The sequence below is a fragment of the Bradyrhizobium sp. KB893862 SZCCT0404 genome, from assembly GCF_018130885.1.
In the GTDB taxonomy this organism is placed as follows: domain Bacteria; phylum Pseudomonadota; class Alphaproteobacteria; order Rhizobiales; family Xanthobacteraceae; genus Bradyrhizobium; species Bradyrhizobium stylosanthis.
In genome coordinates this window covers 57672-113559 of sequence record NZ_JAFCLT010000007.1, presented here as the reverse complement: position 1 = coordinate 113559, position 55888 = coordinate 57672, and the positions used below count along the sequence as shown (strand labels likewise).

At 67.5% G+C, this 55888-nt stretch carries 52 protein-coding genes and 3 riboswitches (2 of these 55 only partly in view); of the genes, 30 read left to right on the top strand and 22 right to left on the bottom strand.

Features of this window, described 5'->3' with window-relative positions; genetic code table 11:
* Both JQ617_RS26085 and JQ617_RS26080 read left to right on the top strand, forming a co-directional pair.
* Positions 1-1279 carry the 3' portion of an FGGY-family carbohydrate kinase gene (locus tag JQ617_RS26085; RefSeq protein WP_212028822.1) on the top strand. 368 nt of this gene lie to the left of the window's left edge, so the window shows 1279 of its 1647 coding nt (coding positions 369-1647); its start codon lies off the left edge, out of view; the stop codon is at positions 1277-1279.
* Positions 1280-1284: 5 nt separating this feature from the next.
* Positions 1285-2220 (top strand): carbohydrate kinase family protein, encoded by a 936-nt coding sequence (locus JQ617_RS26080; protein ID WP_212028821.1) that lies wholly within the window; start codon positions 1285-1287, stop codon positions 2218-2220.
* Between the two features lie 165 nt (positions 2221-2385).
* Here the strand turns inward: JQ617_RS26080 and JQ617_RS26075 are convergent, their stop codons facing one another.
* The gene (locus tag JQ617_RS26075) at positions 2386-3273 is read right to left on the bottom strand and encodes a LysR family transcriptional regulator (RefSeq protein ID WP_063694358.1); all 888 of its coding nucleotides are present in this window, start codon (positions 3271-3273) and stop codon (positions 2386-2388) included.
* Between the two features lie 121 nt (positions 3274-3394).
* Here JQ617_RS26075 and JQ617_RS26070 point away from each other — a divergent pair, with 121 nt between their 5' ends.
* The 6 genes from JQ617_RS26070 (at position 3395) to JQ617_RS26045 (ending at position 10305) form a co-directional block, all read left to right on the top strand.
* Positions 3395-4816: an amidase gene (locus tag JQ617_RS26070; RefSeq protein WP_212028820.1), complete on the top strand. Its 1422-nt coding sequence runs from the start codon at positions 3395-3397 to the stop codon at positions 4814-4816.
* Positions 4817-4900: 84 nt separating this feature from the next.
* Positions 4901-5851, top strand: coding sequence for an ABC transporter permease (locus JQ617_RS26065; protein WP_063694356.1), 951 nt, complete (start codon positions 4901-4903; stop codon positions 5849-5851).
* Positions 5848-6735: an ABC transporter permease gene (locus tag JQ617_RS26060; RefSeq protein ID WP_212028819.1), complete on the top strand. Its 888-nt coding sequence runs from the start codon at positions 5848-5850 to the stop codon at positions 6733-6735. The genes JQ617_RS26065 and JQ617_RS26060 overlap by 4 nt, the downstream gene beginning before the upstream one ends.
* 2 nt (positions 6736-6737) lie before the next feature.
* Entirely contained in the window at positions 6738-7751 is a 1014-nt protein-coding gene (locus JQ617_RS26055; RefSeq protein ID WP_212028818.1) for an ABC transporter ATP-binding protein, read from the top strand.
* Positions 7748-8752, top strand: coding sequence for an ABC transporter ATP-binding protein (locus JQ617_RS26050; RefSeq protein WP_212028817.1), 1005 nt, complete (start codon positions 7748-7750; stop codon positions 8750-8752). The genes JQ617_RS26055 and JQ617_RS26050 overlap by 4 nt, the downstream gene beginning before the upstream one ends.
* 56 nt (positions 8753-8808) lie before the next feature.
* On the top strand, positions 8809-10305 hold the full coding sequence (locus JQ617_RS26045) for an ABC transporter substrate-binding protein (protein ID WP_212028816.1): 1497 nt from the start codon (positions 8809-8811) through the stop codon (positions 10303-10305).
* A 372-nt stretch (positions 10306-10677) separates the two neighbouring features.
* Here the strand turns inward: JQ617_RS26045 and JQ617_RS26040 are convergent, their stop codons facing one another.
* From JQ617_RS26040 to JQ617_RS25995, 10 genes are all read right to left on the bottom strand, one after another.
* Positions 10678-12231 (bottom strand): hydantoinase/oxoprolinase N-terminal domain-containing protein, encoded by a 1554-nt coding sequence (locus JQ617_RS26040; RefSeq protein WP_212028815.1) that lies wholly within the window; start codon positions 12229-12231, stop codon positions 10678-10680.
* A 6-nt stretch (positions 12232-12237) separates the two neighbouring features.
* Positions 12238-13344, bottom strand: a complete 1107-nt coding sequence (locus tag JQ617_RS26035; protein WP_212028814.1) for an S-methyl thiohydantoin desulfurase family protein — start codon at positions 13342-13344, stop codon at positions 12238-12240.
* Positions 13341-14027: an AroM family protein gene (locus tag JQ617_RS26030; protein WP_063694349.1), complete on the bottom strand. Its 687-nt coding sequence runs from the start codon at positions 14025-14027 to the stop codon at positions 13341-13343. The genes JQ617_RS26035 and JQ617_RS26030 overlap by 4 nt, the downstream gene beginning before the upstream one ends.
* A gap of 2 nt (positions 14028-14029) precedes the next feature.
* A complete protein-coding gene (locus JQ617_RS26025) occupies positions 14030-15100 on the bottom strand; it encodes an ABC transporter ATP-binding protein (RefSeq protein ID WP_212028813.1) in 1071 nt (356 codons plus the stop codon).
* Positions 15097-16155 (bottom strand): ABC transporter substrate-binding protein, encoded by a 1059-nt coding sequence (locus tag JQ617_RS26020; protein WP_212028812.1) that lies wholly within the window; start codon positions 16153-16155, stop codon positions 15097-15099. The genes JQ617_RS26025 and JQ617_RS26020 overlap by 4 nt, the downstream gene beginning before the upstream one ends.
* A gap of 30 nt (positions 16156-16185) precedes the next feature.
* Positions 16186-17046, bottom strand: a complete 861-nt coding sequence (locus tag JQ617_RS26015) for an ABC transporter permease (RefSeq protein ID WP_249157565.1) — start codon at positions 17044-17046, stop codon at positions 16186-16188.
* A gap of 8 nt (positions 17047-17054) precedes the next feature.
* Complete coding sequence (locus tag JQ617_RS26010) at positions 17055-17930, bottom strand: ABC transporter permease (protein ID WP_212028810.1); 876 nt, start codon at positions 17928-17930, stop codon at positions 17055-17057.
* Positions 17927-18709, bottom strand: a complete 783-nt coding sequence (locus JQ617_RS26005; protein ID WP_212028809.1) for an IclR family transcriptional regulator — start codon at positions 18707-18709, stop codon at positions 17927-17929. Before JQ617_RS26005 ends, JQ617_RS26010 begins: the two co-directional genes overlap by 4 nt.
* A gap of 181 nt (positions 18710-18890) precedes the next feature.
* Entirely contained in the window at positions 18891-19517 is a 627-nt protein-coding gene (locus tag JQ617_RS26000; RefSeq protein ID WP_212028808.1) for an alpha/beta hydrolase, read from the bottom strand.
* Positions 19514-20452 (bottom strand): ring-cleaving dioxygenase, encoded by a 939-nt coding sequence (locus tag JQ617_RS25995; protein WP_212028807.1) that lies wholly within the window; start codon positions 20450-20452, stop codon positions 19514-19516. The genes JQ617_RS26000 and JQ617_RS25995 overlap by 4 nt, the downstream gene beginning before the upstream one ends.
* Positions 20453-20583: 131 nt before the next feature.
* Here JQ617_RS25995 and JQ617_RS25990 point away from each other — a divergent pair, with 131 nt between their 5' ends.
* Positions 20584-21495: a LysR family transcriptional regulator gene (locus JQ617_RS25990; RefSeq protein WP_212028806.1), complete on the top strand. Its 912-nt coding sequence runs from the start codon at positions 20584-20586 to the stop codon at positions 21493-21495.
* A gap of 18 nt (positions 21496-21513) precedes the next feature.
* Here JQ617_RS25990 and JQ617_RS25985 read toward each other — a convergent pair whose 3' ends face one another.
* From JQ617_RS25985 to cobU, 6 genes are all read right to left on the bottom strand, one after another.
* Positions 21514-22392, bottom strand: a complete 879-nt coding sequence (locus JQ617_RS25985) for an alpha/beta fold hydrolase (protein ID WP_212029058.1) — start codon at positions 22390-22392, stop codon at positions 21514-21516.
* 54 nt (positions 22393-22446) lie between these two features.
* Complete coding sequence (locus JQ617_RS25980) at positions 22447-25140, bottom strand: hybrid sensor histidine kinase/response regulator (protein WP_212028805.1); 2694 nt, start codon at positions 25138-25140, stop codon at positions 22447-22449.
* Positions 25137-26180 (bottom strand): ABC transporter substrate-binding protein, encoded by a 1044-nt coding sequence (locus tag JQ617_RS25975; protein WP_212028804.1) that lies wholly within the window; start codon positions 26178-26180, stop codon positions 25137-25139. The genes JQ617_RS25980 and JQ617_RS25975 overlap by 4 nt, the downstream gene beginning before the upstream one ends.
* A gap of 196 nt (positions 26181-26376) precedes the next feature.
* The gene (bluB, locus tag JQ617_RS25970) at positions 26377-27009 is read right to left on the bottom strand and encodes a 5,6-dimethylbenzimidazole synthase (protein ID WP_212028803.1); all 633 of its coding nucleotides are present in this window, start codon (positions 27007-27009) and stop codon (positions 26377-26379) included.
* Positions 27010-27013: 4 nt separating this feature from the next.
* Entirely contained in the window at positions 27014-27796 is a 783-nt protein-coding gene (cobS, locus tag JQ617_RS25965) for an adenosylcobinamide-GDP ribazoletransferase (RefSeq protein WP_212028802.1), read from the bottom strand.
* Complete coding sequence (gene cobU / locus JQ617_RS25960; protein ID WP_212028801.1) at positions 27793-28296, bottom strand: bifunctional adenosylcobinamide kinase/adenosylcobinamide-phosphate guanylyltransferase; 504 nt, start codon at positions 28294-28296, stop codon at positions 27793-27795. The genes cobS and cobU overlap by 4 nt, the downstream gene beginning before the upstream one ends.
* A 121-nt stretch (positions 28297-28417) precedes the next feature.
* Here cobU and cbiB point away from each other — a divergent pair, with 121 nt between their 5' ends.
* Positions 28418-29359, top strand: coding sequence for an adenosylcobinamide-phosphate synthase CbiB (gene cbiB / locus JQ617_RS25955; protein ID WP_249157564.1), 942 nt, complete (start codon positions 28418-28420; stop codon positions 29357-29359).
* Between the two features lie 11 nt (positions 29360-29370).
* Positions 29371-30336 (top strand): threonine-phosphate decarboxylase CobD, encoded by a 966-nt coding sequence (gene cobD, locus JQ617_RS25950; RefSeq protein WP_212028800.1) that lies wholly within the window; start codon positions 29371-29373, stop codon positions 30334-30336.
* Here cobD and JQ617_RS25945 read toward each other — a convergent pair.
* Positions 30325-31773 (bottom strand): cobyric acid synthase, encoded by a 1449-nt coding sequence (locus JQ617_RS25945; protein ID WP_212028799.1) that lies wholly within the window; start codon positions 31771-31773, stop codon positions 30325-30327. The two genes, cobD and JQ617_RS25945, sit on opposite strands and share 12 nt — an antisense overlap.
* A gap of 7 nt (positions 31774-31780) precedes the next feature.
* Positions 31781-32416 (bottom strand): cob(I)yrinic acid a,c-diamide adenosyltransferase, encoded by a 636-nt coding sequence (cobO, locus tag JQ617_RS25940; RefSeq protein WP_212028798.1) that lies wholly within the window; start codon positions 32414-32416, stop codon positions 31781-31783.
* A gap of 40 nt (positions 32417-32456) precedes the next feature.
* A riboswitch (cobalamin riboswitch) is annotated at positions 32457-32677 on the top strand.
* 95 nt (positions 32678-32772) lie between these two features.
* Between cobO and JQ617_RS25935 the strand changes: the two genes are divergently transcribed.
* The 7 genes from JQ617_RS25935 to cobJ are packed head-to-tail and all read left to right on the top strand — an operon-like array spanning position 32773 to position 40677.
* Positions 32773-33147, top strand: a complete 375-nt coding sequence (locus tag JQ617_RS25935; RefSeq protein WP_212028797.1) for a DUF1636 family protein — start codon at positions 32773-32775, stop codon at positions 33145-33147.
* A complete protein-coding gene (gene cobW, locus JQ617_RS25930) occupies positions 33144-34178 on the top strand; it encodes a cobalamin biosynthesis protein CobW (protein WP_212028796.1) in 1035 nt (344 codons plus the stop codon). The genes JQ617_RS25935 and cobW overlap by 4 nt, the downstream gene beginning before the upstream one ends.
* Positions 34178-37423, top strand: a complete 3246-nt coding sequence (gene cobN / locus JQ617_RS25925) for a cobaltochelatase subunit CobN (RefSeq protein WP_212028795.1) — start codon at positions 34178-34180, stop codon at positions 37421-37423. The genes cobW and cobN overlap by 1 nt, the downstream gene beginning before the upstream one ends.
* Complete coding sequence (cobG, locus tag JQ617_RS25920; RefSeq protein ID WP_212028794.1) at positions 37420-38583, top strand: precorrin-3B synthase; 1164 nt, start codon at positions 37420-37422, stop codon at positions 38581-38583. The genes cobN and cobG overlap by 4 nt, the downstream gene beginning before the upstream one ends.
* Positions 38583-39212, top strand: coding sequence for a precorrin-8X methylmutase (locus JQ617_RS25915; RefSeq protein ID WP_212028793.1), 630 nt, complete (start codon positions 38583-38585; stop codon positions 39210-39212). The genes cobG and JQ617_RS25915 overlap by 1 nt, the downstream gene beginning before the upstream one ends.
* Positions 39213-39214: 2 nt before the next feature.
* A complete protein-coding gene (locus JQ617_RS25910) occupies positions 39215-39946 on the top strand; it encodes a precorrin-2 C(20)-methyltransferase (RefSeq protein WP_212028792.1) in 732 nt (243 codons plus the stop codon).
* Positions 39943-40677 (top strand): precorrin-3B C(17)-methyltransferase, encoded by a 735-nt coding sequence (cobJ, locus tag JQ617_RS25905; RefSeq protein WP_212028791.1) that lies wholly within the window; start codon positions 39943-39945, stop codon positions 40675-40677. Before JQ617_RS25910 ends, cobJ begins: the two co-directional genes overlap by 4 nt.
* On the opposite strand, the gene JQ617_RS25900 is transcribed toward cobJ, so the two are convergent.
* On the bottom strand, positions 40653-41399 hold the full coding sequence (locus tag JQ617_RS25900) for a cobalt-precorrin-6A reductase (protein ID WP_212028790.1): 747 nt from the start codon (positions 41397-41399) through the stop codon (positions 40653-40655). The two genes, cobJ and JQ617_RS25900, sit on opposite strands and share 25 nt — an antisense overlap.
* Here JQ617_RS25900 and cbiE point away from each other — a divergent pair.
* The 8 genes from cbiE to cobT all read left to right on the top strand — a co-directional run bounded on the left by cbiE (position 41398) and on the right by cobT (position 48604).
* Positions 41398-42579: a precorrin-6y C5,15-methyltransferase (decarboxylating) subunit CbiE gene (cbiE, locus tag JQ617_RS25895; protein WP_212028789.1), complete on the top strand. Its 1182-nt coding sequence runs from the start codon at positions 41398-41400 to the stop codon at positions 42577-42579. The genes JQ617_RS25900 and cbiE overlap by 2 nt on opposite strands.
* On the top strand, positions 42576-42944 hold the full coding sequence (locus JQ617_RS25890) for a cobalamin biosynthesis protein (protein ID WP_212028788.1): 369 nt from the start codon (positions 42576-42578) through the stop codon (positions 42942-42944). The genes cbiE and JQ617_RS25890 overlap by 4 nt, the downstream gene beginning before the upstream one ends.
* The gene (gene cobM / locus JQ617_RS25885; RefSeq protein WP_212028787.1) at positions 42941-43723 is read left to right on the top strand and encodes a precorrin-4 C(11)-methyltransferase; all 783 of its coding nucleotides are present in this window, start codon (positions 42941-42943) and stop codon (positions 43721-43723) included. The genes JQ617_RS25890 and cobM overlap by 4 nt, the downstream gene beginning before the upstream one ends.
* On the top strand, positions 43723-45033 hold the full coding sequence (locus JQ617_RS25880; protein ID WP_212028786.1) for a cobyrinic acid a,c-diamide synthase CobB: 1311 nt from the start codon (positions 43723-43725) through the stop codon (positions 45031-45033). Before cobM ends, JQ617_RS25880 begins: the two co-directional genes overlap by 1 nt.
* Positions 45030-45752: a uroporphyrinogen-III C-methyltransferase gene (gene cobA, locus JQ617_RS25875; RefSeq protein ID WP_212028785.1), complete on the top strand. Its 723-nt coding sequence runs from the start codon at positions 45030-45032 to the stop codon at positions 45750-45752. The genes JQ617_RS25880 and cobA overlap by 4 nt, the downstream gene beginning before the upstream one ends.
* A 53-nt stretch (positions 45753-45805) precedes the next feature.
* A riboswitch (cobalamin riboswitch) is annotated at positions 45806-46025 on the top strand.
* Between the two features lie 37 nt (positions 46026-46062).
* Positions 46063-46740: an energy-coupling factor ABC transporter permease gene (locus JQ617_RS25870; protein ID WP_063694320.1), complete on the top strand. Its 678-nt coding sequence runs from the start codon at positions 46063-46065 to the stop codon at positions 46738-46740.
* A gap of 39 nt (positions 46741-46779) precedes the next feature.
* Entirely contained in the window at positions 46780-47529 is a 750-nt protein-coding gene (cobF, locus tag JQ617_RS25865) for a precorrin-6A synthase (deacetylating) (RefSeq protein ID WP_212028784.1), read from the top strand.
* A gap of 10 nt (positions 47530-47539) precedes the next feature.
* Positions 47540-48604: a nicotinate-nucleotide--dimethylbenzimidazole phosphoribosyltransferase gene (cobT, locus tag JQ617_RS25860; protein ID WP_212028783.1), complete on the top strand. Its 1065-nt coding sequence runs from the start codon at positions 47540-47542 to the stop codon at positions 48602-48604.
* On the opposite strand, the gene JQ617_RS25855 is transcribed toward cobT, so the two are convergent.
* Positions 48585-49157 (bottom strand): histidine phosphatase family protein, encoded by a 573-nt coding sequence (locus tag JQ617_RS25855; RefSeq protein WP_212028782.1) that lies wholly within the window; start codon positions 49155-49157, stop codon positions 48585-48587. The two genes, cobT and JQ617_RS25855, sit on opposite strands and share 20 nt — an antisense overlap.
* A 72-nt stretch (positions 49158-49229) precedes the next feature.
* Positions 49230-49431: riboswitch (cobalamin riboswitch) on the top strand.
* A gap of 115 nt (positions 49432-49546) precedes the next feature.
* On the opposite strand from JQ617_RS25855, the gene JQ617_RS25850 reads away from it, so the two are divergent.
* The 4 genes from JQ617_RS25850 (at position 49547) to hydA (ending at position 55626) form a co-directional block, all read left to right on the top strand.
* Positions 49547-51910 carry a TonB-dependent receptor gene (locus JQ617_RS25850; RefSeq protein WP_212028781.1) on the top strand — a complete coding sequence of 788 codons (2364 nt, stop codon included), beginning with the start codon at positions 49547-49549 and terminating at the stop codon, positions 51908-51910.
* 12 nt (positions 51911-51922) lie between these two features.
* Entirely contained in the window at positions 51923-53344 is a 1422-nt protein-coding gene (locus JQ617_RS25845; RefSeq protein WP_212028780.1) for a PepSY domain-containing protein, read from the top strand.
* 120 nt (positions 53345-53464) lie between these two features.
* On the top strand, positions 53465-54205 hold the full coding sequence (locus tag JQ617_RS25840; RefSeq protein WP_212028779.1) for a maleate cis-trans isomerase family protein: 741 nt from the start codon (positions 53465-53467) through the stop codon (positions 54203-54205).
* Positions 54166-55626 carry a dihydropyrimidinase gene (hydA, locus tag JQ617_RS25835; protein ID WP_212028778.1) on the top strand — a complete coding sequence of 487 codons (1461 nt, stop codon included), beginning with the start codon at positions 54166-54168 and terminating at the stop codon, positions 55624-55626. Before JQ617_RS25840 ends, hydA begins: the two co-directional genes overlap by 40 nt.
* A 26-nt stretch (positions 55627-55652) precedes the next feature.
* Here hydA and JQ617_RS25830 read toward each other — a convergent pair whose 3' ends face one another.
* Positions 55653-55888, bottom strand: the end of a protein-coding gene (locus JQ617_RS25830; RefSeq protein ID WP_212028777.1) for a Bug family tripartite tricarboxylate transporter substrate binding protein. It continues 805 nt past the right edge of the window; 236 of the gene's 1041 nt are visible here — the last part of the coding sequence; the start codon falls outside the window, past its right edge; it ends in the stop codon at positions 55653-55655.

Here is a 55888-nt window from a genome sequence, read left to right as displayed (position 1 = left end):
GACCGAGGATGCCGTGCTGCGCTATGTCGGCGGCTCGATCTCGCCGGAGATGGAGATGCCGAAGCTGTTGTGGCTGAAGCGGCATCTGCGCGCGAGCTTTGACGCCGCAGGTCACTTCTTCGATCTCGCCGACTATCTGACCTGGCGGGCGACCGGTTCGCTGCAACGCTCGACCTGCACCGTCACCTGCAAGTGGAACTATCTCGCCCATGATGGCGGCGGATGGAGCGCGCCGTTCTTCAAGCGCATCGGTCTGTCCGACTTCGTGAGCGAGAAATATGCCCGCATCGGCACCGATATCGTCGCGCCCGGCACGCGGCTTGGCGCGGGCCTCACCGCCAACGCCGCAGCCGAGCTCGGCCTGACGCCGGGCACCCCGGTCGGCGCCTCCCTGATCGACGCGCATGCCGGCGGCATCGGTGCGATCGGCGGGCGCGACGGGGCGGGCGGCGCGAGCGACGTCAGCGACCGTCTCGCCTACATCATGGGAACGTCGGCCTGCATCATGGCGACGACGAAGGAGCCGTGCTTCGTGCCGGGCGTGTGGGGGCCCTATTATTCGGGCATGGTCCCGGAGTTCTGGCTCAACGAAGGCGGGCAGTCCGCCGCGGGCGCCGCGATCGATCATCTGCTCAAGTCGCATCCCGGCCACACGGATGCGAGCGCGGCGGCGCGAAGCGAAGGCGTCGACCTCATCGAGTTCCTCGAACGCCGCATCATCGCGCGCGCCGGCGATGCCAGCCGCGCCGCGCTGCTCGCGCGTGACGTCCACGTGCTGCCCGAATTCATCGGCAACCGCTCGCCCTATGCCGATCCCGACACCCGCGCTGTGATCGCCGGCCTCGATCTCGACACCGACATTGCCTCGATGGAGCGGCTGTTCGTCGCCGGCCTCTGCGGTCTCGCCTATGGCCTTGCCGAGGTGATCGAGGCCTTTGCCGCGCATGGCGTGCACGCCAGCCTCATGATCATGGGCGGCGGCGCCAGCCGCAGCCCGCTGGTGCGGCAGATCATGGCCGACACCACCGGTCTCACCGTCGCGCTGCCGCAGACGAAGGAGCCTGTGCTGCTCGGCGCGGCCATGCTCGGGGCGGTGGCCGGTGGCGCTTATGCGTCGATCGGCGAGACCATGGCAAAGATGTCGGCGCTGGGCCGCAAGAGCGAGCCGACCGCGCCCGAGATGGCCGCGTTTCACAAGCGCAAGCGGGACGTCTACAAGCTGCTGCGCGAGGTCGATCGCGGCAGCCGTGCCGCGATGCGCGATATCGCCAGAGGTTGAGAAGAATGCTGTTATCCTGCGGCGATGCGCTGATCGATTTCGTGCCGACGAAAAGCGCGGAAGGGCGCGAGGCGGTGATGCCCGCGGTCGGCGGCTCCTGCCTGAACGTCGCGATCGGCATGGCGCGGCTGGGGGCGCCGACCGGTTTTGTGGGCGGCATCTCGACCGACCTGTTCGGACGGATGATCGCAGACCACGCAAGCGCCTCGCATGTCGCGCTCGACCTCGCCACCCGCAGCGAGCACCAGACCACGCTGGCCTTCGTCCGCATCGTCGCCGGCGAATCGCACTATGCCTTCTACGATGCCGAGACCGCGACGCGGAGCTGGACCTACCGGCGCGGGACGATTCCCTTCGCCGACGTCGAGGTCGTCCATGTCGGTTCGACCACGCTGGTCAACGACCAGGGCGCGGCCGAGACCAGGGCCCTGATCGCGGACGCGCGCGCATTGTCCACGATCTCCTTCGATCCAAACTGCCGCCCCAATCTGGTGAAGGACAAGCCGGCCTACCTCGCGCGCATGGCCGAGTTCGCGAAACAGGCCGATCTCATCAAGATGTCCGACGTCGACTTCGCCTATCTCTATGGCGAGGAGCCTTATCAGCGGCGTGCGAGCGGATTGCTGGGGCAGGGCACAAGCCTCGTCGTCATCACCCGCGGCAACAACGGCGCGATCGCCTGGCACGCGGCCGCAGGACAGATCGAGGTTGCCGCGCCGCAGGTGGTGGTCGCCGACACCATCGGCGCCGGCGACAGCTTTCAGGCCGCGCTGCTGTTCGCCCTGCACAAGCAGGGATGCCTTGTGCGCGAAGGACTCAAGCAGATCAGCGCTGACGAGCTTCGCCGCGCGCTGTCCTTTGCCGCCAATTGCGCCGGCCTGACCTGCACCCGTCCGGGCGCCGATCCGCCGTGGAGCCACGAGGTTAAGTGGAGCCTGTAGGCCGCACTTCCCTTCTCCCCTTGCGGGAGAAGGTGGCGCGAAGCGCCGGATGAGGGGTGTGTCTCCCCAAACTCAGATCAGCGTTCGCGGAGAGATACCCTTCACCCGCCTCGCCGCTTCGCGGTGATCCACCCTCTCCCACAAGAGGAGAGGGGAAGGTGTCGCTCACATCCGCGCGACGGCCTTCTCGGCGCATTTGAGGAAGGTACCGATCAGCGGGCTGTGGGAATCCCGTCGCCAGCACACCGCGATGTCGAGGGAGTCGGTGGCTTCGCGCAGCGGCCTGAACACGATGCCGCGCGGCGCGCCGAGCTGCGCGCAGGCCGGCAGGATGGCGAGGCCTTCGCCCGCGAGCACCAGGCTCATCGCCGAATGCACCGTCTCGACGCGGCTCGCGATCGGCATCACCACCTGGTGCCGGCGGAGCAGGGGGACCACGGCGGACGATGCGGGACCGTGGTCCGGATGCGGGAGCGCGATCAGCGGACGGCCGTGCAATTTCGCCATTGGCACCGAGCTCAGGCGGGCGAGCGGCGAGCGGATCGGCATGGCCAGCATGAGGCGCTGCGTACCGATCCGCGCCACCTGGATCTCGGGATGGTTGATGGCCGGCATGCACAGCGCCACCGTGACGCTGCGATCGAGCACCCGGGCCTCGCGCGTCGAGGCGCTGAGCTCGGCGAATTCGAGGTCGACGCCGGGCACCGAGCGGCGCAGCTCGGGAATGAGCCGCGGCAGCATCGCATTCGCCAGCACGAACATGTAGCCGACCGACAGCCGGCCGCGCCGCCCCGCGGCGACCGCGCGCGCGGCTTCGGCACCGTCCGCCGCCAGCGCCAACGCCTCGCTGGCGCGTGCCAGCAGCGCCTGGCCCGCCTCGGTCAGGTCCATGCCGCGGGTGCCGCGGCGGAACAGCGGCGCGCCGATCTCGGCCTCGAGCTTGCGGATCTGCACCGAGAGCGGGGGCTGCGCCATCCGCAGCCGCTCGGCAGCCTTGCCGATGCTGCGCGTCTCGGCGACGGCGACGAAATAGCGGAGCCGGCGAAGATCCATTGGCATACCGAAAACGTATGGGTTGGCGTCAAAAATCGTATTGGACGGCGAGTTAACAAAACTGTCATTCTCGCTGTCAATGCCTGCCAACGGTGGCGGGCCTCCGGAGCGTGATGTCTCGATGAACGGCGATCCCTGTCTGTTGTCCGCAACCGAGCTGCGCGGCCTCGTCGCGACCAAGCAGATTTCCCCCGTCGAGATCGTGAGTGCCGTGCTCGCCCGCGCCGAGGCGCTGCAGGGCGAATTGAACTGCTTCATTACGATCTGCGGCGACGAGGCGCTTGTCGCCGCGCGGGAGGCCGAGCGCAAGGTGATGGCGGGCGAAGAGCTCGGCCTGCTCCACGGCATCCCCGTCACCGTCAAGGACATCGTCAACACCAGGGGCGTCAAGACCACTTTCGGCGCCGTGCCCTACAAGGACAATGTGCCGACCGAGGATGCCGTCGGCGTGGCGCGGCTGCGCAGCGCGGGCGCGATTCTGATCGGCAAGACCACGACGCCGGAATTCGGCAGCAAGTGCCTGACGGACTCGCCGCTGTTCGGCCGCACCCGCAACGCCTGGAGCGCGAAGCGTTCCTCCGGCGGCTCCAGCGGCGGCGCAGCCGTGGCGGTGGCAAGCGGCATCGCGCCGCTGGCGATCGCGACCGACGGCGGCGGATCGACGCGCATTCCGGCCGCTTGCAACGGCGTCGTCGGCCTGAAGCAGAGCAACGGCGTGATCCCGCACAGCCAGGCGCTCGACGCGTTCGGCAACCAGACCTACGTCACGCCGACCACGCGGACCGTCGCCGACACCGCGCTGATGATGCAGGCGATGGCGGGCGAGGACCCCATCGATCCCTGGTCGATCGGCATGCCCGTGCCCGATTTCATCGGCACCGCCGTCCCGCGCGGCGACCTGCGCGGGCAGAGGATCCTGTACTGCCTGACCCCGCCGGGCCGGCCGGCCTCCGCCGAGGTCGCCGCCAATTTCAAGGCCAGTCTCGACCGGCTGGCCGGGTTAGGGGCCGAGCTCGAGGAATTTTCCGCTGACGGTTTCGACATCGAGCCGATCTGGCGCGCCATCAACCACACTGTCTGGCGCACCCGTTTTGCCAAGCTCGCGGCCGAGCACGGGGAGGAGCTCAGCGAGGCCTTTCTCAAGCAGCTCGCGCTCGCCACCGAGGTCAGCGGCGTCGATTACCAGGAGGCAATGTTCGCGCGCACCGCGCTGTTCCGCCGCGTGCAATCGCTGCTTGCGCGCGGGCACTTCCTGGCGATGCCGACCCTCACGCGCACGGCGCTGCCGATCGAGCAGGATCTGTTCGGCACCATCGAGATCGACGGGGCGCATTTCGACAGCGTCCGGCCGCACTGGTTCCCCTGGACCATGCCGTTCAACATGACCGGGCATCCCGCGGTCAGCCTGCCCTCGGGCTTCGCCCGCGATGGCCTGCCGATCGGGCTCCAGCTCGTCGGCCGCTTCCGGGACGATGCTGAATTGCTGCGCGCGAGCGCGCTGTTCGAGGCCGCCAGTGGCCTTCTCTCCCGCTGGCCGGAATGACGACATGCGCAGGCCGCAAAGCCCTTGCCTCGGGCGCCCGGACATGTTGATCGTGCCGCAGGTTGGTCCTGAAGCCGAGCGCGCATGAGCGTCTTTGTCCTCCGACGTCTGTTGACCTTGCTGGCGACGCTGGTCGGCGCATCGTTGATCATTTTCCTGGTGCTGGACGCGCTGCCGGGCAACGCCGCGCAGATGCTGATGGGCGCCGACGCCTCGCCGGATGCGGTGCGCGCGCTCACCGTCAAGCTCGGGCTCGACCAGCCGCTGGCGGTCCGTTACCTGCAGTGGATCAGGGGTCTGCTCGTCGGCGATCTCGGCAACAGCTACGTCTACGGCACGCCGGTTGCCGGCCTGATCGCGGAGCGGCTGGTGCTGACCATTCCGCTCGCGATCATGGCGATGACGATCACCGTGACGCTGGCGCTCTCGGCCGGCATCTACACCGCCGCCAACCACAACAAGCTCGGCGACGTCGGCGTGATGTCGCTGACGCAAGTGGGCATCGCGCTGCCAAACTTCTGGTTCGCGATCCTGCTGGTGCTGCTGTTTGCGGTGCGGCTGCAATGGCTTTCGGCGGGCGGCTTCGCCGGCTGGGAGGACGGCGTCTGGCTTGGCGTCAGGTCGCTGCTCCTCCCGGCAGTGTCTCTGGCGGTGGTGCAGGCCGCGATCCTCGCCCGCGTCACGCGCTCGGCGGTTCTGGAAGTGCTGCGCGAAGATTTCGTGCGGACGGCCCGCGCGAAGGGGCTCGGCAAGCGCGAGGTGCTGTGGAGCCACGTGCTGCGCAACGCCATGATCCCCGTGATGACGGTGATGGGCCTGCAATTCGCCAATCTGCTCGCCGGCACCATCGTGATCGAGAACGTGTTCTATTTGCCGGGCCTCGGCCGGCTGATCTTCCAGTCGATCGCCAACCGCGATCTGATCGTGGTGCGCAATTGCGTGATGCTGCTTGCCGCCATGGTCGTCATCGTCAATTTCGTGGTCGACGTGCTCTATGCCTTCATCGATCCCCGTATCAAGGTCCACGACCTGTGAGCGCGCCCGTGACCATTGACGCCCCCGTCGCAGCGCGCCGTCTGCCGGCCAAGACCTTCTGGGGCCGGGCGCTGCGCCATCGCAGTTTCGTCCTCGGCGGCACGCTCAGCCTGCTGGTCCTTGCCTCGGCGCTGCTGTCGCTGGTCTGGACACCCTGGTCTCCCTACGAGATCGACATCGCTTCGAAGCTTCGGCCGCCGTCGGCGGCGCATTGGCTCGGCACCGATTCCTTCGGCCGCGACGTCGTCTCGCTGCTGCTCGCCGGCGCGCGCTCGACCATCATGGTCGGCATCATCGCGGTCAGCATCGGTCTCACCTTCGGCGTCTGCCTCGGTCTGATCGCCTCGGCCAGGCGCGGCTGGACCGAAGAAATCATCATGCGCTTCTCCGACTTCACCTTCGCCTTTCCGGCCGTGCTGTCCGCGATCATGCTCGCCGCGGTGGTCGGCCCCGGCATGGTGACCTCGATCGTCGCGATCGGCATCTTCCAGATCCCGACCCTGACCCGGCTGACGCGCGGCTCGGCCAACGCGATCTGGGCGCGCGAATTCGTGCTGGCCGCCCGCGCCTCGGGGAAGGGCAAATTCCGCATCACCGTCGAGCACGTGCTGCCGAACATCCTGTCGATCCTGATCGTGCAGGTCACCATCCAGTTCGCGCTCGCCATTCTCGCCGAGGCCGCGCTGTCCTATCTCGGTCTCGGCACGCAGCCGCCGCAGCCGTCCTGGGGGCGGATGCTGAACGACGCGCAGACGCTGCTGTTCCAGTCGCCGATGCTCGCGGTCTATCCGGGCGCTGCGATTGCCATCGCCGTGCTCGGCCTCAATCTCCTTGGTGACGGATTGCGCGACCTGCTCGATCCTCGGCTGGCACGGGAGCGATGACGATGGCTGAGCGCTCCGACATGCCGCTGATCGACGTCCAAAACCTCGGCGTCCGCCTCAACACCAGCCGCGGGCCGGCACAGGCCGTGCGCGGCGTCAGCTTCTCGCTCAAGCGCGGCGAGACGCTTGGGCTCGTCGGCGAGTCCGGCTGCGGCAAGTCGGTGACCGCATTGTCGCTGATGGGCCTGCTGCCGGACAGCGCGGTCGTGACCGGCAGCATCAAGCTCGACGGCAGCGAGCTCGCCGGGCTCGCGGATACGGACTATTGCCGTCTGCGCGGCAACCGCATCAGCATGATCTTCCAGGAGCCGATGACCGCGCTCAATCCGATGCACACGATCGGCAACCAGGTCGCCGAGCCGCTGCGGCGTCACAAGAAATATTCGGCAGCGCAGGCGCGGAAGGAGACGATCGCCTTGCTCGACCGCGTCGGGTTGCCCGATCCGGCGCGTCGCGTCGATGCCTATCCGCACCAGTTCTCCGGCGGTCAGCGCCAGCGCATCACCATCGCGATGGCGCTGGCCTGCGAGCCCGACCTCCTGATCGCGGATGAGCCGACCACCGCGCTCGACGTGACCATCCAGGGCCAGATCCTGGACCTCATCGCCGATCTCGTCGAGGAGCGCGGCATGTCGATGATCCTGATCTCACACGATCTCGGCGTCATCGCCGAGAACGTGCAGCGGATGATGGTGATGTATGGCGGTACCGTGATCGAGAGCGGACCGACCGACGAGGTGTTCCGCCGTATGGGACATCCCTACACGCAGGGCCTGTTCCGCGCCCGGCCGAAGCTCGGCGCGCGCAAGGGGACGCGGTTGAAGACGATCTCCGGCACCGTGCCCGAGCTCGCCGACCTCCCGGCCGGCTGCACCTTCTCCGAGCGATGTCCGCTCGTGATCGATGCGTGCCGCACCGCGCTGCCGCCGGTGGTCGAGGTGGGGCCCGGACATGGCGTGCGCTGCATCCGGACCGACGTCTCGATGGCTGCGAATGTCGGAGCGCTGTCCGCATGAGCACCGCACCGCTTCTCGATGTCAGGGATCTCGAACAGCGCTACATGCTGCCGCGGGAGAGCCTGTTCCGCCCGCCCGGTCAGGTGCGTGCGCTCAATGGTGTCAGCGTCCAGGTTCAGGCCGGCAAGAGCCTCGGCATCGTCGGCGAGTCCGGCTCGGGAAAGTCCACCTTCGCGCGCGTCGTGATGGCGCTGGAGCGGCCGACCTCGGGGCAGGTCGCGCTGCTCGGCCGCGATCTCAACCGCATCTCGGCGGGCGAGTTGCGCCGCGCCCGGCGCGATTTCCAGATGGTGTTCCAGGATCCCTATGGATCGCTGGATCCGCGCCAGACCATCGCGCGCATCGTCGCCGAACCTCTGACCGTGCTCGATGGCGCCGACCGCACCACTTTCCGCGACCGTGTTGCGGCCGTGCTGCGCCAGGTCGGCTTGCGCGATGCCGACATGGACAAATATCCGCATGAGTTCTCCGGCGGCCAGCGCCAGCGCATCGCGATCGCGCGGGCGCTGATCACCCAGCCCAAGCTGATCGTCGCCGACGAGCCGGTCTCCGCGCTCGATGTTTCCGTGCAGGCCCAGGTGCTCAACCTGATGCAGGACCTGCAGGAGCAGTTCGGCCTCAGCTACATCCTGATCAGCCACGACCTCGCCGTCGTGGACTATCTCTGCGACGAGGTCGCGGTGATGTATCTCGGCCGCATCGTCGAGCAGGGCCGCCCGGAGGATCTGTTCGAGCATTGTGCCCATCCCTACACGCGGGCTCTCCTGGACGCCGTGCCGCGGGCGCGCGCCGGGGGCGGCCGGCGCCGGCGCGGAGCACAGGCCATTGCCTCGCAATCGGCGGCCGCCAGCGGATGCCCCTATGTCGCACGCTGCCCGCTCGCCGACCAGCATTGCCGCGAAACCCCGCCTGAGCTACGCAGGGTGGGCGAAGGACACTTGGCCGCCTGCCACAAGGCGGAGGCTGTGATGGCGTTGCCGCAGGCGACCATGGAAGGTTAGTCTCCGCAGCAGGATTGGCACGGGTTCGGGATTAGAACAGGCCGGGGAGTTACGAGATGTTCAGGAAATTATCGATCGTCGCATTTGCCGCCGCGTTTCTCGCAGCGCCGCTGCCGGTTCTGGCACAAAGCAAGAAGGACAGCGTCGTCATGGCGATGGCGCTGGAGCCCCCGGGGCTCGATCCCACCAACGCCGCTGCGGCCGCGATCGCGGAGGTCACGCTCTACAACATCTACGAGACGCTGACCAAGATCAACGAGGACGGCTCGGTCTCGCCGCTGCTGGCCGAGAGCTGGACCGCTTCGCCCGACCTGAAGACCTATACGTTCAAGCTGCGCAAGGGCGTCAAATTCCAGAACGGCGAAGCCTTCGATTCCGCGGCCGTGAAGTTCTCGTTCGAGCGCAACGCAGCGCCGACCAGCACGAACAAGGACAAGAGCCTGTTCCAGGCCTTCGAAAAGGTCGAGACGCCCGACGCCGACACCGTCGTGATCACGGTGAAATATTCCGAGCCGAACCTCCCGTTCCTGCTCGGACAGGCCAGCGGCTCGATCGTCGAGCCGAAGAGCGCGCCCACCAACGTGACGCAGCCGGTCGGCACCGGGCCCTATCAGCTCGGGGCCTGGGCCAAGGGCTCCTCGATCACGCTGACCAAATGGGCCGATTATCGCAATGCCTCGACGGTCAAGCTCTCGAAGGTGACGATCCGCTTCATCTCCGATCCGGCGGCGCAGGTGGCGGCGCTGCTGTCGGGCGACGTCGATGCGTTCCCGCGCGTCGCCGCGGCGCGCGCCCTGGCGCAGTTCAAGGCCGATCCGCGCTTCACGGTGCTGGTCGGCGGCTCCAAGGCCAAGACCATCGTTGCGATCAACCATCGGAAGAAGCCGCTCGATGACGTCCGCGTGCGCCGCGCCATCCTTGCGGCGATCGATCGCAAGGCCATGATCGACGGTGCCGTCGACGGCTTCGGCACGCCGATCGGCAGCTTCTACGTGCCGGGTTCGCTCGGCTATGTCGACACCACCGGCGTCAACCCCTACGACCCCGAGAAGGCCAAGAAGCTCTTGGCAGAAGCCGGCGTCACCACGCCGCTCGAGCTCTCCCTCAAGCTGCCGCCGCCGTCCTATGCGCGGCAGGGCGGCGAGATCGTCGCGGCCCAGCTCGCCAAGGTCGGCATCGTCGCCAAGATCGAGAACGTCGAATGGGCGCAATGGCTGTCGCAGGTGTTTGCCGGCAATGGCCCGCATAATTTCGACCTGACCATCGTCAGCCATGTCGAGCCGTTCGACCTCGTCAAGATCACCGAGCCCGACTACTATCTCGGCTACAACAACGACGCCTTCAACGCGCTCTACAAGCAGATCGTGTCGACGCCGGACGAAGCCGCGCGCGCCAAACTGCTCGGCGACGCCCAGCAGAAGCTGGCCACCGACGCCGTCTCCGCCTACATGTACCAGCCGCAGCTCATCACCATCACCGGCAAGAAGCTGAAAGGCGTCTGGAAGGACGTGCCCCAGTACGAGAACGATTTCTCGACCTGGTACTGGGAGTAGGGTGGGCGACGGCGTCCTCGTCGTTCGAGGTGCGCGGTCCGTTGCTGTGCCCTCTCCCCTTGCGGGAGAGGGCAGCGACTCGGGTAGACACGGACTCGCTTGGGTGAGGGGTCTCTTTCCGCGAACGGCACTCTCTCATTTGACGAGCGGCTTCCTCCGTGGATGGAAGTCCTCATCCGGCGCTTCGCGCCACCTTCTCCCGCAAGGGGAGAAGGGAGGAAATGCGCGACGATTTCGGAATAATCGCACTATACCCCCGTTTTGCCCGACGAGTCAAACCGGCGCGCTGCCCCGGCGGCGCAAGTCGTTGATCCCATGGGCCCCGGCTACTGTGCATGGGGTTGTTTTCGCAGTTTTGGTTGAGGCGGCTCGTTATGCCGCCGCCGGCAGATCCGGATCGGCGATCGCCCCTGCGACGCGCACGCGGACGCGCAGGGCGTTGCCGGGCAGGTAGGCGATCGGCATGTCCTCGACGTCGACGGTCTTGAGGCTGTCGCGCGCGGCGCCGGCCTGGACGGCGCGGTCGGCGGCGATGTCGCGCGCCGCGGCGATGGCATCCTCGCGGCTGAGGTCGCGGAACACCTGGTCGGCTTCGCCGGAGACCTGCGCGATCGCGGCACCCACCGCATTGGCGCAGTCGCCATGCGGCACGCGGACGATCTCGGAAATGCCCGGCAGTCGGTCCGGCACCAGGAAGGCGCCGCCGCCGACCGCGAGCAGCGGCACGTCGCCGGCTTCGGTCTTCATGCGGTCGATGTCCTCCTCCAGCTTGCGCCAGGCATCGCGCATCGCGCCCTCGATCAGGCGCTTCGGCAGATTGGCGACGCGGGAGCGGTCGCCGATATCGATGAGGCCGGCCGCGACGGCAATGTCGGTGGCAGTGAGGCGCGCGCCGCCGAACACCAGCGCGTCCGACGTCAGGCGATAGCCGACGCTGAGCGGGCCGACGCGGACCGGGTCCTCGTCGACATGGCTGCCGCCGCCGAGCCCGATCGACAGCAGGTCGGGCATCCGGAACAGCGTGCGCACGCCGCCGACCTCGACCACGGCATTGGCTTCGCGCGGAAAGCCGTGACGCAACTGGCCGATGTCCGAGGTGGTGCCGCCGACATCCACGACCATGGCGTCGTCGAGGCCGGAGAGATGCGCGGCGCCGCGCATGGAGTTGGTGGCGCCGGAGGCGAAGCTCATCACCGGGAAGGCGGTGGCGATCTCGGCCTGCATCACCGTGCCGTCGTTCTGGGTCAGGAACAGCGGCGCGTCGATGCCGCTGTCGGCGATCGCCTTGCGGAAGGCGGCGACCGTGGTGACGGCGAGGTCGTGCAGGGAGGCATTGAGCAGCGCGGCGTTCTCGCGCTCGAGCAGGCCGATGCGGCCGAGATCGTGCGACAGCGTCACCGCGACGTCAGGGCAGATCTCGGTGAGGATCTCGCGCGCGGTGGTCTCGCAGGACGGATCGAGCGGGGAGAAGCTCGAGCACACCGCGACCGAGCGCAGGCCCTTGTCCTTGATCTTCCGCGCGGCGTCCTTGAGGCCGGCGACATCCAGCGGCATGAACGGACGGCCGTCATAGTCGTGGCCGCCCTCCAGCATGAAGATCTCGCCGTTGACGAGCGAGGCGAGATCGGTCGGCCAGTCGCAGAACGGCGGTAGCGAGGCGCTGGCGGGCATGCCGATGCGGATCGCGCCGATTTTCTGCACGTGACGGCGCTGCACCACCGCGTTGATGAAATGCGTGGTGCCGATCACGACCGCGTCGACCTTGACCGCGGCGGACGGCTCGGCGCGCAATGCCCTAAGCGCGTCGAGGATGCCCGAGGTCACGTCGGCCGTGGTCGGACGCTTGACGGAATGGACGACCTTCTCGTCGACGATCAGCACGGCGTCCGTGTTGGTGCCGCCGACATCGATGCCAATACGCTTCATGGGATCTTAAGCTCCAGCCGCAGCGGGCGAGAAGAGGGAATGGAAGTCGAGATCGTAGCCGAACGCGCGCGGGCCGACGAATTCGAGACCGCGCGGGCTCGTCAGCACCGGCGGCGCCGGCAGCGCCACCACGGTGACGCGCTGGCCGTAGCGGATGGTCTCGGTGCCGATGCCATGGCCGTTGACGCTGTCGAGCACGCAGATCAGGTCCGGCGACGTCGCGATGGCTTCTTCGTCGCGCCAGGCCACGATCCATTCGTTCTGGAACGAGAGTTTAAGCTTCGTGCCGCGATCGGCATCGCTGCCGTCGACCATGGCGGTGCCGCGCAAGAATCCTTCGGTGGTGCGGCGGGCGACGTCCACGATCTTGCCGGTGAACAGCTTCTTGCCGCCTTCGGTCGCGAGCAGCGCTGCGATCGGATCCTCGTGGCGGCGGTTGGCCTCCTGCACGGCACGGCCGATGCGGATCGCCTTGGTCGTGGTGAAGTGGATGCCCCAGTCCTTCACCTCGCGCCCGGTGCGCGGCGCCTTGCTGGTGGAGGCGATCGAACCCATCTCGACGCAGATCTTGCGGCTCGCCCGCTCCATCCATTTCCAGGTCGGCACCTTGGTTACGACCGCCTCGATGCCGCGGGGATCGTAGAGCGTGCAGGGATAGGGACGCAGGCCGCCGATCGCGACCGAGGTCATCTGCGCCTCGGGGAAGGCTCGGCCCATGCAGTCGGCGTCGATCACGGGAATGCCGAGATGGGCTGCCGCCATCAGCGCCTGCACGCCGTTGCCGCCGCCGATCTCCACCGACATCACGGCGCGGAACTTGATGTTGTTGATCTCTTCCTGCATGCGCACGGCGCGCGCGATGTTGCGGCTGTCGGCGAGGCGCTCCTGTCCGACCAGCGGCGCGCCCATGTTCGAGACCACCGCGACCCAGTCGTCGTCGTCGAGGTCGAGCGGCGACATCAATTGCACGCGGGTGCCCTCAGCATAGAGCCGGCGCAGGTTGAGCAGGCCGAGATAGGGGCTGCCGCCGCCGCCGGTGCCGAGGATCCAGGCGCCGACCGCGAGCGCCTCGATCTCGTCGAGGCTGATCGTCTTCAATTCTGCTTTGCTCACGACACCAGCTCCTCGACGATACGGGCCGCGGCGGCGATGCCGAGGATGACAGGGCCGGGATAGGCCGTGCGCACGCGCGCCTTGTTGGCACTGGTGTAGCTGATGCAGTCCATCACCACGAGATCAGGCTCGAGATCAGCCATCGTGCGCGCGGCGTCGTCGACCGCGGCATCGTCCGAGCCGGGACGCAGCGTGATGCCGACGACCTCGACGCCGTCGCGCTGCCATTTCTTGTCGATCAGTGCGGTCTGCTCGGGCAGTGGCGAAAACACGCCGAGCCGGCCCTTCGGCAGCACGGCCTCGACGAGGTTGTGCAGGACGGCCGAGGGCAGGATGACGAGACCGTCGGCCGCGAGGTTGGGGAATTTGCCGGTGCAGGCCATCAGCGTCACGCCGACGCCCTCGTGCTTGAAGCGGGTGATCTGCTGGCTCGCGCGCCGCTCGACCTCCTTCTTGCTGATGGTGACGCCGTCGCCACTCGGCAGCAGCGTGAACAGCGTATCGTATCCGTCCATCGGCGGAATGGCGTCGATCTCGGCGCGGCTCATGCCGTCGAGCGCGCCACGCAGCTCGATCTGGATGCCCGGCGACAGCACGGCGGCGATCTCGGCGGCGACGGTGGGGCGCGGGCTCTGGCCGATCACGACCACCCCGATGCGCTGGTGCTTCAATGGCATGTTCATGTCTAGTCCTTCAAGACGACGAGATCGGCCGGCGTCCATTCGAGTGTGACGCCGTTGCCGGGAACGAACAGGCAGCTCGTGCCTGCATTGGGCTGCTGCACGAGGACGCGATGGCCGCCCGCGAGTTCGATGCGGTAGAGCACGGCACCGCCGAGGAAGTTGGTGTTCTCGACGATGCCCTGGGCGGAGCTGCCGGCTGCGGCAGGCGTGTCACCGTGCGGCGACAGTCTGATCTTCTCGGGGCGAAGTGCGACGGAGAGCACGCCGGTGCCTTGCATCTCCGAGGGCGGCAGGGCGAGGATCACGCCCTTGCCGACATCGAGGTTCGTGCCGTTGCGCTCGCCGCGGAAGATGTTGGTGTCGCCGATGAAGTCGGCGACGAAGCGGGTCGTGGGCTGGTTGTAGATCTCGGTCGGCGTGCCGACCTGCTCGACGCGGCCGCCGTTCATAACGGCGATGCGATCGGACATCGCGAGCGCCTCTTCCTGGTCGTGGGTCACGAAGACCAGGGTGAGGCCGAGCTTCTTCTGCAGCTGCTTGAGCTCGAACTGCATCTGCTGGCGCAGCTTCTTGTCGAGCGCTCCGAGCGGCTCGTCGCAGAGCAGGACGCGCGGCGCGATGACGATGGCCCGCGCAAGCGCGACGCGCTGCTGCTGGCCGCCGGAGAGCTGCGCCGGGCGGCGGTCTTCCAGCCCGGACAGCTCGACCATGGCGAGCGCCGCCTTCACCTTGGCCGCAATGGTCGCCTTGTTGAGCCCGCGCATGCGCAGGCCGAAGGCGACGTTCTCGGCGACGGTCCGATGCGGGAACAGCGCGTAGTTCTGGAACACCATGCCCATGTCGCGCCTGTGTGCGGGCACATGGGTGATGTCGGCGCCGTCGACGCGGATCGCGCCCGAGCTCGGCGTCTCGAAGCCGGCGATCATGCGCAGCGTCGTGGTCTTGCCGCAGCCGGACGGGCCGAGCAGGGAGAAGAACTCTCCCTGCCGGATGTCCATCGCGACCGCGTCCACAGCGCGCACGCCGCCGTCATAGACCTTGCTGACGCCGGCGATCTCGATCGACGCGCTCATGCGCGGAAGATCCGGTTGACGCGCTGGTCGATCTCGTCCTTGCGCTCGTTGTACCACTTCCAGTCGACCTGGATCAGCTTCGAGACCTTCTCGGGCGTGGTGAGCAGCTTGGCGTCGTACTTGGCGTCGAGCTTCACCTTCTTGTTGGCCGGCGAATACCACACGGTCTCGGCGAGGCGCTTCTGCACCTCGGGCCGGAGCATGAAGTTGACGTAGGCGTTGGCCAGCTCCTTCATCTTGCTGCCGGGCGTGATGGTGAGGACCTGCTCCAGCGACAGCACGCCTTCGCTCGGCGAAACGAAGTCGGTCGGCTGGTTCTGGCCGTCGTAGCGATAGATGCCGGAATCGTGGATGACGCACATGCCGACTTCGCCCGACAGCAGCATCTTCTCCATCGCGCCGGTGAAATCGACGATCTTGATCGGCTTCAGCTTCTCCAGCGCGGCATAGGCCGCATCGAGATCGGTCTGGCCCTTGCCGAACAGCGTGCCGCACATCATCAGGAAGGCCTGGCCGAGGCTGTTGACGGGAATGACATAGCCGCCGCGCACGCCGTTGTACTTGGCGTCCCACAGATCCTTCCACGAGGTGACGCCGCTATAGCCCTTGTCGGTGCGCATGCCGAGGCCAATGGCGCTGGTGAAGATCGAGACGCCGACGATCTTGTCGCTGATGGCGTAGGGATAGACGTCGGCGAGGTTCGGCACGAGCTTGGGATCGATCTTCGGCTCGATCAGGCCCATTTCGGCCGCGGCCCATTGCTCGTTGGAATTGGTGTGCAGCACGTCGTAGATCGGCGCCGAGCGCGAGCTCGCCTGGAGCTTGGGAAGATAGGGGAAGGCGGAATCGGTCTGGAGCTTGCACTTGAACTCGCTCTCGAAGGCAGGGCCGATCTCGGCCTTCATGATGTCGCCCCACTTGCCGCCCCAGCCGGTGATGCGCAGCGTCGGATCGTCGGCGCGCGCGACGTAAGGCGCGGCGATCGTGCCGATGCCGAGCGAGGCGCTCGCGGTCAGAAAGCGGCGGCGGCTGAGCGGTCCCAAAGCTTTCATCATGTCTCGAATCCCTGAGGTTACAATGAGCGGTTACAATTTGACGTAGGAGCGCAGGCCGACGGTGCGGTCGAGCCCGATGACGACGACGAAGGCGAGCACGATCGAGACCACCGAGGCGGCGCCGATGGCGCCGTCCAGATCGAACTTGAGATAGTTGAACAGCGTGACCGGCAGCGTCTCGTTGCCGGGCGAAACCAGGAACAGCGACACCGGGAACTGGTCGAACGAGACGATGAAGGCGAAGATCGCACCTGCGAGCACGCCCGGCTTGATCAGCGGCAGCGTGACCTCGAAGAAGGTGCGCACGGGGCTCGCGCCGAGATTTTGTGCGGCTTCCTCGAGGCGCAGGTCGAAGTTGTGAAGCACCGCGAGGGTGGTGCGCACGACGTAAGGCAGCGTCACCAGCGTGTGGCCGGCAACGAGACCCCAGGTCGGCCGGCCCACGTCGAGCAGCACATAGGTCTGGAACAGCGCAAGTCCCGTGAGGATCGCCGGCAGCATCAGGGGCGAGAGCATGGTCGCCACGATCAGCCGCGCGCCGGGCAGATTGCCGCGCGCGAGCGCCAGTGCCGCGGAGGCGCCCAGCGCGGTTGCCGACAGCGTGGTGAGCACGGCGACTTCGAGGCTGAAGCCGAGCGCGTGCATGAAGTCGCGCGAGGCGAAGAACTTCTCGAACCAGCGCAAGGACACGCCGACCGGCGGAAACTGGATGAACGGCGTCGGGTTCAGCGCGAACACGACCACGATCGCGATCGGCGCCAGCAGGAAGACCAGGATGGCGATGTTGATCGCGAGGTAGAGGTAGCGGCCGTAAGGCCGCGCGGGTCCGGGCGCGCGCACGGACGCCGTCTGCCGTGCCGCGGGGAGCGAGGGTGAGGCTGTGGTTTGCATCGCTGGCCTCACTGCAATTCGCGCTGGCCGGAGACGAGGCCGAGTGCGCGGTTATAGGCGACGACGAGCAGCAGCGAGATCACGAGCAGCACGATGCCGAGCGCTGCGGCGAAGCCGACGTTGAAGTTCGCGGAGATCTGCTGGTAGATCAGGATCGGCAGCGTCATGATCTGGAAGCCGCCGAGCAGGATCGGCGTGACATAGGCGCTGATCGCCAGCGCGAACACGAGAAGCGAGCCGGCGAGGATGCCGGGCAGGCTGAGCGGCAGCGTCACTTCGAGGAAGGCGCGCAAGGGGCTGGCGCCGAGATTTTCCGCGGCCTGCTCCAGCCGCTCGTCGATGCGGCCGATCACGCCGGTGAGCGTCAGCACCATGAAGGGGACGTAGATATGGACGAGCCCGACCACGATGCCGGTCTCGGTGTACATCAGCTTGAGCGGCTGGGAGATGAGGCCGAGCGACATCAGGGTCTCGTTGACCACGCCCTTGTCGGACAGCAGTGTCATCCAGGCGAAGGTGCGCACCACGATGCCGGTCAGCATCGGTGCGAGAACGGCCATCAGCAGCAATGCGTGACCGGTGCGGCTCTTGATCCGCGCCATCCAGTGCGCCAGCGGATAACCGATCGCGAGCGCGACCAGCGTGGTCACGAGCCCGATCCGGATCGTGGTCCAGATCACCTCGAGATAAAAGGGATCGCCGATCATGCGGACGTAATGACGCGTGGTGAAGGCGACCTTCGGCATCACCACCGGGTTGCCGGTGAGCACGCTCATCACCGCCATCAGCCCGATCGGCAGAAAGAAGAACAGCGCAAACAGCAAGGCGCTCGGAAGGATGAAGAGCGCAAGACCGTTGGGGCGTGTGGCGGCAGTGCTGTTCATCGTGTCCCCGTCTGGATGCGCGCGGCGTCCTGGTCGGACGGATCGCCGGTCATCCGGCGGAGCTTGGCGGCCATCGCCGCAAGCTCGCGCCGGACATTGGCGCGCTCGGCGGCGGTGGTGGCCTGCACGGAATAGGACACCGCGATCCCGATCATCTCGCCGGTCTCGCCGCTCTTCAGCGCAAAGCCTTGCGAGCCGACGCCCTCGATCGATTCGTCGGCCGCCTCGGATACGCCGGTGCGGCGGATCTCGTCGAGCCGCGTCATCAGCTGCTTGAAGCTCTGCGGCGAGTTGCGCGGCAGCTTGGGGTAGGCCGCGGGGACGCGTGCGCGGATGTCCTCGTCGGAGAGACGCGCCAGCATGGCGCGGCCGTTCGAGGTCGCAAGCGCTGGTGTGCGCTGGCCCGGCGGATTGACGACGCGCAGGGGATTGGAGCCCGGCACGATTCTCAGCACCACCTGCTCGTACCCGTCGAGCACGGCGATGTAGCCGGTGTGCCCGGTGCGCGCGCAGACCTCGCGCAATTCGCGCTCGGCCATGCTGATGAGATCGTCATGGGCGCGGTGCAGCCGGCCGAGCTCGAACGTAAGCAGCCCCGGCCGGTAGCGGCGCGTGTGCGGATCCTGCTCGAGCAGGCCGCAGTCGCGCAACGAGCGTAAGAGCCGCGAGGTCGAGCTCTTCGGCTTGCCGGTCAGCGCCATCACATCCGCGAACGACAGGTCCGGTCGCGCGCTGGAGAAGCAGCGGAGGATCTCGATCGCGTTGGTGAGAGCGCTCATGAATGCGGGTCCAAGGTAGTTCCATATTTCGGAACCTTGTCCCAAATTCTAAGCCTGGCGCGGAAACGGGCAAGCGGAAATTTCGCGCAGGCTGGCGCCCGATTGCGCAGCTGTGGCGGAAGGTCGCGTGTTGGCGTGGGAGGCGGCGCACCGGCTAAGACGGTGCGCCGCCTGTTGGGGATCAGGCCGCTTCGGCGGCGACGTTGCCGATCCAGCCGTGGGCGAGCGTCACGTCGGCCTGCGACAGTTGATGGCCGACTGGCAGGACCTTGTGCGTCACGCTGGCGGCGGCTTGCGACAGCAGCGTCGCGAGTCGCGCCGAATTGCTCGCCGGCACGATCGGATCAGCCTGCCCGGACAGCAGCAGCACCGGCTTGCCGCCTAGCTCCGCCTTGGGCGGATCCGACAGCGGCACCATGGCGCGCAGCAGCACCGCACCTGCGAGCACATCCGGCCGCAGCAGCAGCAACGCCGCCGCGATGTTGGCGCCGTTGGAGAAGCCGACCGCAACCGGCGCCGCGATGCCGTATTGCTTGCGCGCATCGGAGACGAAGTCCCCAAGCTCAAGCGCCCGGCGGCGCACGTCGTCCTCGTCGAACACGCCTTCGGCGAGACGGCGGAAGAAGCGCGGCATGCCGTGTTCGAGCACTCGGCCGCGCGGCGAGAGCAGGGCGGAGCCGGGCGAGATCATCTTGCCGAGCCCGAGCAGGTCGTTCTCGTCGCCGCCGGTGCCGTGGAGCAGCAGGAGCGGAGCGGAGCCCGCTCTGGTCGCGGGCTCGAAGCGATGGATGAAGCTATTTTCGGTCATGACACGCTTTCTTCGAGGCTCGGCAGAACGTCCTCGATCTGCTTGCGATGCTGCTCGAGGAAGACGGGCAGCTTCAGGTCACGTCCCAGCGTCGCGACGGGTTCATCGACGGCGAAGCCGGGGATGTCGGTTGCGATCTCGAACAGCACGCCGCCGGGCTCGCGGAAGTAGATCGAGCGGAAGTAGTTGCGATCCCTCTGCTCGGTCGGGTGCAGGCCGTGATTGGCGACGAGCTTCTGAGCCATCGTGCCCTGTTCGGCGTCATCCGCCGCGCGGAAGGCGATGTGATGGACGGAGCCGCCACCCTGGTGCCCGCGCAAGAATCCCTTGGCTTCGTAGATGTCGACGACGCTGCCTTCGGCATCGCCCGACGCCTTGAAGCGGATCACCGAACCTTCGCGGCCGGTCTCCTTGAAGCCGAACACGTCGGTGAGCACGGCGGCGGTCTTCGCGGCGCTGTCGAGCAGCAGGGTCACGCCATGGAAGCCGCGGATCGCATGCTCGGCCGGCACGTCGCCATTGCTCCAGCCGGGCTCGTTCTCGGCGCCGGGGACGCCGACGAGCGCGAGCGCCATGCCATCGGGATCGGTGAACGGCAGCACGGATTCGCCAAAGCGCTTCTCAAGCGCCTCATAGGCGATGCCCTTCTCGGTGAAGCGCTGGGTCCAGTAGCCGAGCGAACGCTGCGGCACACGGAAGGCGGTCTGGTGGGTTTCGCCGACGCCACGGCGGCCGGGACCGACACCTGCCCAGGGAAAGAAGGTCAGGATGGTACCGGGGCGGCCGGTCTCGTCGCCATAATAGAAGTGATAGGTGCCGGGATCGTCGAAATTGACCGTCTTCTTGACGAAGCGCAGGCCGAGATCCCGGGTGTAAAAGCCGAAGTTGCGGATGGGGTCGCCGGCGATCGCGGTGACATGGTGCAGTCCAGACATTGTCGTCCTCCAGAAATCGGGGAGCGGTCTTGCTCTCTGCCCGGAAATATCGTTCCGCTTTGGATTGGAGACAATCCATGCAAATATGACGGCTATGTCTACGATTTGGAAACAATCGGGCGGGCCGGGCCTTGGATAAGGTCGCGAGCCTCCGGGCCTTCGTGAAGGTGGTCGAAAGCGGCAGCTTTGCCGAGGCGGGCCGCCAGTTGCGGCTGTCGCGCTCGGCGATCAGCAAGTACATCGCCGACCTCGAAGAGAGCCTCGGCGTCCAGCTATTGAACCGGACCACGCGGCACGCCAGCCCGACCGAGAACGGCCAGCGCTATTTCGAACGCGCGCTCGTGATCCTCTCGGAGATCGAGGCGGCGGACCAGGCGGTGACGCAGGCCCAGTCGGCGCCGCGGGGACTGCTGCGCGTCAACGCGCCGATGTCGTTCGGCACGATGCGGCTGGGGCCGGTGCTCGCGGATTTCATGGCGCGCTATGGCGAGCTTCAGCTCCAGATCGTGCTCAGCGACGATCTGCTCGATCCCGTTCAGGACGGCTTTGACGTGACCTTGCGGATCGCGGAACTGGAGTCCTCGAGCCTGATCGCACGAAAAATCATGCCGGTGGCGCGCATGATCTGCGCCTCTCCGGATTATCTCGCGCGGCACGGCACGCCCAGGCATCCGCAGGATCTGCGCGAGCATGCATCGCTGACCTACGGCTTCCTGCTCACCGGCAACCAATGGAAGCTCACCGGCGCGGACGGCGATCACTGGATCCAGCCGGCCTGGTCGCTCTGCGTCAACAATGCCGAGGTGCTGCGCGACGTCGCGATCAAGGGCAGGGGGCTCGCGCTGCTGCCGGAGTTCATCGCGACTGACGCGCTACGGAGAGGCGAGCTGCGGACGGTGCTGAATGACTACTCCGCGCCGCCGCTGGCGCTCTACGCGGTGTATCCGCCGACGCGGCATCTGTCGGTGAAGGTGCGGCTGTTTATTGATTTTCTGGTGGAGCGGTTCGGGCGGGAGGAGGAGGCATCAAGCCAGAGGACGTGATCCGTCCGGTTCGTCGTCCTATTTCTTGCCGTCGAGAAACTGGCGCACTGCCTTCACGGTTGCCTCTGGTTGCTCCTCCATCAACCAGTGTCCGGCGTCCGGAATGACGACCTCGGTAACGTCAGTCGCAGCGTTGCGCATCACGACGGCTTCCATCTTGCCGAACGACTTCTCGCCGCCGACGGCCAGCACGGGAATGGTCAGCTTGGTCGCGATCGCTTTCTTGTTGTCGTCCGCGTCAGTGCGGATCGCCCTGAACTGGGCAAATGCAGCGCGCATGGCGCCGGGGCGAGCATAGATCTCAGCGTAATGCCGGCGAGTCGCCTCCGTGATCTTCGAGGGCGTACCGGCGAAATCATTCCAGAAGCGGTCGAGATAGATGCGCTCGCGGCCCTTGACCAGCCGCTCCATGTCGGGGCCTCCGAGATCGAAATGCCACAGCAGCGGGCTGCGAACGACCTCGTCCCACGGCGGCACGCCGGGCACCGGGGCATCCATGACGACCAGCTTCTCGGTCATGTCGCGATACCGGGCCGCATAGGCATAGGCCACCATGGTGCCGATGTCGTGTCCGATGACGACGGCTTTCTCGATACCGAGCGACTGGAGGACGGCGCGCATGTCCGCGGCCTGGCCCCATTTGTCGTAGCCCTTGTCGGGCTTGTCCGAGAGGCCCATGCCGCGCAGATCAGGCACAACGACGGTGTGATCGCGCGCAAGGTCCGCGCCGAGCCTGGCCCACATGTCGCCGGTGTCGCCGAAACCGTGGATCAGGATGACGGCCGGCCCTTTGCCGCCGACACGGACATGGATCTGCGCGCCGTTGGCAGGGATCATTTTGGTCTTGAAGGCGGAGGGGAACGCTTCCTCGGCCGCCGCGGCAGGCGCGAGCAGCATGAGCAGAATGGCGAGACATCTTGCGCGCAAGGGCACCCCCTATCGTCCTGAACGTCAGTGAGTGTCCGTACCCTGCTCCGCCGGCCGGAGCAACTCATACAGCGCGCTCATCGAGGCCTTCTGAAGCGCGGCGAGCTCGCGTGCGGCGCTCTGGTGCTCGGGCGGGGACATCGATGGCGCGGCCAGCTCGACCTCGCGGCAGCGCTCGAACAGGCGCACGAGGCCCAGCGCGCCGGCGGCACTGCCGAGCTGATGTGTCAGGCGCGCGAACTGCTTGTGATCGCCGACCGCTGCGGCCTTGGCGATGTCCTCGATCAGCCTGTCGCTGGTCTCCTGCAGCAGATCGTGGAGCTTGGAGATTTGCGTGGGGCCGAGCAGTTCCTTCTGGTCGTCGAGGAAATGCCGGTCGATCAGCGCGCCTGTGGCGAGCTGGGCGGCGGCCGGCTCGTCCTTTGTGTCCTCGAGCGCTTCGCGCAGCGCATTGATCAGGATCGGCTTGCTGACGACCTTGGCGATGCCCGCGCCGGTGAGCCGCTCACGGGCGCGGCTGGAAACGTCGGCGGTCACGGCGATGATGCGCGGCTTCTTCGGCAGATCGAGCTTGCCGATCCGCGAGGCCGCTTCGACGCCGTCCATGTCGGGCATGTGAAGGTCCATCAGGATGACATCGAAGGCCTGATCGCGGGCAAGCGCAACGGCGGAGGCGCCGTTGCCGGCGAGGGTGGGGCGATGGCCGAGCCGGTTCAGAATGGCTTCGCCGACCTCGCGATTGACGGGATCGTCGTCGACCAGCAGCACGCGAAGCTGCCGCGACGGCGGCGGCAGCGCGCCTTGTGCGATACCGCTCGCGGCGCGGCCGAGCGGCACTTCGAGCGTGAAGGTGCTGCCATGGCCCGGCGTGCTTTCTACCGTCAGCTCGCCGCGCATCAGACGCGTGAGGCGGCGCGCGATCGCAAGGCCGAGGCCGGTGCCGCCGAATCGCCGCGCGATGCTGTCGTCGGCCTGCACGAAATCTTCGAAGATGCGTTCATGCATGTCGGGTGCGATGCCGATGCCGGTATCGCGGACCGTGATGCGCAGGAGAACGTGATCGTCATGCGGCTCGGCCATCGCGTTCAGGCCGATCCCGCCGCGCGGGGTGAACTTGATGGCATTGCCGATCAAATTGAGCAGGATGCGGTTGAGCCTGACGGGATCGCCGTGCACCGACGCGCTGACCGTGGCATCGCAGGCGAGGTCGAAGGAGAGGCCCTTGCCGAAGGCCTGCGGACGCATCAGGTCGGCGGCGGTCTCGATCAGCTGGTCGAGGCGGAAGTCGCGCGTTTCCAGCGCCTCGGTGCTGGCCTCGAGGCGCGCATATTCCAGGATCGCATCGACCAGTGCGATCAGCGTTTCGCCCGATGCCGCCGCAGTCGCGAGGTGGCGGCGCTGGGGCTCGCTGAGGCTGCCGTCGTCGAGCAGTTGCAGCACGCCCATGACGCCGTTCAGCGGCGTGCGCAATTCGTGGCTGACGACCGCGAGAAAGCGCGACTTGGTTTCGTTGGCCTGCACGGCAATGCTGCGGGCGCGCTCGGCGGCATCGTGCTCGGCGAGGGCCTGATCGCGCGCCTTCTCCAGCTCCGAGGTCCGTTCGGTGACCTTGCGCTCGAGCGTCGCGTAGGAGTCGCGCAAGTGCGCGGCCATCAGGTTGAACTGGTCGCCGAGTGCCTCGAGCTCGTCGCCGGTCTTGATCGCGAGCCGCTGACCGAGATCGCCGCTGCCGATGCGCTTTGCCCCCTGCGTCAGCATCTGGATCGGCACGGTCATGCGCCGGCTGAGGAAGAGGGAAACCAGCACCGCACCGGCCAGGAGCACGACCAGGAGAAACGTGGAACGTCCGATCGATGCATAGATCGGCGCATAGGCTTCTGTAAGCGGAAGCTCGACGAACACCAGCCAGCCGAGCGAGGGCACCGTCGCATAGGTCGAGAGCACGCGCTGACCCGACAGGTCCTCCTTGACGAGGCCGCCCGACGGCGGGCCCACGCCGTCGAGCGCGGCGCGCACGTCCGCATGCCCCGAGAGATCGCTTCGTTGCAGCGCCGGCCACAGATCCGGATGCGCGATCAGGACTCCCATGCGGTCGACCACATAGGCCTTGCCGGTGTTGCCGACCCTGATCCCGGCGACGAGGTCCCAGATGAAGCGCAGATTGACTTCGGCGACGACGACATTCGGCTCGCGGCCGGTGCCGCGCGTGGCGATCGTCATGAACGGCTCGGTGTCGCCGAAGAAGTAGACCGGCCCGTAATAGGCGCGGCGTTCATTGGCGCCGCGGAAGGCGGACGAGGCGGAATGGTCGGTCTTGCTGCCGACCCTGTCCGCGACGCGGCGCGACACCCGCACCTGCTCGCGGCCCTGCGCGTCGAGCTCGGTGATCTCGGCGATCGCGGGCGAGAGCCGCAGCAGGCGGATGGCGTTCAGGCGATCGTCTTCGTTGGTCGAGAGCTCCGGAGGCAGGCGCGAGAGCCATCTGATCTGGCTCTCGATCTGGCCGACGAACTGGCCGATCTGGATCGCCGCGCTTGCGGCCTGCTCGCGCTGGGTGGCCGCGAGCAGTTGCTTCTGCTCGCGATAGGAGAACCAGACGTCGAAGCCGGTGTTGATGGCGAGGGCGGCAAAGGCGAGCGCGACGATCGAGTAGAGATATTTCCGGAATAGCCGGCCGGGGGGCGTCCGCAATTGTCCCTGGTCGGCCGGCTCGTTCACTCGCGGATCTCGTCGGCGCGCGCGAGCAGCGTGAACGGAATCGTCAGTCCGAGCGATCGTGCGACCGTGCGGTTGATCAGAAGCTCGTATTTGCGCGGCGATTGCACCGGCAGATCACCGGCCTTGGTGCCGCGCAGGATCAGATCGACATAATCCGCCGAGCGCACCTCGAGCGTCGGCCCGTAGCTCATCAGTCCGCCCGCATCCATGAAATAGTGAAACGGATAGATCATGGGGACGCGATATTTCGCCGTGGCCGCGATGATGGCCTGGCGGTTCACCACCAGGAAGCTGTCGACGAGCGAGATCATAGCCGCCTTGGGCGGCTCGGCAAAACGGCCGATCGCCTCGTCGACCTCCGCCGCCTTGCCGACGGGCGTGAGGACCACTTCCACGCCGGATGAAGCGGCCTCCTGCTCGAGCGAGTCGAGATAGTAGCGCCCGGCGCGAGGTGTCGTCGCCGGATTGAACAGCACGCCGACGCGCCGGATGTCAGGCACGGTCTCCTTGATGAGCTGAAGCCATTTGCCGCCCATCTCGGGGGTGCTGCTGGTGAAGCCCGTGACGTTGCCGCCGGGATGCGCGAGGCTCGCGACGAAGCCGTTGCCGACGGGATCGTTGGCGGTCGCGAAGACGATCGGGATCGTCTTGGTGGCCGCGAGCACGGCCGCGGTTTCGCCGGTCGAGCCGGTCAGGATGACGTCCGGCTTGAGATCGACGAGCTCCTGCACGGCGCTCTTCAGCTTGTCGGGCCCGCCGAAGCTCGAGCGGAGCTCTAAGCGGAAATTGACCCCTTCGACCCAGCCGCGCTGCCTCAGTCCCGCGACGAGACCGCCAAGCCGCGTGGTCGCGGCTTCGGTCATGCTTCGTTTGGTCAGTTCGTCGTCGAGCGACAATGCCGTCAGCGAGCCGACGATCCGGATGCGATCGCCCGTTGCGCCGAGCGCAAGGAAGCCCGCGGCAGTCGCCCCTGCAAGGCGAAGGAAATCGCGGCGGGCGACCGCCGGCACAGCGCGGGCAGAAGCGGGCCGCTCAATCATGAAATGTTTCGCAAAAGTTGTCCCTGCCGCTGTGCATATCCTGAAAGGCTAGCAATCACAATTGATGAAAGCAGGCTTATGAATGCTCATTCGCAGCCTTGGCAGCCCGGTACCGTAATCCTACGCGGGCAGGGCGTCGTATGCTTCGGGCTTTGTCTCTTCTGTGACGCTTCGTGACACCGTGCGGCGTTGCCCACTAGCGCCGCAGCGTGAACTCGTCCGCGCCGCGCCGGTGCTCCCATTTCGCCTGCTCGAGTTCAGGCTGGTCGCACTCGGCTTCCGGATAGCCGACGCAGAGATAGGCGATGAACTTCCAGGTGGCGGGCACGTCGAGAATGGCGTGGATGCGATCGGGGTTCAGGATCGAGACCCAGCCAAGGCCGATGCCTTCCGCGCGCGCGGCGAGCCACATCGCGGTGATCGCGGCGACCACGGAATATTCCGTCGTCTCCGGCATGGTGGCGCGGCCGAGGCCGTGGCCGATGTCGCTGGCCTTGTCCGCGAACACGGCGAGATGTCCGGGGGCCTGTTCGAGGCCCGACAGTTTGAGCGTGGCATAGCGCGCCGCACGTTCGCCGGAATAGCAATTGAGCGCATCGGCATTGCACGCCCTGAAATCCTCGACCACAGCGCGGCGGCGTGCGTCATCGCCCACGATGACGAAGCGCCAGGGCTGGCTGAGGCCGACCGAGGGCGACAGGCAGGCGGTCTCGATCAGGCGGTCGATGGCGCCTTCGGGCAGCGGATCGCCGCGAAAACGGCGCACGTCGCGGCGCCACACGAACAGCTCGTGAAGGTGCCGGCGGAAAGTGTCGTCGAACTCGACCATGAGGTCAGCGTCCCATCTGGAAGGCTGCGGCGACCAGCAGGATCAGGATTTCGCCGATCTGCTCGAAGGCGCCGAGAATGTCACCGGTCTGCCCGCCGATCTGGCGGATGGCGAGACGCGCCAGCATCAGTCCGGCGAGCGAGAGCAGGATCAGGCCGACCAGCGCCTTGCCCGGCCCCAACGCCAGGGCAAGCACGAGCGTTCCAACCGCGAACGCGATCGCGATGCTGCGCCCGGGCGGTACACCTGCGCTCGCCGACAGCCCGTCGGGCCGCGCCGGCGGCACCAGCGACATGAAGGCCGGCACGCCCGCGCGCGCGGCAGCATGCGCGGCGCAGAGCGCGAACGTGACCGCCAAAGGACTGGAGATCGTCGCCAGCGCGCTCCAGCGCAGGCCGAACGACAGGATCAGCGCGCACGCGCCGTAAGTGCCGATCCGGCTGTCGCGCATGATCTCGAGCTTGCGCTCGCGCGTGCGGCCGCCGCCGAGCCCGTCGGCGGTGTCGGCAAGACCGTCCTCGTGCAGCGCGCCGGTGATGAGGGCCGTCGTCGCGAGCGCGAGCAGGGCGGCAAGGTTCGGCGCCAGTCCAAAGCGGATGGCCACCTTGTAGACGAACGCGCCGGCAAGGCCGACCAGAAGGCCCGCGATGGGCAGGGCCCAGGTCGCGCGCGCGACGGCACCGTCGGCGGCGGGCTTCGACGATGCGACGGGAAGGATCGTGACGAACGATGCCGCCATCCTGAGATCGGCGACAATGTCCTTGAGAAGCTCCGCGCGCGGCATCATTTCAGTTTCATCGGCAGGCCGGCGACGACGAACTCGACCTCGTCGGCGCACTCGGCAATCGTCTGGTTCATGATTCCCGCGGCGTCGCGATAGAGGCGCGCCAGCGCATTGTCGGGCACGATGCCGAGGCCGACTTCGTTGGTGACGAGGACAACCGGGCTGTTGAGGCGGGGCAGGGCGGCAGCCAATGCGTTGACTTCGCGCTCCCAGTCGCGCCCGGCATGCATCAGGTTGGAGAGCCACAGCGTCAGGCAATCCACCAGCCGCGCGCCGCCGCCGTCGCTTGCGAACAGCGCAGCCGCGAGATCGAGCGGCACTTCGCGCTCGATCCAGTCGGTTCCGCGGCGCGCGCGATGCTTGGCGATGCGCGCCTCCATTTCCCCATCCAACGCCTCGGCCGTCGCGACGTAGACGGGTTGCCCGGGAAAGGCGCGCGTGCGCATTTCCGCACGCTTGCTCTTGCCCGATCGCGCTCCGCCCGTGATCAGAATGACGGCCATCAATATCTCCTGTAGGCCTGACTAATCACCAAACGCGGCCAAAGACAAAGCCGAAATCAGGACGGTAGGGGCTTGCGCTCGCCCTCCGCTTTGCGCAACAGGGGCGGGACAGGAGGCGGGTTTGGGCTTTGCGGGCGCGATGGTGGTGGCGATGGCGGTGGATGCCCTTCTGGGCTGGCCGTCATGGCTGTTCGCACGCATCGGCCATCCCGTGACCTGGCTTGGACGGGCGATCGGCGCCATCGATGCCGCCTGGAATCGCGAGTCCGATCCGCCGGCGCTCCGCCGCGCTGCCGGCATTGCCGGCGCGTTGGTGGTGATCGCGATCTCCGTCGTGATCGGCTGGGTGATTCAGTCCTTGCTCACTTGGACATGGGTGCAGATCGTGCTGGTCGGCGTGCTCGCCTGGCCGCTGGTCGCGCTGCGCTCCTTGCATGATCACGTCGCCGCCGTCGCAACGCCGCTGCGGGCGGGCGACATCACCGCGGCCCGCGAGGCGGTCGCGCGCATCGTCGGACGCGATCCCGCGGCGCTCGATGAGGCCGGCATCGCGCGCGCGGCGATCGAGAGCCTCGCCGAGAATGCCTCCGATGGAATCGTCGCGCCCGTGTTCTGGGGCGCGCTGTTCGGCCTGCCCGGCATCCTGGGCTACAAGGCCATCAACACGCTGGACTCCATGATCGGCCATCGCAGCGCGCGTCACGAGGCGTTCGGCTGGGCCGCGGCGCGCATCGACGATGTCGCCAACTTCATTCCGGCACGCCTGACCGGATTTCTGTTCGTGCTGCTGGCACCGAGGCGATCCGAGGCGCTGTCATGCATGACGCGCGATGCGCGCCGCCACCGCTCGCCCAACGCCGGCTGGCCGGAAGCGGCCATGGCGGGTGCGCTTGGCGTCCGCCTCAGCGGCCCCCGCATCTACCACGGCAGCGTCACGAACGAGCCCTGGCTTAACGGCGGCGCGCGCGATCCGCTGGCCGCCGACATCGGCGAGGGATTGGCGGTCTACCGCCGCGCCATGCTGCTGCTCGCCGGCCTGCTTGCGATCCTCGCCTTCGCGTGAAAGAACGGGGCATGCGTGAGCACGGTGGAAATCTCGATCTGGCCCAGCAGCGGTTTGGCGGCCGCACTGAAGACTGGATCGATCTGTCGACCGGAATCAACCGGCTGCCTTATCCCGTCGGCGATTTGAGCATGCACGCGTGGACTGCGCTGCCGTCGCGAGCCGAGATCGAGGCGCTGCATCAGGCCGCGCGGCAGGCCTATCGCACCAGCGCTGCGATGGTCGCGATGGGCGGCGCGCAGGCCGCCATTCAACTGTTGCCGCAACTCGCGCCGTCCGGACGCGCGCGCATCCTCGCTCCAACCTACAATGAATATGCCGGGGTGCTGTCGTCGGCCGGCTGGGACGTTCATGAGGTCGGGGAACTCGACGCGCTCGCAGGCGCGGATATCGCCATCGTCGTCAATCCCAACAATCCCGACGGCCGGTGCTTTGCGCCGAAGGATCTGCTGGCGCTGCTGCCGCGTGTCGGCCGTCTCGTCATCGACGAGAGTTTTGTTGATGCCGTCCCGCATCTGTCGCTTGCACCGCAAGCGGATCGCCCGGGGCTGCTGATCCTGCGCTCGTTCGGCAAGTTCTATGGTCTTGCCGGCCTGCGGCTCGGGTTCGCGATCGGCAACGCAGCCGACATCGGCAAGCTCGCGGCGGCAGTCGGGCCCTGGCCGGTCTCGGGCGCGACGATTGAGATCGGCTGCCGCGCCTTGCGCGACGACGCGTGGGGCGAGGCGACGTCGGCGCGGCTGGCTCGCGATTGTGCCCGCCTCGATGACATGGCGCGCGCGCAGGACTGGACGCTCATCGGCGGCTCGCCGCTGTTCCGTCTCTACGAGACGCCTGACGCGCTTGCCGCGCAGGAGAGGCTGGCGCGTGGCCATATCTGGTCGCGCGTGTTCGCGCAAAAACCGACATGGCTGCGGCTCGGACTTCCCGGCAGCGAAGCCGAATGGTTGCGCCTCGCCGAGGTCCTAGCGCGCTAGCGCCAGCAGGCCTTCGACGTCGAGATGCGTCTCGATGTGGTCGGCGAGGGCCTCGAGCGCGCTTTCGACCCGGGCGTGATAGGGCTCCTCGCCCGCGGGAATGTCGAGCCTCGCGAGATATGCCCTGCGGAACTCGTCCGACGTGAACAGGCCGTGCAGATAGCTGCCCTGCACGCGGCCATCGCCCGACATCGCGCCTTCGGGCTCGCCGTTCAGCGTCGCGAATGGACGCGCACGATCCGGACCGTCGGTGCGGCCGATATGGATCTCGTAGGCCTCGATCGGCTGATCGGTAGCGGCATGCACAGCCGCGACACGCGTCAGTGTCTTCTGCGGGCTCATCACCGTCTCGACGTCCAGAAGCCCGAGCCCCGGCGTGTCGCCTGCGGGGCCTTCGATACCTTCAGGGTCGGCAACGCTGCGGCCGAGCATCTGGTAGCCGCCGCAGAGGCCGAGCACATAGCCACCGCGGCGGTGATGCGCGAGCAGATCGATGTCCCAGCCCTGCGCGCGCAGGAAGGCGAGATCGCCGCGGGTGGATTTCGAGCCGGGAATGATGACGACGCGGACGTCGCCGGGGATCGCCTCGCCCGGACGGACCATCACGAGATCCACGCCGGGCTCTAGCTTGAGCGGATCGAGATCGTCGAAATTCGCGATCCGCGACAGCGCGAGGCAGGCGATCTTGCACTGGCCCGGCTTGCGCGCATCGCTAAGGCCCAGCGCATCCTCGGCCGGCAGCTCGCCGGCGCGCGGAAACCACGGCAGCACGCCGAGGCCGCACCACGCGGTCTTCTCCGCGATCAGCTTGTAACCGTCGTCGAACAGCGTGGGATCGCCGCGGAACTTGTTGATGACAAAACCCTGGATCATCGCGGCATCGTCGGGGTCGATCACCGTCTTGATGCCGACGAGCTGCGCGATGACGCCGCCGCGATCGATGTCGCCGACCAGCACGACCGGCACATCGGCCTTGCGCGCGAAGCCCATATTGGCGATGTCGGCCTTGCGCAAATTCACTTCGGCCGGGCTGCCCGCGCCTTCGACCAGCACCAGGTCGGCGCGCGCCTTCAGCCGTTCAAAACTCTCCAGCACCGCGCCCATCAGCGACGGCTTCATCGCCGCATATTCGCGCGCCCGCGCGGTCGCGATGCGCTTTCCATGCACGACGACTTGCGCGCCGACATCGGTCTCCGGCTTGAGCAGCACCGGGTTCATGTCGGTGTGCGGCTCGACGCCGGCCGCGAGCGCCTGCAGCGCCTGGGCGCGGCCGATCTCGCCGCCGTCGACGGTGACGGCGGCGTTGTTCGACATGTTCTGCGGCTTGAAGGGAAGCACACGCAGGCCGCGGCGCGTGAAGGCACGCGCGAGGCCGGCGACGATGAGCGACTTGCCCACGTCCGAGCCGGCCCCCTGGATCATCAGCGCGCGTGCCATCGCCGTGTCAGAACTCGACGCCGGCCTGCGCCTTGATGCCGGAGCGGAACGGGTGCTTCACCAGCGTCATCTCGGTGACGAGATCGGCGATCTCGATCAGCTCGTCCTTGGCGTTGCGGCCGGTGAGCACGACATGCGTCATCGCGGGCTTTGAGCTCGTCAGGAATTCGACCACTTCGGCGATGTCGAGATAGTCGTAGCGTAGCGCGATGTTGATCTCGTCGAGCACGACCATGCGAAGGTTTTCGTCGAGAATCAGCTCCTTGGCCTTCTCCCAGCCGGCGCGCGCGGCGGCGATGTCGCGCGCTCGGTCCTGCGTCTCCCAGGTGAAGCCTTCGCCCATCGCGTGGAACTGGCAGAGCTCGCCGAAATGGCCGGTGAGCAGCCGCCGCTCGCCGGTATCCCAGGCGCCCTTGATGAACTGCACGACGGCACAGGGAAAGCCATGGGCGACACAGCGGACGATCATGCCGAAGGCCGAGGAGGACTTGCCCTTGCCGGCGCCGGTGTGGACGATGATGAGGCCCTTTTCGCCGCTCTTGGTCGCCATGATCTTGTCGCGGGCGGCCTTCTTCTTCGCCATTTTCTGGGCGTGCCGGGCGTCGGTTTCCTCGGCTGTTTGGCTATCCGGTTCAGGCGTCATCGGTCCCGGTCCTTCGGCTTGACAAGAGGCGGCCGGGGGCAAATGGTGGCCCGGCGCTGGTTCCTGTCCTATGACAGGCGAAGAGGGAATGCGATAGGGTCCGAATCGGCAAGATTTGGGTTCAAAACGCAGCCGCCCCCGCGACCGTGACCGGAGAGATGCCCGAAGCCACTGATCCCTCACGGGATCGGGAAGGCGGGGATCGAAGGGCCAAAACCCTGCTCCGCAAGCCGGGAGACCTGCCAGCGCGGACGAGTTTTGGACCGGCGGACGGGGTGTTCCGCGACGGGGAAACGGCCTCTCAAGTCAGGGTCCGTGCGCCTCATCGCCGCCCGCTGACTATCCTGGAAGAGGCGATGACCGTCACACTTCACGTCTGTATCACCTGCCGCGCCGGCCAGACGCTCGGCGAGGGCGAGACCACGCCCGGTAAGCGGCTGCATGGCGCGATCCTCGAGGCGGGCGTGCCCGAGGGCGTCAACGTGGTTCCCGTGGAATGCCTATCTGCATGCAGCCAGGGCTGCTCGGTTGCGCTCAGCGCGCCTGGTCGCTGGTCTTATGTCTATGGCCGCCTGTCGGACGCCAATGCGCAGGACGTCGTCGCGGGCGCCGCGGCCTACGCGGCGGCGCCTGACGGAATCGTGCCGTGGCGCAGCCGTCCCGAAATCTTCCGCAAGCAGTCGCTTGCCCGCATTCCTCCCCTTACCGTCATTCCCGAGGCCGCAGAATGAACTCGCTCGCAAAAGTACCCGTCACTGTGGTCACCGGTTTTCTCGGTTCCGGCAAGACGACGCTGATCCAGCACCTGCTCAGCAATCCCAACGGCAAGAAGCTCGCGGTGCTCGTCAACGAGTTCGGCAGCGAGGGTGTCGATGGCGAAATCCTGAAGTCCTGCGCCGATGCCAATTGCCCGGAGGAGAACATCGTCGAGCTCGCCAATGGCTGCATCTGCTGCACTGTTGCCGACGATTTCATTCCGACCATGGAGCAGCTGCTGGCGCGGCCGGTGCGGCCCGATCACATCCTGATCGAGACCTCGGGCCTGGCGCTGCCCAAGCCGCTGCTGAAGGCGTTCGACTGGCCGGAGATCCGCTCGCGCATCACGGTCGATGGCGTGATCGCGCTCGCCGATGCCGAAGCCGTCGCGGCCGGCCGCTTTGCGCCCGATCCGGATGCGGTCGAAGCGCAGCGCGCCGCGGACGAGAATCTCGACCACGAGACGCCGCTGTCGGAAGTGTTCGAGGATCAGATCGCCTGCGCCGACATCGTGCTGCTGACGAAGGCCGACCTTGCCGGCAGCGAAGGGATCGAAGCCGCCAAGGCCGTGATCACCGCCGAGATGCCGCGCCGCGTGCCGATGCTGCCCGTGACTGACGGCGCGATCGATGCGCGCGTCATCCTCGGCCTTGGAGCAGCCGCCGAGAACGACCTCGCCGCGCGCCCCTCGCATCACGACGGCGAGGAGGAGCACGAGCACGACGATTTTGCGTCCGTCGTGATCGATCTTCCTGAAGTCGCCGACGTTGATGCACTCGTCGCATCGGTGCAGAAGCTGGCGCGCGAGCAGAACGTGCTGCGCGCGAAAGGCTACATCGCCGTCGCCGGCAAGCCGATGCGGCTGCTGCTGCAGGCGGTCGGCGAGCGCGTGCGTCACCAGTTCGACAAGCCCTGGGGCGCGGGCAACAGGCAGTCAAAGCTCGTCGTGATCGGCGAGCACGGCGATATCGACGAGGCTGCGATCAAGGCGGGATTGGGAGTCTGATGCACGTCGTTTTCCGCGAGAGCCGCGGTCTCGAGGAGACCGCGACGCCAAGAGACATCGGCCAGGACCCGGCCGATCTCGTGGTGCTCTCGTATTCGGATTCCGACCTTGCCGCGTTTGCGGCCGGCTGGCGGCGCGGGCAGCGCAGCCTGCCGTCGCTGCGGCTCGCCAATCTCGCGGAGCTGCGTCATCCGCTCTCGGTCGATACCTATATCGAGCGCACGCTGTCGCAGGCGCGCGGCATTCTGGTGCGGCTGATCGGCGGTGAGTCCTATTGGCCGTATGGTCTGGCCGCGCTCCAGCAGCTCGCAAAGGATCGCAATATCGTGCTGGCCGTGCTGCCGGCAGACGGTCGTGACGACGTCAGGCTCGACGCGTACTCAACCTTGCCGGTCTCGACGCTGCGGCGGCTCAAAACTCTGTGCGACACCGGCGGCCCGGTTGCCGCGCAGGCCGCGATCGCGCAGCTTGCGTTAGCCTCCGGGCTTTATGCAGGTCCGGTCGTCGGCGAGATGACCGTGCCGGAGATGGGCTTTTATGATCCCGCGCGCGGTGTCATTGCTGCGCCGGCGGGCGGGACGAAGCCGCTCGCGCTCGTGACGTTCTATCGCTCCTATCTCACTGCCGCGGATACCGGCCCGGTCGATGCCCTGATTGCCGCGCTGCGCGAGAAGGGTTTTGATGCGTATGGCGCGTTCGTCACCTCGCTGAAGGGCCCAGGCGTTGCCGGCTGGCTGCGGCACTATCTTGCGCAGAATGTACCGGCCGCCATCGTCAATGCGACGGCATTTTCTGCGATGGGCGAAGACGGCACCACGCCGTTCGACGCTGCGCCATGTCCGGTCTTCCAGGTCGCGCTTTCGTCGGCGCGGCGCGAGGACTGGGCGGAATCGCTGCGTGGCCTGTCGCCCGGCGACCTTGCGATGCATGTGGTGCTGCCCGAGGTCGATGGCCGCGTGTACACAGGCGTGGTGAGCTTTAAGTCGGCGGCAGAGCGCGATCCCGATCTGCAGTTCTCGCATCTGGCGCACAGGCCAGATGAGGATCGCGTGAACGCCGTCGCGGCGCGCGTGGCGGCCTGGCGGCGACTTGCGGAGAAGCCGGTTCCCGAGAAGCGGCTGGCGATCGTGCTCTCGAACTATCCGGGCCGGCCGCACCAGATCGCGCATGCGGTCGGGCTGGATGCGCTGGCGTCGGTCGAGGCCTTGGTATCCGATCTCGCGGAAACCGGCTTCGATGTCGAGCCGGTCCATGCGCTCGGCGAAACGCTGCTGAACCGGCAACTAACCTGGAGCGTCGCCGACTACCGCGCGGCACTCTCGCGCCTTCCGCAAGTGCTGCAGGATGATCTCGCGCAAGCATGGGGCGCGCCGGAGAGCGATCCGAATTGCCGCGATGGCGCATTCCAATTCGCGGCCGTCGCTTGCGGCCAATCGATCGTCGCGGTCCAGCCGGAGCGCGGCGATGCGGTGGCGCGCGATGCCGACTACCACGATCTCGGCCGCACGCCGCGCCATGCCTATGTCGCGTTCTATCTCTGGCTCCGTGAGCAGGGCTACGATGCCCTCGTGCACATGGGCGCACATGGCACGCTGGAATGGCTGCCCGGAAAATCCGTGGCGCTGTCGCCCGCGTGCTGGCCGGAAGCGCTGATCGGCGATCTCCCCGTCGTCTATCCTTTCATCGTCAACGATCCCGGCGAGGCCGCGCAGGCCAAGCGTCGCATCGGCGCGGTGACGATCGGTCATCTGCCGCCGCCGCTCGAAAGCTCCGCCGTGCCGGAAGGCCTGCGTCGCCTCGAGCGCCTCCTCGACGAATATTCGACTGCCGATGGTCTCGATCCCGCGCGCCGGCAACGACTGATCGCCGCGATCCGTGACGAGGCGCGTGCCGCAGGGCTCGAAGACGATCTCGGCCTCGATGCATCGGCTGCACCCGCCGAGGCCATTCCGCGGATCGACCGCTTCGTATGCGACCTCAAGGAGAGCCAGTTCGGCGACGGCCTGCATGTGTTCGGACGCGGCACCTGCGGTAGCGCCGAGCGGGATGCGCTGCGTGCTGCGCTCGCGGGGCAGCGCGTCGCGCCGGGGCCGTCGGGCTCGCCCTATCGCGGTCGTCAGGACGTGCTGCCGACAGGACGCAATCTCTTTGCCGTCGATCCGCGCGCGGTGCCGACGCCGTCCGCGCATGCGCAAGGCATCAAGCTCGCGGAGGAACTGCTGCGGCGCCATCTGCAGGATCACGGCGACTGGCCGAGAGGTCTTGTGGTCGACCTCTGGGGCTCGGCGACGATGCGCACCGCAGGCGAGGAGTTCGCCATGGCGCTGCATCTGGCAGGCCTCGCGCCGCGCTGGGATCACGCTTCGGGCCGCGTCACCGGCTACGACATCATCGCGCCGGCCGAGCTCGGCCGTCCCCGTATCGACGTCACGCTGCGGGTATCGGGCCTGTTCCGCGATGTCTTCGCGGGTCTTGCACAATTGTTCGAGGCTGGATCGCAGGCGCTCGCCTCGCGCGAGGACGAAGGCGAGGAGAACCCGTACCGCCACCGCGCCTCCCGCGTGTTCGCGCCGCGGCCCGGACAATACGGTGTCGGCCTCTCGGCAATCCCCGATGCCTTCACACAAGAGACGCGCGACGCCGCCGGCGAGGCCTGGCTGTCGGCCTCGTCCTGGGCATTCTCCGCCGATGGCGAGATCAGGCCCGATCGCGCCGGCATCGAACAGCGGCTCGCCGCCGCCGACGCGTTCGTCCACGTCCAGGATCTGCCCGAAACCGATCTGCTGCTCGCCGCGGACTATGCCGCGCACGAAGCCGGCGTCGCGGCGGCGGCCGCCCATCTCGCCGCAGCCGGACCCTCGCTCTATCACCTCGATACGACGCGCCCCGAGCAGCCGCATGCGCGCACGCTGACCGAGGAAATCTCCCGTGTCGTCCGCGCGCGCGCGGCCAATCCGGCCTGGATCGCGGGCATGATGCGCCACGGTTTCCGCGGGGCGGCCGAGATCACCGCGACGCTGGAACACATGGCCGCCTTCGCGCATCTGGCGGGCGCCGTGCCGCCGCATCTGTTCGATCTCTACTACGACGCGACGCTGGGCCACGACGAGGTCCGCGCCTTCATGGCTCGCGAGAATCCGGCGGCCCTTGCCGCGATGGAGACGTGCTTCACCCGCCTGCACGAGGCGTCGCTCTGGCGAACCCGCCGCAATTCGATCGCGGCTGCGTTGCGGGAGGCCTCATGAGCGCGACCATGGTCAAGGGCTGGTGCCCGGGCGCGCTGCGGCCGATGCAATCGGGCGACGGGCTCGTGGTCCGCGTGCGGCCGTTCGGCGGTCGGCTCGATGCGGCGCAGGTCTCCGGACTGGCGCATCTCGCCGAGCGTCATGGCAATGGCCTGATCGACGTCACCAGCCGCGCCAATCTCCAGATCAGGGGCGTCAGCGAAAGCAGCCATCGGCTGCTGCTCGATGGCCTGGCGCAACTGGCGTTGCTCGATCCCGACGCCGATACCGAATCCCGACGCAACATCCTGGTGACGCCGTTCTGGCGCGTGGGTGACGAGACCCAGGCGCTGGCCGCCGAGCTCGAAGAGGCACTTGAGAACAGCCTGCTCGCGCTTCCAACCAAGTTCGGCTTTGCCATCGACGACGGCAGCTCGCGCGTGCTCGCCGGCGATTCTGCCGACGTGCGGATCGAGCGCGATCGTGCCGGCGGATTGCTGGTGCGCGCCGATGGTGCCAGGCGCGGCCGTTTGGTCGCGCGCGGCGAGGCCGTCGCCACTGCGCTCGCGCTCGCGGACTGGTTCGTGTCATCGGGTGGCCCCAGGGGCGGGCGAGGGCGCATGGCCGCGCATCTCGCAGCCGGTGCGGAATTGCCCGATGCGTTGCGGGGCGAGACCGAGCCTTCGCCGGTCATGGCGGCTGCGCGTCCCGGCCTTTATCCGCAGGGCGCGATGGTTGGCGTTGCCTTCGGACAGATGCCGCATGGCACGCTCAACCAGTTCGCCGGTTGCGGACATGCGCTGCGCATGACGCCGTGGCGGATGGTGTTGAGCGAAGACAAGCGGACGATGCCGTCCGCGGCCGGCCTCATCACCGAAGCCTATGATCCGGCGCTGCGCGTCATCGCCTGCAGCGGTGCGCCGCGCTGTCGCGAGGCCCATGCTGACACCCGTGCTCTGGCCGCCGCGCTCGCGCCGAACATCGGTGCGGCGGCCCGGCTGCACGTCTCCGGCTGCGCCAAGGGCTGCGCGCATTCCGGCGCGGCCGCGATCACGCTGGTCGCGACCGGTGCGGGCTTCGATCTCGTCCGCGGCGGATCGACCCGCGACGAGCCCATCCTGCGCGGGCTGAACCGCGACGACATCGTCGGCAATCCCTCCATCCTGCTGGGAGGGCATTGATGCCGCACGTCTACGAAACCGATGGCGCGGCGATCTACCGCCAGTCCTTTGCGACCATCCGCGCCGAGGCCGATCTGGCGCGCTTCGCGCCCGATGAAGAACAGGTCGTGGTGCGGATGATCCATGCCGCCGGCATGGTGGGGCTCGAGGCGCATATCCGCTTCACGCCGGGCATGGCGACCGCTGCGCGCGCAGCGTTGCAGAAGGGCGCCCCGATCCTGTGTGATGCGCGCATGGTCTCGGAAGGAATCACGCGAGCACGGCTTCCAGCAGCGAATGCCGTGATCTGCACGCTCGGTGATCCCACCGTGCCCGCACTGGCCCAGTCGATGCGCAACACGCGCTCGGCCGCGGCGCTCGAATTGTGGCGGCCGCATCTCGACGGCGCGATCGTCGCGATCGGCAACGCGCCGACGGCGCTGTTCCATCTCCTCAACATGCTGGAGGACCGTGACTGCCCGCGGCCGGCAGCCATCATCGGCTGTCCGGTCGGTTTCGTCGGCGCCGCCGAATCCAAGGCCGCGCTGATGGTCGATCCGCCGGTACCCGCACTGACGGTGGAGGGCCGCCTCGGCGGCTCCGCGATCACGGTCGCTGCCGTCAATGCGCTGGCGAGCCGGAGCGAATAGCGATGGGACGCATCATCTGCTGCGGTCTCGGCCCCGGTGATCCCGATCTGATGAGCGTGCGCGCCGATCGCACCGTGCGCGGCGCTGCGCATGTCGCCTATTTCCGCAAGAAGGGCAGGCCGGGTCAGGCGCGGCGCATCGTCGACGGCATGCTGGCGGCCGGCGTGACCGAGTATCCCATGGAATATCCGGTCACCACGGAGATCGCGTTCGACAGCCCCGAATACGTGCAGCTGCTCGCCGGCTTCTATGATGAATGGGCCGAGCGCCTGGCGCGGCTTTCGCGCGCGGTCGATGTTGTCGTGCTCTGCGAGGGCGATCCCTATTTCTACGGGTCGTTCATGCATCTGCACATGCGCCTGCAGGGCCGCGTCGAGATCGAGGTGATCGCGGGCATTCCCGGCATGGTCGGCTGCTGGAACGGCGTCGGACAGCCGATCGCGCTCGGCGACGACGTGACGACGGTGCTGATGGGAACGCTTCCCGAAGACGAGCTCGAACGCCGCATGCGCGATTCCGATGCGCTGGTCGTGATGAAGACCGGCCGCAATCTTGCGAAAGTGCGCCGCGCGCTCGCATCCGCCGGCCGGCTCGACGACGCCTGGCTGGTCGAACGCGGCACCATGCCGGGCGAGCGCGTCGTGCGACTCGCCGAGATCGACGCCGCCGACTGTCCTTACTTCGCGATCGTGCTCGTGCACGGCAAGGGCCGACATCTGGACGCCGCCGAATGACGGGCACGCTGACCATCGCGGGCCTCGGCCCGGGCAGCGAAGCGCTGGTGACGCCCGAAGTCACCGCCGCGCTCGCGACCGCGACCGACATCCTCGGCTATGCGCCTTACGTCTCGCGCGTGCCGCCGCGACCGGGCCTGAAGCTGCATCCGTCCGACAACCGCGAAGAGCTGCAGCGCGCGAGCGAGGCTCTGCGGCTTGCGGCCGAAGGCGGGCAGGTCGTCGTCGTCTCTTCGGGCGATCCCGGCGTCTTCGCGATGGCATCGGCCGTGTTCGAGGCGCTAGAACAGGCGCCGCGATATCGGGATCTGCCGATCCGCGTGCTGCCCGGCATCACCGCGATGCTGGCAGCTAGCGCGCGCGCCGGCGCGCCGCTCGGCCATGATTTCTGTGCGATCAATCTCTCCGATAATCTCAAGCCTTGGACCGTGATCGAGAAGCGCCTGCGCCTTGCGGCGGAAGCTGATTTCGCGATCGCGATGTACAACCCGCGCTCGGCGAGCCGCCCGGAAGGATTTGGCCGCGCGCTGGTGGTGCTGAAGGAGGCCGGTTGCGGCGAGCGTCTCGTGATCTTCGCGCGGGCGATCAGCGCGGCCGACGAGAGGATCGAGACCGTCACGCTGAACGAGGCGCGGCCCGAGATGGCCGACATGCGCACGCTGGTCATCATCGGCAATTCGCAGACGCGCCGCGTCGGCCGCTGGGTCTATGCGCCGAGGCGGGCAGAATGACCGAGCCACTGCATCACGTCGGTGACGCTCTCGACCCGCCGCCGCTCGGGCAGCTTTGGCCGCGAGATCATGATGACTGGGACGCCGAGCATGCGAGCAGCGTCGATCTTGGCGCGCGCACCGTCTCCGCCGGAGTTGCGGGCGACGATCCACGCAATGCCGCGCAGGCGCATCATCTCCAGCTCACCCTCGAGCGTGAACGGGCCGCGCGATACGATCACGTCCGCGGCAAAGGGCAGGGGCGCTTCGGGAGGATCGACGAAGCGCAGTGTGTAGGTGTGCTGCGGTTTGCCGGCGAACGGGGCGATGTGCTGGCGGCCGATGGCGAGGAACACGCGAGCGGCGGCGTCTGGCAGCGCGGCGGCCGCGGCGTTGACGTCCGCGACCTCGATCCAGTTGTCTCCTTGCGTCCTGTCCCATGGCATGCGTTCGAGCGCGATCAACGGCGTACCGGCTTCGGCGCACGCGGCGACCGCATTGCGGCTCATTTCGGCGGCGAAGGGATGCGTCGCGTCGATGACATGCGTGATGCCTTCGCGCCTGATATAGTCGGCAAGCCCGCTCACGCCGCCGAAGCCGCCGATGCGGGTCGGCAGCGGCTGGTCGGCGGGCGCGCGGGTGCGGCCGCCGTACGAATACACGGCGTCGATATGTGCTTGCGCGATCGCCGCTGCGAGCCGGCTCGCATCGGCCGTTCCGCCCAGAATGAGGGCGCGCGTCATGACTGATCCCTGGCTGACCATCATCGGTATCGGCGAAGATGGCCTTGCCGGGCTGTCGGAGGCAAGCCGAAAGGCGCTTGCGAAGGCCGAAACCGTATTCGGTGGTGAACGCCATCTCGCGCTGGCGGATGTCGGCGGCCGCGGCCGTCCGTGGCCGGTGCCGTTCGATGCGAATGTCGTGCTCGGCTGCCGCGGCCGTCCGACGGCCGTGCTCGCGTCCGGTGATCCCTTCTGGCACGGCGCAGGTGCAAGCCTTGCTGAAAAACTCGACGCAAGCGAGTGGATCGCGCGCCCGGCGCCATCGACATTCTCGCTCGCTGCGGCGAGGCTGGGTTGGCGGCTCGAATCCACCGTTTGTCTCGGTCTGCACGCCGCGCCGTTCGAGCGTCTCGTGCCGCATCTGGCGCGAGGCGCACGCGTCCTTTGTCTCGTGCGCGACGGGAAGGCTGTGGGCGATCTTGCGAAATGGCTGACTGCGCGCGGCTGGGGCGCCTCATCCTTCTGGACGCTCACAGCGCTCGGCGGGCCGCGTGAGGTCATCGCAAAGCATCGTGCCGACAATTTTGCGGGTGATGTCGCTGCAAACTTGCTTGCGGTGGCGATTGAGGCGAAGGGCGGGCAGGGCATTCCCCGCAGTTCCGGTCTGTCGGACGATCTCTTCCTCCACGACGGCCAGATCACCAAGCGGCCGGTGCGCGCGCTCGCGCTCTCGGCGCTGGCGCCCCGACCGGCTGAACGGCTGTGGGACGTCGGCGCGGGTTCGGGCTCGATCTCGGTCGAGTGGGCACTGTGCGGCGGGACAGCGACCGCCGTCGAGATGCGCGAGGATCGCGCCGCGAACATTCGCAGCAATGCCGCGGCGTTTGGGCTGGCGCATCGGATCACCATCATCACGGGGACCGCGCCCGAGGCGCTCGCCGCGCTGGAGCCGCCGGATGCCGTCTTCATCGGCGGCGGTCTCGATCGCGCAATGTTCGATGCGACCTGGTCCCGCCTTGCGCCGGGTGCGCGGCTCGTTGCGCATTCGGTCACGCTGGAGACGGAGGCGCTGCTGGGCGAGCTGCATCGGCAACACGGCGGCGAGTTGATGCGGGTGGAGATCGCGCATGCCGCGCCGCTCGGCCGCTACCGGTCCTGGGAGGCGGTGCGGCCGGTCGTGCAGTGGAGCGCTGTCCGATGAAGGTTGCCGGCTTCGGATTCAAGAAGGATGTCACGCTCGCCTCGTTGCGCGACGCGCTGCTGGCCGCCGGCGGTCCCGAGGGGCTTGCGGCCGTGGCGACCGTCAGCGACAAGGCCGATGCGGAAGCACTGAAGCAGCTCGCGCTGGAATGTGGCGTCCCGATCAAGGCCGTCCCGGCCGATATGCTCGCAAAGGTCGATACGCCGACGCAGTCGACAATCGTCGCGCAAAAATTCGGCACCGGATCGGTCGCCGAAGCCGCGGCGATCGCAGCCGCGGGCCCCCGCGCGCGCCTGATCGCAACGCGGGTCGTCTCGCAGGATCGGACCGCGACCGCCGCGATCGCGGAGGGAGACGGCGCATGACCGTGCATTTCATCGGCGCCGGGCCTGGGGCCCCCGATCTTCTCACCTTGCGTGGCCGCGACCTGATCGCGGCCTGTCCGGTCTGCCTCTATGCCGGCTCGCTGGTGCCCGAAGGCGTGCTGGCCCATTGCCCGCCCGGCGCGCACGTCGTCAACACCGCGCCGCTGTCGCTCGACGAGATCATCGCGGAGATCGCTGCCGCGCATGCCGAGGGCAAGGACGTCGCTCGCTTGCATTCCGGCGATCTCTCGATCTGGTCGGCGATGGGCGAACAGCTACGGCGCCTGCGTGCGCTCGGCATTCCCTTCACCGTCACGCCCGGCGTTCCCTCGTTCTCCGCCGCGGCGGCCGCGATCGAGGCCGAGCTGACCTTGCCGGGCCTTGCCCAGACGGTGGTGCTGACGCGCACGCCCGGCCGCGCCAGCGCGATGCCCGAGGGCGAGAAGCTGGCCGCGTTCGCCGCCACCGGCGCGGTGCTCGCGATCCACCTGTCGATCCATCTGCTCGACACGGTCGTCGCCGAGCTCACGCCGCATTACGGCGCGGATTGTCCCATCGCCATCGTCTGGCGCGCGAGCTGGCCTGAGCAGCGCATCGTCCGCGCGACGCTTGCGACGCTCGACGCCGCCGTGGGCAGCGAGATGGAGCGCACCGCGCTGATCCTGGTCGGCAGGACGCTGGGCGCTGCGGATTTCGATGAGAGCCGCCTTTATGCCGCCGACTACGACCGCCGCTATCGGCCGGTCGGCGTCGAGCCGCGCTTTCCGGAGGCATCGTGATGGCCGCTGGCCTCGTCATCTCCGCGCCGGCCTCGGGCGTCGGCAAGACCACGCTGACGCTCGCGCTCGCGCGCGCCTGGCGCAACCGCGGCCTTAGGGTGCAGTGCTTCAAGAGCGGTCCCGATTACATCGATCCCGCCTTCCACGCGGCCGCGACGGGCCGCGCCTCCGTCAATGTCGATAGCTGGGCGATGGACCGCAGCACCATCGCGCATCTCGTCAGCCGCGGCGCGGATGCCGACATTGTCCTCGCCGAGGGCTCGATGGGCCTGTTCGACGGCGTTGCCGCGCGCGGTGTTTCCGGGACCGGTGCCTCGGCCGACATCGCGGAGATGCTGGGCTGGCCGGTGGTGCTGGTGATCGATCCTTCCGGACAGGCGCAGACCGCAGCGGCGATCGCCGCGGGCCTGCGCGACTATCGCGCCGGCGTGCGGCTTGCCGGCGTCGTGCTCAACCGCATCGCCAGCCCGCGCCATGAGGACCTGGTGCGGCGCGCGCTCAACGATTCCGGCATCGCCGTGTTCGGTGCGCTGCCGCGTCATGCCGAAATCAGCCTGCCCAAGCGCCATCTCGGTCTCGTCCAGGCGGAGGAGCAGGCCGAGATCGGCAAGCTGATCGACGAGGCCGCGCGTTTCGTCGGCGAGCATGTCGATCTCGACGCGGTGCTGCGGGCGGCCGCCGGCTGGTCGCCGCAGCCCGCCGCGAACGGCCTCAACCTGACGCCGCCCGGCCAGCGCATCGCGCTTGCGCGCGACGCGGCGTTCTCCTTCGTCTATCCGCACATGCTGGAAGCCTGGCGCGCGGCGGGCGCGGAGATCGCGACATTCTCGCCGCTGGCCGACGAAGTCCCTGATGCCGCCGCCGACGTCTGCTGGTTGCCCGGCGGCTATCCCGAGCTTCACGCCGGAAAGATCGCGGCCAATGCGCGCTTCCGAAACGGCCTGCGCGCCTTCGCGGAGACCCGACCGGTGCACGGCGAATGCGGAGGCTATATGGTGCTGGGAACCGCGTTGACCGATGCCGATGGCGTCCGCCACGAGATGACCGGACTGCTCGGCCTGGAGACGAGCTTTGCCAAGCGCCGCATGCATCTGGGCTATCGCCTTGCCGCGCTCGCAGCGCCCATGCCGGGGCATCAAGCCGGCGCGCGCCTGCGCGGCCACGAATTCCACTACTCGACCATATTTTCCCAGCCCGATACGCCGCTGGCTGTCGTGCATGACGCCACCGGTGCTGTCATCGCCGAGACCGGCTCGCAGCGCGGCCGCGCCACGGGCACCTTCTTCCATCTGATCGCGGAGGACCGGTGAGCGGTTTTGTCAGTTTCGTCTCCGCCGGTCCCGGCGACCCTGAATTGCTCACGCTCAAGGGCGCCGCGCGGCTGCGCGAGGCCGACGTCGTGCTCTACGACGACCTCGCCTCCGGCGCGATCCTCGACCTCGCCCGGCCCGGCGCCAATCTCGTTGCGGTGGGGAAGCGGGCGGGGCGGCCCTCGACCAAGCAGCACCATGTCAATCGCCTGCTGGTCGACTATGCCGTCACAGGCGCGCGCGTGGTGCGGCTGAAGTCGGGCGATGCCGGCATTTTCGGCCGGCTCGAAGAAGAGCTGGAAACGCTGCGCGAGGCCGGCATCGGCTACGAGATCGTTCCCGGCGTCACCTCGGCCTGCGTCGCCGCCGCGCAAGCCGGCATTCCCCTGACCCGGCGCCACACCTCGCGCCGGGTGCAGTTCGTGACCGGGGCCGACGTCACCGGCGAGCTGCCGCCGAACCTGAACTGGGCGGCACTGGCTGATCCAGAGGCGACGACCGTCGTCTATATGGGCCGGCGTACCTTCCCGGCGCTTGCCGCAAAATTGATTGAGCATGGCCTCGCCCCCGAGACTCCGGCGCTGTTCGCCGAATCCCTTGGGCGCGCCGACGAGCGGCTGGTCCGCGCCACGATAGCCGAGCTGGCCGAGCAGCTTGCGCGGGGCGGAGCGGCCTCGACCGCGGCCGTCATCCTGTTCGGCGCGCTGGCGGGGGAATAAGTGTCATGACGCCCGTCGCCGCCGTTCGGCCCTTGCGCCCGGCGGACGAAACAGGCACACAGGATGGGCATGGTGCTCGACACGGCGCAAAGCGCCGGAGCATAATCGGGAATGGGGATGGGCGGACCCAGTTGCGGCGCCCAAAACCCCAGCCGCCCCCGCGACTGTAAGCGGTGAGGGGCTCCGATCAGCCACTGGGCCGCAAGGCTCGGGAAGGCCGGAGAACCCCAGTGAACCGCGAGCCAGGAGACCGGCCGTGCATGTTTTGAGGCCAAGGCCGTCGGGTGTGACGGCAGGAAGGAACTGAGCCATGCATATCGAACCCGGAATCGTGACGGGCGCCAAGCTCGTGTTGAGTTACGCAACCGGCATCGCCGCAGGCGGCGTCGCCTTGAAGCTCGCGGTCGAGACCGTGCGCGAGCAGGGCTTCGGCTCGCTCGCCGTGCGGACGCTTGCGACCACCGCGCTGGTCTTCACCTTCTTCGAGATCCTGCCGCACTTCCCGGTCGGCGTCTCCGAAGTGCACTTCATTCTCGGCTCGACCTTGTTCCTGCTGTTTGGCGCGGCGCCCGCGGCGCTCGGCCTTGCATTTGGCCTGCTGCTCCAGGGTGTGTTCTTCGAGCCCGCCGACATCCCGCAATACGGCATGAACGTCACGACGCTGCTGGTGCCGCTGTTCGGCATCCACGCGATCGCCTCGCGGATCATTTCGCGCAACACCGCCTATGTCGATCTGAAGTACCGCCAGGCGCTGGCGCTCTCGACGACCTATCAGGCCGGCGTGATCGGCTGGGTGGCGTTCTGGGCGCTCTATGGCTCGGGTTTTGCCATGAGCAACCTCGCCAACATCGCGACGTTTGCGGCGTCCTACGCGCTGGTCATCGTGATCGAGCCGCTGGCCGATCTCGCGGTGCTGGCGCTGGCGAAGTCGCTGCGCGGTGTCACCGCGCCGGGCCTCGTCACCCCGCGCCTGCATAACGCAGCCTAAGAGATCAGGGGCGGCCGCAAAGGCCGCCCCACACGCCCGATGCTCACGCTCTCCCTGATCGGCATCGGTTGCGGCGATCCCCGGCAGCTGACGCGTGCCGCGATCGATGCGATCAACGCGGCCGATCTCGTCCTGATCCCGCGCAAGGGCAGCGCCAAGTCCGATCTCGCCGATCTCAGGCGGACGATCTGCGCGGATGTTCTCACCAACGACAAGCCTCGCATTGCCGAGTTCGATCTCCCCGTGCGCGACGCGGGCGAAGCGGACTACCGGAAAGGCGTGGACGATTGGCACGATGCGGTCGCAGCCGCATGGTCGCAGACAATCGCAAGCCATCTCCCAGGCGACGGCAAGATCGCGCTGCTGATCTGGGGCGATCCGTCGCTGTACGATTCCTCGCTACGCATCGCGCGGCGGCTCGATCCCTTACCCAGGATCGAGGTCGTGCCCGGCATCACCTCGATCCAGGCGCTGTGCGCGGCCCATGCGCTGCCGCTCAACGACATCGGCGAGCCCTTTCTGGTCACGACAGGCCGTCGCCTCCGGGATGGTGGCTGGCCGCAGGGCGTCGACACGGTGGTCGTGATGCTCGACGGCGGCACGGCGTTCCAGTCGCTCGATCCGGAAGGGCTTCAGATCTGGTGGGGCGCCTATCTCGGCATGTCCGATCAGATCATCCTGTCCGGCGCGCTCGCTGATGCCGGCCCGCGCATCGTCGCGCTGCGGCAGGCGTCACGCGAACGCCACGGCTGGATCATGGACAGCTACATTCTCAAGCGCAGGCCGTAAGCGAGGCAGCATGCTCCCCGAATGGGTCACCCAGGAATGCCCCGAGATCTCCGCCGCCCATCGCGACGCGGCGATCACGCGGCAAGCGCAACTGACAAAACCGACCGGCGCGCTCGGCCGGCTCGAGCAACTCGCGATCGAACTTGCCGGCCTGCAGGCGACTGAACAACCGCGTGCGGCGCGCGTGCCGATCATCGTCTTTGCCGGCGACCACGGCATCGTCGCGCAGGGCGTCTCGGCCTATCCGCAAGCCGTGACCATCGCGATGATGGCGAATTTCGCCTCGGGCGGCGCCGCGATCTCGGTGCTCGCGCGCGAGCTGGGCTCAAATCTTGACGTCGTCGACGCCGGCTCGCTGGCCGAACAGGCGATGGCGGGAGTCATCACCGACAAGCCGCGCAACGGCGCGCGCGATTTCAGCGTCGAGGCCGCACTCACGCCTGAGGAACTGGCGTTCGCCTTCGAAGCCGGCCAGCGCGCAGTCACGCGCGCAGAGGCCCATCAGCCTGATCTGCTCATCTTCGGCGAGATGGGCATCGGCAACACCACCGCCTCCGCGGCGATCGCCTCAAGCCTGCTCGGTGTCAGTGCCGAGGAGATCGCGGGCAGCGGCACCGGCATCGATGCAGCCGGCCGCGCGCACAAGGCGCGTGTGATCGACACCGCGATCGCGCGTCATGGCGTTGCGGGCGCGTCGGCCGAAAAGATCCTGTGTGCCGTCGGCGGCCTCGAGATCGCGGCGATCTCGGGCGCCATCATCGCGGCTGCGCAGGCCCGCATCCCCGTGCTGATCGACGGCTTCATCGTGTCGGTCGCGGCGCTCGCGGCTGCGCGGCTCAATCCGTCGTGCCAGCCGTTCCTGCTGCCGTCGCATCAGTCGGCGGAGCAGGGGCACCGTCTCGTGCTGCGTGCACTCAACGTGCAGCCGCTGATCAGCCTCGACCTCAGGCTCGGCGAGGGATCGGGCGCCGCGATCGCGCTGCCGCTGGTGCGCGCGGCCTGCGCGCTCCACAACGGCATGGCGACCTTCGCGCAGGCCAATGTACCTGACCGGCCTAGCGGATCCGCTGGTTGACGGAGACGACGCGCCATCCGTTCGCGAGCCGGTCGATCCGGGTCAGCGACAGCGGATCGATCACGAAGCGCAGCGCCGCTTCCGGTGTGAGGTCCAGCGCGATGCACAGCGCGGCGCGAATGGTGCCGGAATGGACGACGAGCATCGCGGAGCCGGGGCCGATCCGCGACAGGCCCAGCCGGACGCGCGCGACCTGGTCCTCGAAGCTTTCGCCGCCCGGCGGCCGTCCGCGCGCCGGATCGCTCCAGAAGTGCGCGTAAGTCTCGCCTCCGGTCGCGGCTAGCTCATCGTGCCTGCGGCCGGTCCAGTCGCCAAAGTGCTGCTCGCCGAATTCCTCCATCAACTCAGGCTCGAGCCCGAGCGCGCGGGCTGTTTCGACCGTGCGCCGCGAGGGGCTCGCAAAGCTTGCCGCATCGGGCGGCAAGCGCTGCCGCAACGCCTCCAGCTGCGCGCGATCGCCGAGGTCGGCCGGCGCGTCGGCGGCGTGGATCGTCCCCTTGATGCCATCCACGGGGGCATGCCGAACCAGCCAGAGGAAGGTCTCGCCTTCCATGCTTATCTCCAGGGAAGTTGGTAGCTGTGGCAATAACGCCGCAGCTTGCACATTGACTCTGTCTTGATCGTAATCCTAGATGCTCGAGACGGTTTCCCCGAAAGGGGATGAAAAGGGAATGCGGTGCGGGGACATTGTCCCCAATGCCGTGGCTGCCCCCGCAACTGTGAGCGGATAATCCTTCGTCAGAAGCCACTGGGTCCTCGGTCCCGGGAAGGCGACGAAGCGGTAATGACCCGCGAGCCAGGAGACCTGCCGTCAGCCGTGGTCACACGCGAAGATGTCGGTCGGGGAGTACAGACATTCGGCTTCATCGGAAGGCTGACAAGCCCAGGATGAGACCTCGTTCGCTGTGACGTGCCACTGACGTCATACCGAGGTCCAAGACCGTGTCTTCCATCCGTACCACGAGACCGCGCAGCGTTCTGCTCGCATCCGCCGCTCTCACGTCATTTGTCACTATTCCCGCCGCGCTGGCCCAACAGGTCCGCGAACCGCTGCCGCGGGTCGAGGTGTCGCCCGCCCAGTCCCGCAAGCAGGCCAAGCCCGCCGGCAGGGACGCGCAGAGCGCCCGCCGCGTGGCGCCGCGCCGGTCTGCAACGGCAACGGCCGCTCCAAAACCGGCGGTGCCGGGCGCGGCCGGGCCGGGACAATTGCAAACGCCGCTCAACAGCAACGCGGTCGCCGAGAGCGCCTCGCGCCTTGGCCTGACCGTGCGCGAGATACCCGCGACCGTCGAAGTGATCTCGGCCCAAACCATGCGCGAGCAGGGCTATCGCACCGTGTCCGAGGTCGCGCAGGGTGCCGTCGGCGTCACCTCCGGCGATGCTCCCGGGGAGCCGGCTGGCTTCTCGATGCGCGGCTTCACCAACAGCCAGATCAACACGCTCTACAACGGCATCAAGATCGGCCCGCAGAACATGACCTCGCGGATCATGGACACGGCCAATCTGGAAGCCGTGGAATTCCTGAAGGGTCCGGCCTCGCTGATGTCGGGCGAGGGCGCCGCCGGCGGCTCGATCAATTTCGTCACCAAGCAGCCGCACACCGGCGCGATCCGCAACGAGGCCGAGTTCTCCTACGACTCCCTGAACTCGTTCCGCACGCATTACGGCTCCGGCGGCAGTACCAATGTTCAGGGGCTCGATTACCGCTTCGACATCAGCCGCTCCTCGCTCAACGGCTTTGTCGACGACACCTACACCAAGACGCTCGACGTCTCGGGCCAGCTCAACTACCGCATCTCCGACAACCTCAAGGTCTGGGGCGCGATCGAGTACCGCGAGGATCGCGGCAAGGCCTATTGGGGTGCGCCGCTGGTGCCGGTCGCCTTCAGCGGCTCGCATGCCACGAGCGGGATCGTCTCCGGCAATTACGTCTCGAACTACAACGGAACCAATCTCGGTGCGGTCACCATCGACGACCGGACCTTCAACACTAATTACAACGTCCTCGACAACCGCAACGTCGGACAGGAGGTCTGGCTGCGCGGCGGCTTCGAGCTGAAGCTCGCGCCCGACCTGACGCTGAAGAGCCAGGCCTATGGATACGGCGCAGAGCGCAATTGGTTCAACAACGAGATCGAGGCGTTCAACTCCGGGACCAACCTCGTCGATCGCGAGCGCTTCTATGTCGCGCACAGCCAGCGGCTGGTCGGCAACATCACCGACCTGATCTGGGACACGAACATCGCGGGCTTCGACAACCGGCTGGTCACGACGCTGTCGACGAGCTATCTCGACTTCGTCCGGCCGGGCGCGGCGAATTTTCCGGGCGACTCCGTGTCGCTGGTCAATCCCGATCGCGGCTTCTACGGCCTGCTCACGACGCAGCAGCAGACCGCGCGGATCGACAACGAGGCGCTGTCGTTCGAGGACCGGCTGAAGCTGACCCGGACCTTTGCGCTGGTCGGCGGCTTGCGCGTCGAGCATATCGGGCTCGACCGCAATTCGACCGACAAGAACGGACTGGAGAAAGTGGGCTTTCCCTACACGAAGGACTGGGCGCCCGTGACCGGCCGCATCGGCTACACCTGGGAGGCCGTGCCTGGCCTGACCTTCTTCAGCCAGTACGCCACCGGCGCGGACGTCTCGGCCAACAACATCTTCCTGCTCTTGCCCACCCAGCCGCTCGACCTGACGACCGCGCGCACCTATGAGACCGGTGTCAAGCATCTGTTCTGGGACAACCGGGCGGAGTGGTCGTTCTCGGCCTATGACATCCAGCGCAAGAACGTCTATGCCGCGGCCGGCGGCATGCTGCTCAACATCGCCGGGCGTCAGGAGTCGAAGGGCGTCGAACTCGCCGCCGCGGTGCGTCCGATTGATCCGCTGCGTCTCTGGGGCAACATCGCCTATGTCGATGCGCGCTATGCCGACTTTAATTTCGTCGGCGGCTCGTTCTCCGGCAACACGCCGCCGAATGTGCCGCGTATCGTTGCGAATGCCGGCGCGTCCTGGCGCTTCTTCACGCCCTGGCCGGTGGAAGTCGGCATCGCCGGCCGCCATGTCGGCGACCGCTACAACACCGACGCCAACGTCGTGACGATGAAGGCGTACACGGTGGCCGATGTCTATGCCTTCGTCGACATCCCCAAGGCTGTGTTCAATGCGGTCGATCAGGCCCGCCTGACCTTCCGGGTGCGCAACATCGCCGACAAGCGCTACGCGATCTGGGGCGATCCGTTCTATCCCGATCAGATCCTGCTGGGTGCGCCGCGCACCTACGAGCTCTCGGCCGCGTTCAAATGGTAGGGCGCTGACCGCATGATGGGCGCGATCGTCCTGCTGCATCGCTGGCTCGGGATCGCGTTCTGCCTCCTGTTCGCGATGTGGTTCGCGAGCGGAATCGTGATGCACTTCGTTCCGTTTCCGTCATTGACGGAAGCGGAGCGGATCGCCGGACTGGCGCCGGTGGATCGTGCGCGGGTCACAGTGACGGTTGCCGACGCGGTATCAGCCAGCGGCATCACCGACGCTACGCGCGTGCGGCTGGTTCAGCGGAGCGACGGGCTGGTCGCCATCGTGACCGGACCGTCGCGCATGCGCGCGGTTCGTGCCACCGACGGCCAGGACGCATCGGTGCGCTCGCCCGAGGTCGCGCTCGCCATCGCACGGGATCATGCCCGCCAGCGCGGGCTCGATGCCGCGCATGCGGCCGTCGTTGCGCTTGCGGACTACGATCAATGGAGCGTCCCGAACGGCTTTGATCGCCATCGGCCACTGTTTCGCGTTGCGCTCGGCGATCCCGCCGGAACGGAGATCTACGTCTCGTCGCTAACAGGGGAAGTCGTTCTGGATACCACCCGGAGCGAGCGGGGATGGAACCTTGTCGGCAGCGTCCTGCACTGGATCTATCCGACGGTGCTGCGAAGCCATTGGCAGCTCTGGGATCGCGTGGTCTGGACCCTGTCGCTGCTGGCCCTGGTCGCGGCGTTGCTGGGCGCGGTGCTCGGGATCGTGCGGGTGAAGATGCAGGGAAGCCGGCCGTCGTCGCCTTTTCGGGGCTGGCACGCCCTGCATCACATTACCGGTCTCGTGGCGACCGTCTTTGTGCTGACCTGGATCTTCAGCGGCTGGCTTTCGATGGATCATGGCCGGCTGTTCTCGCGCGGCCAGTTGACCACGGCGGAAGCCGGCGTGGTGTACGCCGCGCCGGATTGGCGCACGGCTCTGCCGCTCGATCAAAATCCCATCTCGCCCGAAGCCCGCGAGGTCGAATGGCTCGCTTTCGGCGGCAATCTCCATCGACGCGAGCGGATCAGTGTCGACAGGCAGGTTGTGGTGCGGCCAGACGGCGCGGAGTCGCCGGACCTCGGCGCACAGGAGGTCGCTAGTATGGCGACGCGGCTGGCGTCAGGCTGCGGCTTGCCCTCCGTTATTGCCGATCACGACGACTATCCCGCGCAATCCGCTGCTCCCGGGACGCCGGTCTACCGTTCCCGGTGCGGCGATGTCTGGTTCGATGTCGACGGTGCCGACGGCAGCGTGCTGCAGAGACTGGATGGCTCGCGGCGGGCCTATCGCTGGTTCTACACTGCGCTTCACACGCTCGATTTTCCCGTTCTCATGGCGCATCCGCGTCTGCGCGATGTCGTGGTCGTCGGCCTCTGCGCGCTCGGCCTGCTATTTTCGGTCACCGGCATCGTCATCGGTTGGCGGCGTTTGCGCTCGACCTTCGCGGCTTGAGCCGTGGGTCGGACAAATCATATACACCATGCAAAATCCGGGTTGCGCGGCCAGGGGCAGGCGAGGATGATCGTCTGAGGGGCGCAGCGGTGCGTGCTCCCAACGGGACGATCGTGATCGATGTCAATTCAGCGCAAGCGCCTTGGTATGATCACGCCGTCCTCCAATTCGGTGTTGGAGCCCGTCACCAGCGCCATGCTCGCCAATATTGACGGTGTCACCGCCCATTTCTCGCGCTTCCGCGTCACCGAGATCGCACTCGATGCAGCGGCGCTGAACCAATTCGATGCCTCGGTGATGCTGCCGGCGGCGGACCTGCTGGCGGACGCCAAGGTCGATGCGATCGCTTGGAACGGCACCTCCGCAAGCTGGCTTGGCATCGGCCGCGACCGGAGCCTGTGCGAGGCGATCACGGCGCTCACGGGAGTGCCGGCGACGACGTCGACGCTGGCCTGCATCGATGCCGCCCGCGCGCTCGGCGCCAAACGCGTCGGCCTGGTCTCGCCCTATACTGATGACGTGCAGCGGCGCATCGCCGATGTCTGGGCCGGGGAGGGGATCGCCCCGCACGCGGAGCGGCACCTGGGATTGCGCGACAATTTCTCCTTCGGAGAGGTCGAGCCTGCGGTGATCGCGGACATGATCCGCGCCGTGGCAGCGGAGGGCGCGGACGCCGTCGTCATTCTCTGCACCAATCTCGACGGCGCCGCGCTGGCCGCCTCGCTCGAACGGGAATTGGACATCGCCGTGCTCGACTCGGTCGCGGTCACGCTGTGGCGGACGCTTGGTCTCGCCGGCGGCGACATCCGTGCGCTTGCGCGATGGGGCCGGATCTTCCAGACATCAGCGGCCATCAAGTGACGGAGACATCAGTGACGCAGCTCGATCTCGCCATTCGCGGCGGCACTATCGTGACGGCCAGCGACGAGTTCCGCGCCGATATCGGCATTCGCGACGGCCGCATCGTTGGCATCGCCGAGCGCATCGAGGGCGCGGCGCGCGAGATCGACGCGACGGGCCTGCTGGCGCTGCCGGGCGGCATCGACAGCCACGTCCACATCTCGCAAGCCTCAGGCCCCGACGTGGTCATGGCCGACGACTTCGCCTCGGCGACGCGCGCGGCGGCCGCCGGCGGCAACACCATGGTGCTGCCCTTTGCGCTGCAGGAGAAGGGGACGTCGCTGCGCACCTGCGTCGAGAACTACCGCAAGCTCGCCGAGGGCGAATGCTATATCGACACCGCCTTCCACCTCATCATCTCCGATCCGACCGCGGTCGTGCTCGGGCAGGAGCTTCCGGCGCTGGTCAAGGACGGCTACACCTCGTTCAAGGTGTTCATGACCTATGACGACCTTGTGCTCAGCGACAAGCAGCTGCTCGAGGTGTTCGAGGTCGCGCGCCGCGAGGAGGCGCTGGTCATGGTCCATTGCGAGGGCTACGACGCCATCCGCTTCCTCACCAGCAAGCTCGAGCGCGAGGGGCACATCGCGCCCTATTATCACGGCACCTCGCGGCCTCAGGCGGTCGAGCGTGAGGCGACGCATCGCGCCATCAGCCATGCCGAAGTGATCGGCGTGCCCATCATGATCGTGCATGTCTCCGGCCGCGAGGCCATGGAGCAGGTGCGATGGGCGCAGCAGCGCGGATTACCGGTGCATGCGGAAACCTGCCCGCAATACATCACGCTGACGGCCGACGACATGAAGGGCCTGAATATGGACATCACAGGGGCGAAGTATGTCTGCTCGCCGCCGCCGCGCGATGCCGAGAGCCAGCAGGCGATCTGGGAGGGCATCATGACGGGCGTGTTCCAGACCTTCTCGTCCGACCATTGCCCGTTCCGCTATGACGATCCCAAGGGCAAGCTGACGCCGAATGCGCGCACCTCGTTCCGCTGGGTGCCGAACGGCATTCCCGGCGTCGAGACCCGGCTGCCGATCCTGTTCTCGGAGGGCGTCTCGAAGGGCCGCATCACCCTGCAGAAGTTCGTCGAGCTGACCGCGACGAACCACGCCCGCATCTATGGCCTCTACCCGCGCAAGGGCTCGATCGGCGTCGGCTTCGATGCCGACATCGCGCTGTGGGATCCGAAGCTGACAAAGACAATTCAGCAGGCCGATCTGCACCACGGCTCCGACTACACGCCGTGGGAAGGCTTTGACGTCACCGGCTGGCCCGTCACCACCATCGCGCGGGGACGCGTGGTGTACGAGCAGGGCAGGATCGTCGGCGACAAGGGCGCGGGCGAGGTGCTGAGCCGCGGCAAGTCGAGCCTGGTCTGATCGTCACATCGATACGATGTGACGGATCACATCGGCTCGATGCCGATCTTCTTGATGATCCCGGCCCATTTCGTGGTCTCGGCGGTCATGTAATCGGTCAGGCCCTTTGGGTCCATCACCAGCGGTTCGGCGCCCTGCTCGACGAAGAGGCTGCGCACTTTCGGATCGTTCGCGGCTTCGACCATCGCCTTGTAGAGCTTGTCGACCACGGCCTTGTCGGTGTTCGCCGGCGCGAGCAGCGCGAGCCAGGCCGCGCTCTCGT

Bases quoted from the DNA above. Each gene is read 5' to 3' on its own strand.
- JQ617_RS26050 (WP_212028817.1), top strand. From the start codon at position 7,748: ATGAGCACCGCACCGCTTCTCGATGTCAGGGATCTCGAACAGCGCTAC.
- cobO (WP_212028798.1), bottom strand. From the start codon at position 32,416: ATGACGCCTGAACCGGATAGCCAAACAGCCGAGGAAACCGACGCCCGG.
- cobG (WP_212028794.1), top strand. From the start codon at position 37,420: ATGAGCGCGACCATGGTCAAGGGCTGGTGCCCGGGCGCGCTGCGGCCG.
- JQ617_RS25845 (WP_212028780.1), top strand. From the start codon at position 51,923: ATGATGGGCGCGATCGTCCTGCTGCATCGCTGGCTCGGGATCGCGTTC.
- JQ617_RS26080 (WP_212028821.1), top strand. From the start codon at position 1,285: ATGCTGTTATCCTGCGGCGATGCGCTGATCGATTTCGTGCCGACGAAA.
- JQ617_RS25915 (WP_212028793.1), top strand. From the start codon at position 38,583: ATGCCGCACGTCTACGAAACCGATGGCGCGGCGATCTACCGCCAGTCC.
- JQ617_RS25995 (WP_212028807.1), bottom strand. From the start codon at position 20,452: ATGTCTGGACTGCACCATGTCACCGCGATCGCCGGCGACCCCATCCGC.
- JQ617_RS25900 (WP_212028790.1), bottom strand. From the start codon at position 41,399: ATGACGCGCGCCCTCATTCTGGGCGGAACGGCCGATGCGAGCCGGCTC.
- JQ617_RS25910 (WP_212028792.1), top strand. From the start codon at position 39,215: ATGGGACGCATCATCTGCTGCGGTCTCGGCCCCGGTGATCCCGATCTG.
- JQ617_RS26020 (WP_212028812.1), bottom strand. From the start codon at position 16,155: ATGATGAAAGCTTTGGGACCGCTCAGCCGCCGCCGCTTTCTGACCGCG.
- JQ617_RS25840 (WP_212028779.1), top strand. From the start codon at position 53,465: ATGTCAATTCAGCGCAAGCGCCTTGGTATGATCACGCCGTCCTCCAAT.
- bluB (WP_212028803.1), bottom strand. From the start codon at position 27,009: ATGGTCGAGTTCGACGACACTTTCCGCCGGCACCTTCACGAGCTGTTC.
- cobF (WP_212028784.1), top strand. From the start codon at position 46,780: ATGCTCACGCTCTCCCTGATCGGCATCGGTTGCGGCGATCCCCGGCAG.
- cobM (WP_212028787.1), top strand. From the start codon at position 42,941: ATGACCGTGCATTTCATCGGCGCCGGGCCTGGGGCCCCCGATCTTCTC.
- JQ617_RS25975 (WP_212028804.1), bottom strand. From the start codon at position 26,180: ATGATTGAGCGGCCCGCTTCTGCCCGCGCTGTGCCGGCGGTCGCCCGC.
- JQ617_RS26065 (WP_063694356.1), top strand. From the start codon at position 4,901: ATGAGCGTCTTTGTCCTCCGACGTCTGTTGACCTTGCTGGCGACGCTG.
- JQ617_RS25855 (WP_212028782.1), bottom strand. From the start codon at position 49,157: ATGGAAGGCGAGACCTTCCTCTGGCTGGTTCGGCATGCCCCCGTGGAT.
- cobN (WP_212028795.1), top strand. From the start codon at position 34,178: ATGCACGTCGTTTTCCGCGAGAGCCGCGGTCTCGAGGAGACCGCGACG.
- JQ617_RS25870 (WP_063694320.1), top strand. From the start codon at position 46,063: ATGCATATCGAACCCGGAATCGTGACGGGCGCCAAGCTCGTGTTGAGT.
- JQ617_RS26075 (WP_063694358.1), bottom strand. From the start codon at position 3,273: ATGGATCTTCGCCGGCTCCGCTATTTCGTCGCCGTCGCCGAGACGCGC.
- JQ617_RS26010 (WP_212028810.1), bottom strand. From the start codon at position 17,930: ATGAACAGCACTGCCGCCACACGCCCCAACGGTCTTGCGCTCTTCATC.
- JQ617_RS25935 (WP_212028797.1), top strand. From the start codon at position 32,773: ATGACCGTCACACTTCACGTCTGTATCACCTGCCGCGCCGGCCAGACG.
- JQ617_RS25890 (WP_212028788.1), top strand. From the start codon at position 42,576: ATGAAGGTTGCCGGCTTCGGATTCAAGAAGGATGTCACGCTCGCCTCG.
- JQ617_RS26070 (WP_212028820.1), top strand. From the start codon at position 3,395: ATGAACGGCGATCCCTGTCTGTTGTCCGCAACCGAGCTGCGCGGCCTC.
- JQ617_RS26000 (WP_212028808.1), bottom strand. From the start codon at position 19,517: ATGACCGAAAATAGCTTCATCCATCGCTTCGAGCCCGCGACCAGAGCG.
- JQ617_RS26040 (WP_212028815.1), bottom strand. From the start codon at position 12,231: ATGAAGCGTATTGGCATCGATGTCGGCGGCACCAACACGGACGCCGTG.
- JQ617_RS26055 (WP_212028818.1), top strand. From the start codon at position 6,738: ATGGCTGAGCGCTCCGACATGCCGCTGATCGACGTCCAAAACCTCGGC.
- cobW (WP_212028796.1), top strand. From the start codon at position 33,144: ATGAACTCGCTCGCAAAAGTACCCGTCACTGTGGTCACCGGTTTTCTC.
- JQ617_RS26015 (WP_249157565.1), bottom strand. From the start codon at position 17,046: ATGCAAACCACAGCCTCACCCTCGCTCCCCGCGGCACGGCAGACGGCG.
- JQ617_RS25945 (WP_212028799.1), bottom strand. From the start codon at position 31,773: ATGGCACGCGCGCTGATGATCCAGGGGGCCGGCTCGGACGTGGGCAAG.
- JQ617_RS26005 (WP_212028809.1), bottom strand. From the start codon at position 18,709: ATGAGCGCTCTCACCAACGCGATCGAGATCCTCCGCTGCTTCTCCAGC.
- cobD (WP_212028800.1), top strand. From the start codon at position 29,371: ATGCGTGAGCACGGTGGAAATCTCGATCTGGCCCAGCAGCGGTTTGGC.
- cobS (WP_212028802.1), bottom strand. From the start codon at position 27,796: ATGATGCCGCGCGCGGAGCTTCTCAAGGACATTGTCGCCGATCTCAGG.
- JQ617_RS26045 (WP_212028816.1), top strand. From the start codon at position 8,809: ATGTTCAGGAAATTATCGATCGTCGCATTTGCCGCCGCGTTTCTCGCA.
- JQ617_RS25985 (WP_212029058.1), bottom strand. From the start codon at position 22,392: ATGCTGCTCGCGCCTGCCGCGGCGGCCGAGGAAGCGTTCCCCTCCGCC.
- cobJ (WP_212028791.1), top strand. From the start codon at position 39,943: ATGACGGGCACGCTGACCATCGCGGGCCTCGGCCCGGGCAGCGAAGCG.
- JQ617_RS26030 (WP_063694349.1), bottom strand. From the start codon at position 14,027: ATGAACATGCCATTGAAGCACCAGCGCATCGGGGTGGTCGTGATCGGC.
- cobU (WP_212028801.1), bottom strand. From the start codon at position 28,296: ATGGCCGTCATTCTGATCACGGGCGGAGCGCGATCGGGCAAGAGCAAG.
- JQ617_RS25880 (WP_212028786.1), top strand. From the start codon at position 43,723: ATGGCCGCTGGCCTCGTCATCTCCGCGCCGGCCTCGGGCGTCGGCAAG.
- hydA (WP_212028778.1), top strand. From the start codon at position 54,166: ATGGGGCCGGATCTTCCAGACATCAGCGGCCATCAAGTGACGGAGACA.
- JQ617_RS26025 (WP_212028813.1), bottom strand. From the start codon at position 15,100: ATGAGCGCGTCGATCGAGATCGCCGGCGTCAGCAAGGTCTATGACGGC.
- cobT (WP_212028783.1), top strand. From the start codon at position 47,540: ATGCTCCCCGAATGGGTCACCCAGGAATGCCCCGAGATCTCCGCCGCC.
- cbiE (WP_212028789.1), top strand. From the start codon at position 41,398: ATGACTGATCCCTGGCTGACCATCATCGGTATCGGCGAAGATGGCCTT.